Annotated in this window: 38 protein-coding genes, 1 other RNA gene and 10 pseudogenes (2 of these 49 cut by a window edge); 31 read left to right on the top strand and 18 right to left on the bottom strand. The window is 39.4% G+C overall.

Going from position 1 to position 57,671, the window contains the following annotated elements:
• The 3 genes and pseudogenes from BTN50_RS01970 to BTN50_RS01960 all read left to right on the top strand — a co-directional run.
• A pseudogene (locus BTN50_RS01970) lies at nt 1–81 on the top strand (IS5 family transposase) (it extends 819 nt beyond the left edge of the window).
• A gap of 182 nt (nt 82–263) precedes the next feature.
• Nucleotides 264–1,661 carry a prephenate-dependent tRNA uridine(34) hydroxylase TrhP gene (trhP, locus tag BTN50_RS01965; protein WP_096618840.1) on the top strand — a complete coding sequence of 466 codons (1,398 nt, stop codon included), beginning with the start codon at nt 264–266 and terminating at the stop codon, nt 1,659–1,661.
• A gap of 3 nt (nt 1,662–1,664) precedes the next feature.
• Nucleotides 1,665–1,919, top strand: coding sequence for a YfhL family 4Fe-4S dicluster ferredoxin (locus BTN50_RS01960; RefSeq protein ID WP_096618839.1), 255 nt, complete (start codon nt 1,665–1,667; stop codon nt 1,917–1,919).
• Between the two features lie 649 nt (nt 1,920–2,568).
• Here BTN50_RS01960 and metK read toward each other — a convergent pair.
• From metK to BTN50_RS11985, 3 genes and pseudogenes are all read right to left on the bottom strand, one after another.
• The gene (gene metK, locus BTN50_RS01950) at nt 2,569–3,753 is read right to left on the bottom strand and encodes a methionine adenosyltransferase (protein ID WP_096618838.1); all 1,185 of its coding nucleotides are present in this window, start codon (nt 3,751–3,753) and stop codon (nt 2,569–2,571) included.
• 463 nt (nt 3,754–4,216) lie between these two features.
• Nucleotides 4,217–5,533: a YjiH family protein gene (locus BTN50_RS01945; protein ID WP_096618837.1), complete on the bottom strand. Its 1,317-nt coding sequence runs from the start codon at nt 5,531–5,533 to the stop codon at nt 4,217–4,219.
• 773 nt (nt 5,534–6,306) lie between these two features.
• Nucleotides 6,307–6,510 (bottom strand): annotated as a pseudogene (locus tag BTN50_RS11985) (transposase); the annotation flags it as partial.
• Nucleotides 6,511–6,697: 187 nt separating this feature from the next.
• On the opposite strand from BTN50_RS11985, the gene BTN50_RS01935 reads away from it, so the two are divergent.
• The 5 genes and pseudogenes from BTN50_RS01935 to fadJ all read left to right on the top strand — a co-directional run bounded on the left by BTN50_RS01935 (nt 6,698) and on the right by fadJ (nt 11,680).
• Nucleotides 6,698–6,856 carry an IS1 family transposase gene (locus BTN50_RS01935; RefSeq protein WP_096618835.1) on the top strand — a complete coding sequence of 53 codons (159 nt, stop codon included), beginning with the start codon at nt 6,698–6,700 and terminating at the stop codon, nt 6,854–6,856.
• Between the two features lie 619 nt (nt 6,857–7,475).
• Nucleotides 7,476–7,598: a hypothetical protein gene (locus BTN50_RS11980; RefSeq protein ID WP_394336763.1), complete on the top strand. Its 123-nt coding sequence runs from the start codon at nt 7,476–7,478 to the stop codon at nt 7,596–7,598.
• Nucleotides 7,585–7,710, top strand: coding sequence for a hypothetical protein (locus BTN50_RS11975; RefSeq protein ID WP_394336762.1), 126 nt, complete (start codon nt 7,585–7,587; stop codon nt 7,708–7,710). The genes BTN50_RS11980 and BTN50_RS11975 overlap by 14 nt, the downstream gene beginning before the upstream one ends.
• A 513-nt stretch (nt 7,711–8,223) precedes the next feature.
• Nucleotides 8,224–9,534, top strand: coding sequence for an acetyl-CoA C-acyltransferase FadI (gene fadI, locus BTN50_RS01925; protein WP_096618834.1), 1,311 nt, complete (start codon nt 8,224–8,226; stop codon nt 9,532–9,534).
• A pseudogene (gene fadJ / locus BTN50_RS01920) lies at nt 9,534–11,680 on the top strand (fatty acid oxidation complex subunit alpha FadJ). The gene fadI and the pseudogene fadJ overlap by 1 nt, the downstream one beginning before the upstream one ends.
• Nucleotides 11,681–12,024: 344 nt before the next feature.
• Here the strand turns inward: fadJ and BTN50_RS01915 are convergent.
• Nucleotides 12,025–12,798 carry an alpha/beta fold hydrolase gene (locus tag BTN50_RS01915; RefSeq protein WP_096618833.1) on the bottom strand — a complete coding sequence of 258 codons (774 nt, stop codon included), beginning with the start codon at nt 12,796–12,798 and terminating at the stop codon, nt 12,025–12,027.
• A gap of 99 nt (nt 12,799–12,897) precedes the next feature.
• Between BTN50_RS01915 and seqA the strand changes: the two genes are divergently transcribed.
• The 4 genes and pseudogenes from seqA to pgm all read left to right on the top strand — a co-directional run bounded on the left by seqA (nt 12,898) and on the right by pgm (nt 17,674).
• Entirely contained in the window at nt 12,898–13,434 is a 537-nt protein-coding gene (gene seqA, locus BTN50_RS01910; RefSeq protein WP_096618832.1) for a replication initiation negative regulator SeqA, read from the top strand.
• Between the two features lie 663 nt (nt 13,435–14,097).
• Nucleotides 14,098–14,873, top strand: a pseudogene (locus BTN50_RS01905) (transposase).
• A 326-nt stretch (nt 14,874–15,199) separates the two neighbouring features.
• Nucleotides 15,200–15,626, top strand: a pseudogene (locus BTN50_RS12615) (transposase); the annotation flags it as partial.
• Between the two features lie 401 nt (nt 15,627–16,027).
• Complete coding sequence (gene pgm / locus BTN50_RS01900; RefSeq protein ID WP_096618831.1) at nt 16,028–17,674, top strand: phosphoglucomutase (alpha-D-glucose-1,6-bisphosphate-dependent); 1,647 nt, start codon at nt 16,028–16,030, stop codon at nt 17,672–17,674.
• A 369-nt stretch (nt 17,675–18,043) separates the two neighbouring features.
• Here pgm and BTN50_RS01895 read toward each other — a convergent pair.
• Together BTN50_RS01895 and BTN50_RS01890 are read right to left on the bottom strand one after the other, a co-directional pair.
• Nucleotides 18,044–18,958, bottom strand: a pseudogene (locus tag BTN50_RS01895) (IS5 family transposase).
• 142 nt (nt 18,959–19,100) lie between these two features.
• Nucleotides 19,101–20,936: a penicillin-binding protein activator gene (locus BTN50_RS01890; protein WP_223823255.1), complete on the bottom strand. Its 1,836-nt coding sequence runs from the start codon at nt 20,934–20,936 to the stop codon at nt 19,101–19,103.
• A 61-nt stretch (nt 20,937–20,997) separates the two neighbouring features.
• On the opposite strand from BTN50_RS01890, the gene rsmI reads away from it, so the two are divergent.
• The 16 genes from rsmI to lpxC all read left to right on the top strand — a co-directional run bounded on the left by rsmI (nt 20,998) and on the right by lpxC (nt 39,557).
• The gene (rsmI, locus tag BTN50_RS01885; RefSeq protein WP_096618829.1) at nt 20,998–21,858 is read left to right on the top strand and encodes a 16S rRNA (cytidine(1402)-2'-O)-methyltransferase; all 861 of its coding nucleotides are present in this window, start codon (nt 20,998–21,000) and stop codon (nt 21,856–21,858) included.
• Nucleotides 21,859–21,912: 54 nt separating this feature from the next.
• Nucleotides 21,913–22,298, top strand: an RNA gene (gene rnpB, locus BTN50_RS01880) — RNase P RNA component class A.
• 732 nt (nt 22,299–23,030) lie between these two features.
• A complete protein-coding gene (gene rsmH / locus BTN50_RS01875; protein ID WP_096618828.1) occupies nt 23,031–23,984 on the top strand; it encodes a 16S rRNA (cytosine(1402)-N(4))-methyltransferase RsmH in 954 nt (317 codons plus the stop codon).
• Complete coding sequence (gene ftsL / locus BTN50_RS01870) at nt 23,984–24,295, top strand: cell division protein FtsL (RefSeq protein WP_096618827.1); 312 nt, start codon at nt 23,984–23,986, stop codon at nt 24,293–24,295. The genes rsmH and ftsL overlap by 1 nt, the downstream gene beginning before the upstream one ends.
• A 47-nt stretch (nt 24,296–24,342) precedes the next feature.
• Nucleotides 24,343–26,046, top strand: coding sequence for a penicillin-binding transpeptidase domain-containing protein (locus tag BTN50_RS01865; protein WP_161492982.1), 1,704 nt, complete (start codon nt 24,343–24,345; stop codon nt 26,044–26,046).
• Nucleotides 26,046–27,533 (top strand): UDP-N-acetylmuramoyl-L-alanyl-D-glutamate--2,6-diaminopimelate ligase, encoded by a 1,488-nt coding sequence (gene murE, locus BTN50_RS01860; RefSeq protein WP_096618825.1) that lies wholly within the window; start codon nt 26,046–26,048, stop codon nt 27,531–27,533. The genes BTN50_RS01865 and murE overlap by 1 nt, the downstream gene beginning before the upstream one ends.
• The gene (locus BTN50_RS01855; RefSeq protein WP_096618824.1) at nt 27,530–28,906 is read left to right on the top strand and encodes a UDP-N-acetylmuramoyl-tripeptide--D-alanyl-D-alanine ligase; all 1,377 of its coding nucleotides are present in this window, start codon (nt 27,530–27,532) and stop codon (nt 28,904–28,906) included. The genes murE and BTN50_RS01855 overlap by 4 nt, the downstream gene beginning before the upstream one ends.
• Entirely contained in the window at nt 28,900–29,982 is a 1,083-nt protein-coding gene (gene mraY, locus BTN50_RS01850; protein ID WP_096618823.1) for a phospho-N-acetylmuramoyl-pentapeptide-transferase, read from the top strand. The genes BTN50_RS01855 and mraY overlap by 7 nt, the downstream gene beginning before the upstream one ends.
• A 3-nt stretch (nt 29,983–29,985) precedes the next feature.
• A complete protein-coding gene (gene murD, locus BTN50_RS01845; RefSeq protein ID WP_096618822.1) occupies nt 29,986–31,320 on the top strand; it encodes a UDP-N-acetylmuramoyl-L-alanine--D-glutamate ligase in 1,335 nt (444 codons plus the stop codon).
• 2 nt (nt 31,321–31,322) lie between these two features.
• On the top strand, nt 31,323–32,492 hold the full coding sequence (ftsW, locus tag BTN50_RS01840) for a cell division protein FtsW (RefSeq protein WP_096618821.1): 1,170 nt from the start codon (nt 31,323–31,325) through the stop codon (nt 32,490–32,492).
• Nucleotides 32,493–32,505: 13 nt separating this feature from the next.
• A complete protein-coding gene (murG, locus tag BTN50_RS01835) occupies nt 32,506–33,582 on the top strand; it encodes an undecaprenyldiphospho-muramoylpentapeptide beta-N-acetylglucosaminyltransferase (protein WP_096618820.1) in 1,077 nt (358 codons plus the stop codon).
• A gap of 12 nt (nt 33,583–33,594) precedes the next feature.
• The gene (murC, locus tag BTN50_RS01830) at nt 33,595–35,058 is read left to right on the top strand and encodes a UDP-N-acetylmuramate--L-alanine ligase (RefSeq protein WP_096619512.1); all 1,464 of its coding nucleotides are present in this window, start codon (nt 33,595–33,597) and stop codon (nt 35,056–35,058) included.
• A gap of 222 nt (nt 35,059–35,280) precedes the next feature.
• Nucleotides 35,281–36,045 carry a cell division protein FtsQ/DivIB gene (locus BTN50_RS01825; RefSeq protein ID WP_223825582.1) on the top strand — a complete coding sequence of 255 codons (765 nt, stop codon included), beginning with the start codon at nt 35,281–35,283 and terminating at the stop codon, nt 36,043–36,045.
• A gap of 17 nt (nt 36,046–36,062) precedes the next feature.
• A complete protein-coding gene (gene ftsA, locus BTN50_RS01820; protein ID WP_096618818.1) occupies nt 36,063–37,319 on the top strand; it encodes a cell division protein FtsA in 1,257 nt (418 codons plus the stop codon).
• Between the two features lie 33 nt (nt 37,320–37,352).
• Nucleotides 37,353–38,531, top strand: a complete 1,179-nt coding sequence (ftsZ, locus tag BTN50_RS01815) for a cell division protein FtsZ (protein ID WP_096618817.1) — start codon at nt 37,353–37,355, stop codon at nt 38,529–38,531.
• A 108-nt stretch (nt 38,532–38,639) separates the two neighbouring features.
• Nucleotides 38,640–39,557 carry a UDP-3-O-acyl-N-acetylglucosamine deacetylase gene (gene lpxC, locus BTN50_RS01810; protein WP_096618816.1) on the top strand — a complete coding sequence of 306 codons (918 nt, stop codon included), beginning with the start codon at nt 38,640–38,642 and terminating at the stop codon, nt 39,555–39,557.
• Between the two features lie 1,008 nt (nt 39,558–40,565).
• Here lpxC and BTN50_RS09905 read toward each other — a convergent pair.
• Nucleotides 40,566–40,706: a hypothetical protein gene (locus tag BTN50_RS09905; protein ID WP_161492896.1), complete on the bottom strand. Its 141-nt coding sequence runs from the start codon at nt 40,704–40,706 to the stop codon at nt 40,566–40,568.
• Nucleotides 40,707–40,781: 75 nt separating this feature from the next.
• On the opposite strand from BTN50_RS09905, the pseudogene BTN50_RS10360 reads away from it, so the two are divergent.
• Together BTN50_RS10360 and secA are read left to right on the top strand one after the other, a co-directional pair.
• Nucleotides 40,782–41,440 (top strand): annotated as a pseudogene (locus BTN50_RS10360) (hypothetical protein).
• A gap of 387 nt (nt 41,441–41,827) precedes the next feature.
• On the top strand, nt 41,828–44,542 hold the full coding sequence (gene secA / locus BTN50_RS01795) for a preprotein translocase subunit SecA (RefSeq protein WP_096618814.1): 2,715 nt from the start codon (nt 41,828–41,830) through the stop codon (nt 44,540–44,542).
• Nucleotides 44,543–45,694: 1,152 nt separating this feature from the next.
• Here secA and BTN50_RS11970 read toward each other — a convergent pair.
• From BTN50_RS11970 to BTN50_RS01780, 3 genes and pseudogenes are all read right to left on the bottom strand, one after another.
• Nucleotides 45,695–45,955 (bottom strand): hypothetical protein, encoded by a 261-nt coding sequence (locus BTN50_RS11970; RefSeq protein ID WP_394336773.1) that lies wholly within the window; start codon nt 45,953–45,955, stop codon nt 45,695–45,697.
• Nucleotides 45,956–46,135: 180 nt separating this feature from the next.
• A complete protein-coding gene (nadC, locus tag BTN50_RS01785; RefSeq protein ID WP_096618813.1) occupies nt 46,136–47,041 on the bottom strand; it encodes a carboxylating nicotinate-nucleotide diphosphorylase in 906 nt (301 codons plus the stop codon).
• Between the two features lie 129 nt (nt 47,042–47,170).
• Nucleotides 47,171–48,041: pseudogene (locus tag BTN50_RS01780) on the bottom strand (IS5 family transposase).
• A 157-nt stretch (nt 48,042–48,198) separates the two neighbouring features.
• On the opposite strand from BTN50_RS01780, the pseudogene BTN50_RS10800 reads away from it, so the two are divergent.
• Nucleotides 48,199–48,312, top strand: a pseudogene (locus BTN50_RS10800) (IS5/IS1182 family transposase); the annotation flags it as partial.
• A gap of 20 nt (nt 48,313–48,332) precedes the next feature.
• Here the strand turns inward: BTN50_RS10800 and dapB are convergent.
• From dapB to murJ, 8 genes and pseudogenes are all read right to left on the bottom strand, one after another.
• Complete coding sequence (gene dapB, locus BTN50_RS01775) at nt 48,333–49,142, bottom strand: 4-hydroxy-tetrahydrodipicolinate reductase (RefSeq protein ID WP_096618812.1); 810 nt, start codon at nt 49,140–49,142, stop codon at nt 48,333–48,335.
• An 835-nt stretch (nt 49,143–49,977) separates the two neighbouring features.
• Nucleotides 49,978–50,112 (bottom strand): annotated as a pseudogene (locus tag BTN50_RS10795) (transposase); the annotation flags it as partial.
• Between the two features lie 163 nt (nt 50,113–50,275).
• Entirely contained in the window at nt 50,276–51,229 is a 954-nt protein-coding gene (ispH, locus tag BTN50_RS01765; protein ID WP_096618811.1) for a 4-hydroxy-3-methylbut-2-enyl diphosphate reductase, read from the bottom strand.
• Between the two features lie 11 nt (nt 51,230–51,240).
• Nucleotides 51,241–51,672, bottom strand: coding sequence for an FKBP-type peptidyl-prolyl cis-trans isomerase (gene fkpB / locus BTN50_RS01760; RefSeq protein WP_096618810.1), 432 nt, complete (start codon nt 51,670–51,672; stop codon nt 51,241–51,243).
• Nucleotides 51,673–51,823: 151 nt separating this feature from the next.
• The gene (lspA, locus tag BTN50_RS01755) at nt 51,824–52,336 is read right to left on the bottom strand and encodes a signal peptidase II (protein ID WP_096618809.1); all 513 of its coding nucleotides are present in this window, start codon (nt 52,334–52,336) and stop codon (nt 51,824–51,826) included.
• A 39-nt stretch (nt 52,337–52,375) separates the two neighbouring features.
• Nucleotides 52,376–55,204 (bottom strand): isoleucine--tRNA ligase, encoded by a 2,829-nt coding sequence (gene ileS / locus BTN50_RS01750; RefSeq protein ID WP_096618808.1) that lies wholly within the window; start codon nt 55,202–55,204, stop codon nt 52,376–52,378.
• 7 nt (nt 55,205–55,211) lie between these two features.
• Nucleotides 55,212–56,171 carry a bifunctional riboflavin kinase/FAD synthetase gene (gene ribF, locus BTN50_RS01745; protein WP_096618807.1) on the bottom strand — a complete coding sequence of 320 codons (960 nt, stop codon included), beginning with the start codon at nt 56,169–56,171 and terminating at the stop codon, nt 55,212–55,214.
• Between the two features lie 60 nt (nt 56,172–56,231).
• A protein-coding gene (murJ, locus tag BTN50_RS01740; RefSeq protein WP_256386976.1) for a murein biosynthesis integral membrane protein MurJ crosses the window boundary here: on the bottom strand, nt 56,232–57,671 show its 3' portion. Its footprint extends 120 nt past the window's final position; 1,440 of the gene's 1,560 nt are visible here — the last part of the coding sequence; its start codon lies beyond the right edge, outside the window; its stop codon occupies nt 56,232–56,234.

The raw sequence follows: 57,671 nt of genomic DNA, 5'->3' as shown, positions 1-57,671 counted from the left end.
ATTGACGACACATACGCCACAATAAAAGCATTAAATAAGTTAACCGAGCTGAGTCTGCCTCAAATGAAAACAATCATATAATAGCTAATAATGTTGGGATTTGCTATCTGAATTTGAATTAAGAAACAAAGCCCATTGTTTTCTTTAATTTTGGTTCTCGTTTGGCTCTGGCTATGTGAATAAGATAACAGTAAAATTACAGCTCCTTTGCATCTCATGCTGATGCACCTGATTTATACTCAGATTAATAAGAAGTAATGAATATGCTTGTACCAGAACTGCTTTCGCCTGCAGGAAGTTTGAAAAACATGCGCTACGCATTCGCTTATGGTGCTGATGCAGTGTATGCCGGTCAACCTAGATATAGCCTTCGTGTCCGTAATAACGAATTCAACTCCAAAAACCTACAAATTGGTATCAACGAAGCTCATGCCTTGAACAAAAAATTTTATGTAGTTTGTAATATCCAACCACATAATTCTAAGTTAAAAACTTTCATTCGTGATCTAGAACCGGTCATTAAAATGGGTCCTGATGCGATGATTATGTCTGACTCTGGTTTGATTATGATGGTTAGAGAAACGTTTCCTGACATGCCTATTCACTTATCTGTCCAAGCGAATGCAGTTAACTGGGCGACGGTTAAATTTTGGTACATGCAAGGAATTGAACGTGTGATTCTTTCACGTGAACTCTCTTTAGAAGAAATAGAAGAAGTGCGTCAAGAAGTACCTCAAATGGAACTTGAAGTCTTCGTTCACGGTGCACTCTGCATGGCTTATTCTGGCCGATGCCTGCTTTCCGGTTATATGAATAAGCGTGACCCTAACCAAGGTACGTGCACTAATGCATGTCGTTGGGTATATAAAGTAGAAAAAGCGAAAGAAGACGAAACCGGCCAAATCAGAGACATTCAAGGTATTGCTGATGTTCAAGCTCAAGAAACTGAAAAACATCCAAAGAATACACTTGGTTTAGGGAAACCTATTGATGAAGTGATTCTACTAAGTGACACACACCGCCCTAAAGAAAAGATGCCAGCATTTGAAGATGAGCACGGCACTTACATTATGAACTCGAAAGACCTTCGTGCTATTCAGCATGTCGATCGTTTGATTAAGATGGGGGTTCATTCACTCAAAATTGAAGGTCGCACTAAGTCTTTTTACTACTGCGCGCGTACAGCGCAAGTCTACCGTAAAGCAATTGATGATGCTGTTTCAGGTAAACCATTTGACGAAACCCTAATGAGTACACTAGAAAATTTAGCACATAGAGGCTATACTGAGGGTTTTCTTCGCCGTCATAATCACAGTGAATATCAAAATTATAATTACAGTTATTCTGTATCTAGTAGTCAGCAGTTTGTTGGTGAGTTCACAGGACAACGGCGTGGTGGTTTGGCTGAAGTTGAAGTTAAGAATAAATTTATTGTTGGTGACGCACTAGAAGTGATGACGCCAAATGGCAATATTATATTCATATTAGATGCCATGAAAAACCATAAAAACGAAATAATTGATAACGCAAAGGGAAATGGTTACTTCGTATTTATCCCAGTTCCGGAAGGCATGGATCTTTCCTTTGGTTTGCTGATGCGAAACCTTGCTGAAGGTTCAAACACACGAAATTCAAATACTATTCACAGAGAGAGTGCGTAATTCATGGCACTATTGATCACTGATAAGTGTATTAATTGTGACATGTGCGATCTTGAATGTCCAAATGAAGCCATAGTATTCGGTGCTGAGATCTACGAAATTAACCCAGACAAATGCACGGAATGCGTAGGCCACTATGAACAGCCAACATGCCAGTCTGTGTGTCCAATCACAAGCTGTATTATAATTGATCCTGACAAAAGGGAAACAAGTGATGAACTACTAAAAAAATTTATTATAATTCAAGCATTAGTATAAGAATAGCAATGAAAAGTGCCTTTTATTTTTGTGCTTTAATCTTAAATTATAATCCATTTATTTAATACGTGATAGTGTAGAAAGCTGTCAAATAAGAAGTTGCTTGCAGCTATGACACATATAGTTAACTTGACTGCGTTGCACTTTGTTATGGCGACAAGTAGAAAATTGGATTACATCGCAAGCACAGTGGTGAGAAAAAGTTTTCCCTTGGACGGATTTGATAGCGAAATTATGTGTAGTGCTAGGTAAAACGTTCAATGCTTCGAGCATCATCCATTGTCATTTTCTACCACGTGGGTGTACTTTACCGAGCTGTGAATATACAATTAGGTGACTGATTTCATGTGGGACGACATCAGTTAAAAATTTTCAGTATTCTCTGTCAGTAAGATGGGATTGAGACCTAATTACCAGCGTTAAAATAGAGCCACATCTGTAATTATTCCACGAATATCAAAATATATAGTAGGGATGACAAGCTTCTTATCTAATGTATTGTTGGCAATTAAGATGCATTAGATGACACGTAGGATAATGCAATAATAAAGTTTATTCATGCTGAACTATATTCAGGATATTTTTTTTAAAAAACTAATTTTAGTATAAAGACGAGAATGACAAAAGGCAGGCATAAGCTTACCTTTTATTAGTAAAAGTAGTTGTTTTCTGTTTGTGATGATTTAATTTGAGCAAAATCACGAAGTGCAATTATTTTGTCTGTTTTTTCCCAAGGGAACTCTTCGCGACCGAAGTGACCATACGCAGCCGTTTTCTGGTAGATAGGTTGAAGAAGATTAAGCATTTCTTGTATGCCATATGGGCGGAGGTCAAAGTGCTGACGAATCGCTTCAATAATGATACTATGAGAAATTTTCTCAGTATTAAACGTTTCAATCATAATAGACGTTGGATCTGCAATACCAATTGCGTATGAAAATTGAATTTCACAGCGATCAGCCATACCAGCAGCAACGATGTTTTTCGCAACGTAACGTGCTGCATATGCTGCTGAACGGTCAACCTTTGATGGATCTTTACCAGAAAAAGCACCACCACCGTGACGTGCTGCTCCACCGTAAGTATCAACTATGATCTTACGACCTGTCAAACCACAGTCACCCATTGGACCACCGATAACGAAACGACCTGTTGGATTAATAAAGAATTTAGTTTTTTTATTTAACCATGCTGATGGAAGAACAGGTTTAATAATTTCTTCCATTACTGCTTCGCGTAGGTGTTCAGTGCGCACTGAATCACAATGTTGCGTTGAAAGAACAACAGTATCAATACCTATAATTTGATTGTTATCATATCGGAAGGTAACTTGAGATTTTGCATCTGGACGTAAGAAATTGAGTTTTCCACTTTTACGTACTTCAGCTTGCTTTTTAACAAGTAGGTGAGAGTAAGTAATTGGTGCAGGCATTAGACTGGGTGTTTCATTGGTGGCATAGCCAAACATAATTCCTTGGTCACCTGCACCTTGATCTTTAGGATCAGCTTTATCAACACCTTGGTTGATGTCAGGAGATTGCTTGCCAATGGTATTTAGTACTGCACAAGAATCGGCATCAAAACCCATGTCTGAGTGTATATAGCCAATTTCACGCACGGTTTGACGCGTGATTTCTTCGATATCAACCCATGCAAATGTAGTTATTTCGCCGCCAACCATCACCATCCCGGTTTTTACATAGGTTTCACATGCAACACGAGCTCTCGGGTCCTGCTCTAAGATAGCATCAAGTACAGCATCTGAAATTTGGTCTGCAATTTTATCTGGGTGACCTTCTGAAACCGATTCTGAAGTAAACAAGTGTTTGGCCATATCGCATTCCTTACATTATAATTACAGAGTTATATACGTTTAAAATGTGTAGATATTTTACCATATAGACGTCTATTCTACTCTGAGACGATAATAAATGAACCATGTAATTTATTGATATTAATAATATTTTTAAAAAATTTAAAGATGCTGATTATGTAATCAATAAGTTGATTGTAATTTAAAGATAATGCTTATGTTCAATGGATGTACCAATGACTCTGTCATGCATTTCCGTTGATTTTGTTTATCTGTTCTTTTTTTATGGAATTGTTTCACGTGAGTACGTAAAAGCACATTATCTTTTAATGCGTTGCGTATAAAGCTTACTAATATGAGTTTACTCTCAAAAAATATCGTATACATTCCACTCTAAGTTTTGTTTCCTCATTTGCATTCAAATAGTGAATCGTATGGAGATTTGCTATCTGTACTTTAATTAGGAAACAAAGCCGGTCAATGGTTAAAAAATTAGATGCGCAATAACCGCAATCACAGGAAGAGTTATTAGGGTACGAAGCATGAAAATCATAGCCAGCTCCCATATTTTCACTGGGATTTTGCTACCCAGTAGCAATGCACCAACTTCGGACATATAAATCAACTGACTAACAGACAGTGTTGCAACCACAAAACGAGTCATTGCACTGTCAATATTTGAAGCAAGCACCGCAGGAATGAACATATCAGCAATACCAACTAAAATAGTCTCAGATGCTGCTACCGCTTCTGGAATTTGCAGCAGTTCAAGTAAAGGGACAAAGGGCGTACCTAAAATAGTAAATATTGGCGTGTATTCGGCGATAATCAGTGCAACAGTACCGATAGTCATGACCACAGGGAGTACACCGAACACCATGCCTATTGTATTTTCTAAGCCTTCTTTTGCTATAGCACTCAATGAACTAATATTAGATGCACGCTCAATTGCTATTTTTACGCCATGGCTAAACAGTGTTTCACCTTTTGGCAATGCTTCATGCTCGGGTGTTTGTTCTTCGCCATTTATCAGTGTGTTTTTTTTCCAGCACAGTGGCGGTAACCGTGGTACAATGATCGCAGCAACAAAGCCAGCCAAACAGATTGTCAAGTAAAACGGCACAAACATGTGCTCTAGGTTTACTTGGGCAATCACCACCAAACTAAAGCTGATTGAAACAACAGAAAATGTTGTACCTACAATGGCCGCTTCACGTTCAGTATAATAGCCTTGTTCGTATTGTTTACTCGACATTAAGATTGCTACGCTACCGTCACCCACCCAAGAGCTAATACAGTCAATTGCAGCCCGTCCTGGAAGACCAAACAATGGGCGCATAATACGGATCATAAAAGTACCAATTAATTCCAACAAGCCAAAATTAGTTAACAATGGCAAGCATAATCCGGCGAAAATAAATACTGATAGCAAGGTCGGTAATAAATCATTGAAAATAAAGCCACCGGTTGTGGCACCAACAATATGCTCAGAACCAACGCTGAAATATGCCATAAAAGCAAATACGGCACCCAGTAAGCGAACGAGCAGCCACAGAGGAGTAGGTGAAAAAAGGTCAGATAAAAATTTGGATTCAGTAATGAAGCGAGGCTTCAATACCAGCATAAGGGCTGAGACAACTGCACTGACTAAAATGATGCTAGTCACAACAAGTTGTACGGAATCACCCAATACACTCAGCAATAATTTTGCAAGTACTGTGATTGGAATCATAAATTTATTATCTATTATGAGAGGTGTCATGAAAAGTAAAACACCAAACATTGACGGAATGAGAAACATCAATATATTCCGTATCGATGATGTTGTTATTATTTTTTGAATATTTTGCATAACGTGATTTTCCTAAGCAATACTATGATAAATATATATGTATTTTTCGTAATTAACTTAGCGGAGAGTAATTTAAGTCTAATCGCTTGTAAATAATAAATAGTCACTTATTTTGAATAATCCACTAAAAGCAATGCTCTAATAAATGAGAAAGTGTAACGTATTTATTTTTTACTTATTTTGATTGTAAATTCATTATAAAATAACTCATAATGGAGCTATAAACTGACATATTTACAGCATAAAAATATCATGTAAAATACATATGGAAGATGTATAAATATCCAAACCTACGTTATACCTGTGAACATTATTTCAGTATCCAAAGTGGAAAACTGTTGAGCGAAACCGCGATAGCACGTTTTTAAATGAGTTTATGTTTAGTAAAATAAAATAGTGTTTTATTTTGATTATTTTGTTCGGAGAATAAGGCACAAAAAAACAGGGGAGCATGCTCCTAACTCTGCTTTTTATCAGTTATCTGCACAAAACTGATTTTTTATTAATCAAAAAGCAATATCTGTAGATAGTAAATCCCAAGATAATCAACTATTAAACGCTCATTTTATTTTAGGCCTATTTAACCTAGCCAACTTATTTAATGCTTTTATTATTGCAGAGGTTTTGCTAATTTGAGTATCGTAATCTTTTAGGCTCAATGTTTCCCTCCCCTGCGTAGTTTTTTTGATGCAAAGTAAAGCCCGGGTATGACAACGGTAGTAAGTAAGTTTGACAAGAGAACTAATGAACCCTTGCAGACCTCTCAATTGCATTGAGAATACTCGTCTAATTATTAAAACCGTCGTAATGGACGTAATGGATAAGTTGCTAAATAAAAGAGGTTTTTCATACTTACCAGACTTGGTTTGATTCCATAGCTGAATGGCTTGTTCATTAATCCGCAATGCGAGTGAATCACGATTAATGAAAGCTTTATTATACTGCTTTTAGTTGGTTATTTTGTAGCGGAACTTGTTCATAGACCTAAATATTTAAGTTAACCTAGTTGTTTTAACTATAGATTAAACATTTAGTTAGCTTATTTGGGAAATAAAGCTTCATAGTTTACACATAGCTTTAATGTATACGATATCTCTTTATAAGAACAAGTAAATTGTTAGCACTCTGTATACGCAACGTATTGAGAAGGATAATTTGATCCTCTGCGTTCGCTTGCTACGACTCAATAGAAAAACAATATTACACTCAAAATTAATAGAGAACTATGACAAAATCATTGGTACATTCATTAACCTTGTGTATTACCTTTGAATGATAATTATCTCATGGGTACATGATTTATTTTCAGTTGCATCCATCTGCGCTCTCACTTAGTTACGAACTAAATTTTATTAAGAGCTTTTTGAAGCTTCATATGATACTCGATCAACTTGGAGATGCAAGCTGGAGTGCCTGAAACTTGTCATGTGTTCGTAACGGTGTTTTTTTTAAAATGAGAGAACTAGACTATTAGTCTACACTCTAAACGGCTAAGTTCATTTAAACATTCAAGTTTATGGCTAAATTTCGCTACAAAATAATCAACTGGAATGAAACTAAACTGGATAATCGTAGGAGATCTCGTTTATTTAGCATTTAGCCATTACGACGGTTCTGATGGTTACATGAGTATTCCTGACACCATTAAGCAGTCTGTAAATATTCATTAATTTTGTTTCCAAACGTTCTCAACTGCCATTGCCATGCCCTTACTGCTCATGCATTAGCAAGAGAGCCAAACGTTAACGTCGTGTTCAAGACCAAAACTGAAGGATTCGTCCAACACTTAGTCATTGATTTTATGGGGCTTAAAGCGTACGATAAAGGCGAATGGACAATAAAAAAGTATGGTACTGATGGAAAACGATGAGTCTGGTATACATTACATTTAGTGATAGATGTAAATACGTATGAAATTATTGTTTCTGAGTTAGATGCACCACGTGTGACTGACAGTGAAATGCCACTTAACGTATTCACACAGACTTACCGAAAAATCAATGAGACATCATGAAATTTTGCTTGCGACACCAGACAATGTTATGAAACCGTTTGTATTAAACGAACGGTTTCACTCATTCTATAAAGAAAAGGATCAATTTTTTAGTAACGAGATCATCGTATAATTTAGTGGCTAGTTACCAGAAGTTATACGGTTTAAATAAATCTTGGAAAACGAAGTATAGTTACCATAAACATTTCCTATCAAAGACGGCAATATTTCGCGTCAAAAAATTACGGTAAGGCACATTCAGTCTAAGGGAGTAAAATGCTTAGATTAGCGAAACCTCCGCCATGATGAAAGCATTAAATAAGCTGGGAGGGCTAAGTATTTCTAAAACGAAAGTTCTTGTCTAATAGTGAATCATTGTAGGATTTCCTAGCTAGACTAAAATTAAGAAGTAAAGCCTTCTGAAGGTGGATTTTACTGTCTTTTCAGGTTTTTCATTTTGTTTGCAATTGATTTTATACTAATTGAATTTTACGTAATTATTCTCAACATACATAGGCATACTTTTTTGGGTATTCTTTTTTGCTTGTGATCTCATACTGAGGATCTGTTTAAATGAATATGTATATTTTATAATAAAGTAATTCTACTTTTCTGGGCTGATCACTAGCGTATGTAAGGAGTAGCAATGAACTTTCGCCAAAGTCTAATCACTCGAAAGGGTGAACGTATTGCGGTTGTCGCTGGGTTGCGTACTCCTTTTGCGCTACAGTCCACTGCTTATGCTGATGTACCAGCGGTTGACCTTGGTAAAATATTGATCAGCGAAATGTTGAATCGTACCGCAATAGATCCTAAATTAATTGATCAGCTTGTTTTTGGACAGGTGATACAAATGCCAGAAGCGCCGAACATTGCGCGTGAAATCGTTCTTGGTATAAATATGCATATTCATACTGACGCGTACAGTGTGTCTCGAGCGTGTGCGACCAGTTTTCAGTCTATTGTGAATGTGACCGAAAGTATCATGGCTGGTAGTGTGGATATTGGAATTGCTGGTGGTGCAGATTCATCCTCGGTACTGCCCATTGGTGTATCGAAACGTTTAGCTACCACATTGCTGGCATTGAATAAAGCAAAAAAACTCAGTAAGCGTCTTAAACTCCTTAGTAAACTGTCTCTGTCAGATCTTGCGCTCATGAGACCTGCGATGACCGAATACTCCACAGGATTAAGTATGGGACAAAGAGCGGAACAAATGGCAAAAAATTACCAGATTAGTCGTATTGAACAAGATGTGTTTGCACACCGTTCTCATACGTTGGCTGCAAAAGCATGGGCAGATGGAGTAGTTCGTGATGAAGTGATGACTACATTTCTAGAACCTTACAAAACGTGGGTTAATAAAGATAACAATGTGCGTGAAGATTCTATGCTGAAAGAGTATGCCAAGCTATGCCCTGAATTTGATCGTGAACATGGGTCAGTAACCGCGGCGAATAGTACTCCTCTAACAGATGGTGCTGCTGCGGTTATGTTGATGCGAGAAGGTCGAGTAAAAGAATTAGGCTTGGTGCCGCTCGGTTATATTCGGTCTTATGCGTTCTCAGCCATTCAAGTTGAACATGACATGCTAATGGGACCGTCTTATGCCACGCCGGTTGCACTAAATCGCGCGGGACTACAGTTGTCTGATTTAACTTTGATCGATATGCATGAAGCATTTGCTGCGCAAATATTGGCAAATATAAAAATGTTTAACTCGAGGACGTTTGCGGAACAAAAGCTTGGTCGCAGCCAAGCGATTGGTGAGATCGATATGGATAAATTTAACGTGCTAGGAGGATCGCTCGCTTATGGACACCCTTTCGCCGCAACAGGCGCACGTATGATCACGCAGTCGTTGAATGAATTGTATCGTCGTGGTGGGGGCTTAGCACTGAACACCGCGTGTGCAGCAGGTGGTCTAGGTGCAGCAATTATTTTGGAGGTAGAATAATGAGCGAAGAAACTACATTCACTTCCGTGCCTAAAATTCAGTTAGCACCAACAGCTTTGGTATGGAACATTGCATACAATGACATAGCTTGGCTTGTCATTGATGTGCCTGCTAATAATATGAACATTCTGCAAGCATCATTTATCAATCAGTTCAGTGAGATTCTTACAGAACTTGAAACTAAAAAAAATATTAAGGGTTTAGTGTTACATTCAGCAAAACCGGATAACTTTGTAGTCAGTGCAGATGTGCGGATGCTTGATGCCTGTAAAAGAGTGGAAGATGCTCAGACCATTGCTCAACAAGGTCAGAAGCTTTTTTCTCGTTTAGAGGCGTTACCATTTCATGTGGTTGCAGCAATTCACGGCTCATGTTTAGGCGGCGGATTGGAATTGGCATTAGCTTGCCATAGCCGTGTAGCAACAAATGATGCTAAAACTCGCATTGGGCTGCCGGAAGTGCAACTGGGTTTGTTGCCAGGCTTTGGTGGCACACAGCGATTACCTCGTTTGATTGGAGTAGCAAGGTCACTTGATATGATCCTCACAGGCAAAGAACTTCGAGGTGAAAAAGCGAAAAATATCGGTGTAGTGGATGATTGTGTCTCCCATTCTGTATTGCTGCAAATTGCGGAAGAGTGGGCGTTAAAAAGCAAACCGAAAAGAAAGAGTAGTTGGCAAAACTGGATCATGGATAGAAATATACTTGGCCGCGCTGTTATTTTTGAGAAAGCCGCAAAGAAAATTCGGAAAAAAACGCGTGGTAATTATCCTGCAATGGAAGCCATTTTGGATACCGTGAGATATGGTCTCGAAAAAGGCGTAGAAAAAGGTTTGTCCCACGAAGCGCAGTACTTTGGGCAACTTGTTATGAGTCCTGAGTCGGCAGCATTACGAAATTTATTTTTTGCTACTACAGCTCTGAAAAAAGAAACCGGTGCTGATGCTGAACCTGAAGAAATAACGGGAGTTACCGTGCTTGGTGGTGGTTTAATGGGTGCAGGTATTGCCAATGTGTCTGCGACTACCGCAAATGTACCAGTGCGCGTGAAAGATGTTAGTTATGATGCGCTGCTCAATGTGATGAGCTACAGCTTCAAGCTGCTAGAAAAAAAGCGTAAGCACCGAATTATTTCTAAAGTTCAGCTTCAAAAACAAATGGCGCATCTTAGTTGTTCTACAGATTATAGCGGTATGACCCATAATAATGTGGTGATTGAGGCTGTGTTTGAAGATCTTGAGCTCAAACACAAAATGGTAGTGGAAGTAGAAAAGTCACTAAGAAATACTACTATATTTGCGACCAATACATCCTCATTGTCTATCTATCAAATTGCTGATGGAGCTACTAGGCCTGAGAATATTATTGGTCTCCATTACTTTAGCCCTGTCAATAAAATGTTATTAGTTGAAGTAATCCCTCATACTGGTACGTCAGCTAAAACCATAGCTACGGTTGTAAAACTGGTGAAGATGCAAGGTAAAATACCTATTATGGTGGCAGATAAGGTGGGTTTTTACGTTAACCGTATTCTTGCACCATATATCAATGAAGCGGCAATGATGCTATTGTCAGGCGAATCGATTGAACATATAGACACAGCATTGCTTAATTTTGGTTTTCCCGTTGGGCCTGTGACATTATTGGATGAAGTGGGCATTGATATTTTCGTAACAATTAGTTCGATTTTATTCAATGGATTGGGCGAGCGTTTTCGTGCTCCTGATATTTTTGATGTCATGCTGAACAATGGTCGTAAGGGGCGCAAAAACGGGAAGGGCTTTTACCAATATAGTAGTAAAAAAAAAATGTTTGTAAGCACGTTTATGGTTTGCTTGGTGTTGAACCTAAAAATCAATTCACAACTCACGAGATTGCACAACGTTGTGTTCTTATGATGCTTAATGAAGCTGCTCGCTGTCTTGATGAGGGGGTGGTTAAGTCAGCCCGAGATGGTGATGTCGGCGCTGTATTTGGTATTGGTTTTCCTCCATTTTTAGGTGGTCCTTTTCGATACATGGTTCATATTGGTATTCGGCGTTTAGTGGTATTGTTTGAGCAACATGAAGCTAAATTTGGTGCACGTTTTGTACCTTGTGAATTGCTGCAAGCTATGGCATCGAAAGATAAGAATTTTTTCAATTAATTTATTTAATTATTGAAAATGAAGAACAGTAAAATTACATAAAATATGAAAAATTTATCTATATCTGGACTTGTTGCGTTAATGAAGCAATTGCCATTTCGTTTTGCCCAAATTAATAATAACGAGATATTATGATTGAAGTTATTTCCTATCTTTCTATTGGGAAAGTATGATTTTTACATGGTTACATACGCCCATAACGAGTTTTATCATTCTAAATTGTGGATTCTTATTTTGAACTATGGGTCAGAAAAATTTTTATAGACTATAGTATGATTCTGAATCATTAAAAAGTCATACCCTTGCAGTGATTATTAGTATATATCGCAGTAAATAATTTACTGTTAATGCTTTAAGTTTATTAAAAAGCGAGTAATTATACGTGCAACTATGTCTGGTTTTTCTGTATGTAACCAATGGCTTGTATTTGCAACAACGTGAACTTTTGCCTGAGGAAATTGACTTTTAATGCTTTTATAATATTCTGCAGAAATATAGTCGGAATTTGCGCCTTTCAAAAATAAAGTGTTATTAGTAAAAATACTGCCTAAAGGCCAATCTATTATGTCATCATAATGTGCTTCAAATACGTCCACATTGAATCGCCAATTGAAGCTACCATCATATTGTTTAGCGAGTGATTTTAACAAAAATTGCCGAATATTAGGATCGTGAATGTACTGAAATAAGGTAATCTCTGCTTCTTTTCGGCTCCTTATTCGACTTTTTTTGGTTGCACTCAGCCCTGCCAGTATGGTGTCATGATGACGAATATTGTATTTAACAGGAGCAATATCCATGACAACCAACTTATCTACAAGATCTTTATAGGTTATTGCTAATGCCATCGCAACTTTACCTCCCATAGAGTGACCGACGATAGAAATATATTTAAGACCTTGTTGATCTATGAAATCTTTTACAGCGATGGCTTGCGCAACATAGTTTACTGTGTTGCTGTGAGGTGACTGACCATGATTCGGTAGGTCAATTCGATACACTTGGTAGTATTTTGCCAAAGCTCGGGCTAAAATGTTTAAATTACTTAAACTACCAAAAAGTCCATGAATCAATAACAAAGGTTGTCCTGCTCCTTGAACCGTAAAATTTAAAAACACGATTATTTTATCTCAATATGAATAGTTTGATGTAGAGTATACTTATTAATTCTGTATAATTGGTTTGTTGAACTGTAATTAGGATACATTGATCAAACAATGAAGACGATTGAGGTTGATGAAGAATTATATCGGTATATTGCTAGCCAAACTCAACACATTGGTGAAAGTGCATCTGATATTTTGCGACGATTACTGATGGTACCTTTGGTTGAGCAATCGGTCGTCACTATGCTGAATACTGTGCCTAATTTAAAGTATATAAAGGATACTGGCAAGAGCAACACCATTAAGCAAATTAAGGAAATTCATTCATTGTTGATTTCTGATGAATTTATCTCCGAAGACAATGCGATAGGTCGCTTTATGTTAGTATTGTCGACTTTGTATCGTATTGATGGGCAGTCATTTTCCGTAGCTACGGCATTGAAAGGGCGTACTCGTGTATACTTTGCTGACAATGAACAAATTTTATTAAAGAGCGGCAAAACTACTAAACCTAAACATATTCCAAGCACACCTTTTTGGGTTATTACTAATACTAATACAAGCCGCAAGCGCCAAATGATTGAGAAGTTAATGACCAGAATGGGCTTTACGAATGAAATTTCTGAAAAAGTGATAGATGCAATCTGAATAGAATATCATTAGTTTAGAACTAATGAGTAGATTGAAATTAATGATGCATTCATTAAATGTAACCTCACGAACATGCTTATTTCACTCCCTTCCTCCCGGAAGTGACTATGGTGGGTACTCTTAACGTGAAATGCTGTTTTGTCAGCACATAAATGTATGTGTAACAGTATGGAATCGAGCAAGGTGGACACTAATTATACCATTATAAGCTATATGGTCTAAGCTTGACTTGAATATACTTACATCGTTTGTCAGGCAAGTATAAAATGTTAGACTTGCTATGAAGAATACCGGGATTCGTAATTTGGTTCGAGTGCTACGCATCAGTATTAATACGGTTATTCATGCCTTAAAAAACTTAATCTTAGTTCCCTTATGACGTGCAGGAAGTCGTGCTTATCTGTGAAGTGGATGAGCAATAGTTCTTTATGGGCAACAAAGAAAGATACTTTTCGTTGACTTTTGAAGCGCTGAGGAGTCTAGATTAAAAGAGGTTATTGCTTACGTGTTTGGTTGTCATGGAAGGGATCCGGCTTTGTCTCCTAAATCAGGGAACTAAATTATCAATTTGCGCTCTAAATAGCTAGACTCACTTAAATATTCGGGTTTATGAGCAAGTTTCGCTACAAAACAAAGAACTGGAAGCAGTATAATTAATTTTTGATCAATCCTGGCTCACTAATATTCTGGGTTGATGAAGAAGCCATTCAGCTGTGGAATTAAACTAAGCGGAGGTAATCATGGAAAACCTCGTTTATTTAGCGATTTAGCCATTACGATGGTTCTTATGGCTAAACGCGTATTTTTAATGCTATCGAGAGTTTTGTAAAAATTAATTAATGCTATTTTTAAATTTGTTCAACGGAAGTTATCATGCCCGCATTATTCCTGCATTAACTGCTTGGGCTCGCTTGTTAATGCAGGAATAATGCAGACTACAGAACCCCATCAAACACTTAGCGTGAGCTATTGATTCTACGGGGCTAAAAGTCTACGGTGACGGGAAATAGAAAGTAAAAAAGCATGGCACTGATGGAAAATGGAGAGTCTGGCATAAATTATATGTAGCGATAGATATAAATATGCATGAAATCATTGTTGCTAAGTTCAGTGCATCAAATTTGACTGACGGTGGAGTATTATCTAAGGAGCTTACGACACCAGACAATGTTACGAAACCATTCGTATTAAACGAGTAGTTTTAATCATTCCACTCAGGGGAAAATATTTTTAAAAACGGATCATCATGTAATTTAGTGGTTAGTTACCATAAATGTTCATTATAAGAGACGACAATGTTTCGAGTCACAAAATGATTGGGAGGGAGATTGAAGCTAAGGAAGCATAACACTGAGATTAACGAAATATATGCCACAATGAAAATATTAAATAAGCTGACAGGAATAGGTATGTTTAAAATAAAAGCGATTGTTTAATAGTAAATCATCTTGGGATTTGTTGCCTGAACTCGAATTAGGCAGCAAGATCAAGAAATATATTTAATATGTTTTTAAATGTATTGCCTATATTTAGTGTTGTATTTTGATGTTTGATGTGCATGTGTATGACATTCCTCCCGAAAATAAAACATCTTTGTAAATTCTATTTTCAACGTATCGAAAGGGCTAATTTGACCCTATGTATTTACTAAAGTTTTGTTCCTTAAATTAATGAACTCAATTATTAATCTATGTTCTAAATAGCTAGATGAATTTAAAGATCTAGATCTATGGATAAGCTTAGTTACTAAAGAACCAATGGGAAACAGAATAATCGCCAGAGGTCTTGTTTATGTAGTCACTTAACCATTACGACGGCTCTTATGGTCAAACGCGTATTTTAATGCCCTTGAGAGGTTAGTAAGGACTCATTAATTATGTTTTTAACTTGCTCAACTGTAGTTGTCCTGTCCCCATTATTTATGCATTAGCAAGCGATCCCAAATGGTTAACACCGTGTTCAAAAAAAGACTAAAGGAACTATCTATTACTTAGCTATTTATTCTATGGGGTTTAAAGTCCATGGTAGAGGATAATGGAGAGTAAAAAAGTATGGTACTGATGGCGAAGTGCTTCCTAACTTACTTAAATAACCTGCTGAAAATTAGTAAAATATCAGGTGATGGTGCTTATAATTTTGTTTATATTAAACGAACTATTTTACGCATTCCCCCAAAAAAAGGCGCAGCTTGTTGAAAAGGAAGTTGCCCCAGTAATTTAGTGGTCAGTTACTAGAAGTTATACAGCTTAACTCAGCATTAAAAAAACAAAGTATGGTTACCATAAATAATTCATATGAGAGACGGCAATATTTCGAATCAAAAAATTACTAAGAGGGACATTAAGCCTAAGGGAGCATAATGCTCAAATTGATGAAACCTGCGCCATAATAAAAGTGTTAGATAAGCTGGCAGAATTAAACATGCTTAAAATAAAAATAATCGTCTACTCGTCAATTATGTTGGGATTTGCTATCTGACTCGAATTAAAAATAAAGTTTATTAAAGCTACTGTGTTTTTTTTAGCGGCTTTGTCTTTGACTGGGCATCTAATTTTATATACATTTTCATTTCTTGAAAAGGTGCTATTTTATGACTAGTTATAATCGTGCGGGGCAACGTGCTCAGCAGCAAGATCTTCACAACATCCCCCTTCTTGTCTCTAACTATTTTCAATTAATGCCTGACCCTTCTAACCCAAGTCACCATGTTACATTTGGTACTTCTGGGCATCGTGGCTGTGCTGACAAATCAACATTTAATCAACACCACATTTGGGCTATTGCTCAAGCGGTGGCTGTAGTGCGTGCTGAAAATGGTGTTAATGGACCGCTTTTTGTTGGCAAGGATACACATGCATTGTCTGAACCTACATTTTGTTCTTTGGTCGAAGTGTTGGTCGCAAACGGAATTAATGTCATTGCTCAGCAAAAGGGAGGTTATACACCAACGCCTGGTATTTCTCATGCGATTTTAGTTCACAATAAATTTAATGATTTACTTGCTGATGGCATCGTGATTACACCGTCTCATAACCCACCACAAGATGGAGGTATTAAATACAATCCTCCTCACGGAGGTCCTGCTGAGGGCAAGATTACGAATGCGATTGAAGCATGTGCAAATGCTATAATTATAGATGGTTTACATGGTGTCCGGCGTATTGGTTATGTTGACGCTATAGCCAGTGAGCATTTTTTTGAACAAGATTTAGTTACTCCTTATATTGAAGATCTTAATGATGTGATTGATATGGAAGTCATTAAGCAATCTAATCTTCACATTGGTGTTGATCCTCTCGGTGGTTCAGGCATTGATTATTGGAAAGCAATAACAACGCATTTTGATCTAAATATTACATTAGTTAATGATGATATTGATCCTTCATTTCGTTTTATGTCCTTGGATAAAGATGGCGAGATCCGAATGGACTGTTCATCACCTTATGCAATGGCAGGTTTGCTGGCTTATAAAGATAACTATGACCTTGCATTTGGTAATGATCCAGACTGTGATCGCCATGGTATAGTTACACCTGCTGGCTTAATGAATTCGAACCATTACTTGGCTGTGTGTATTGATTATCTTTATCGCCATCGTCCTCAGTGGTCTACAAGTATAGCCGTGGGCAAAACGTTAGTTTCAAGTGCAATCATTGACAAAGTGGTTGCAGATCTTGGTCGTGATCTTTGTGAAGTGCCTGTTGGATTTAAATGGTTTGTTGATGGTTTGTTTAGCAGTAAAATTGGTTTTTGTGGTGAAGAAAGTGCAGGGGCCTCTTTTCTACGTAAGGATGGTTCGCCTTGGTCTACGGATAAAGACGGTATTTTGTTGTGCTTGTTAGCGGCAGAAATTACCGCGGTAACTGGTAAAAATCCACAACAATATTACGATGCGTTAGCTACGAAGTTTGGTGCTTTTAGTTACAATCGTATTCAAGCGGTTGCTTGTAGTCAGCAAAGAGCTGTGTTGAGTAAGTTATCTGCTGAAAAGGTGACAATAGATACATTGGCTGGCGACCCGATAATGACGAAATTGAAGTATGCTCCTGGTAATGGCCAAGCCATTGGTGGTCTAAAAATAATTACTGAGTTTGGTTGGTTTGCCGTGCGCCCATCTGGCACAGAAGATATTTATAAAATTTACTGTGAAAGCTTTAAAGGCGACGCACACTTGCGTTTGATTGAAGAAGGAGCAAAAAAACTCGTGAGAGATCTGTTTATAAATGCAGGATTATAAGCTGTAGTAAATATACTCGTAATAAAGCTGAATTGCACATAAGTAAGTTGATCATGCATGCAATAAATTAAGTGTGACTTAAACGTTATAATGATGTTTATATAAATATATTAACTACTATATCATGTATTCCCGTTGAGTGTGAATTTTGAATTATTTCTATACACTTACTTAGCTTGAAATACAGGCTTAATTGATTCAGAAAATCAAAAACTTTGCAATCTCTGGATGAGTAACCGTAAAAATTATTCAATAGCTTCTTTGACACAACGTTTATTGTTGAAGTAAACGTTATTTCTCGACTGTTTATTCGTCGAGGCTTTGTGTTCTAATTTGAGTTCAGATAGTAGATCCCAACATAATTAATGATTAAACAATCGTTTTTGTTTTAGGCATACTTAACCTGGTTAGCTTATTTAACGTTTTTATCATGGTGTGAGCTTTGCTAATCTGGGCATTATGATCTCTTAAGTTTAATGTCCTTCCGAGTAATTTTTTGATTCGAAACATTGCCGTCTTTTCTAGGGAACGTTTATAGTAATCATATCTCGTTTTTTAATGATGATTGGAACCGTATAACTTCTGATAATTGACCACTAAATTATGCGGATAACCTTATTTTTTAAAAAGTTGCTCCTTTTCTTGGTGATATGAGTGGGACCGCCCGCTGAATATGAATAGTTTCGTAACATTGTTTGGTGTCGTCAGCATCATTAGTTGATATTGTATTGATTTTTCGGCGGATCTGCTTGAGTAAGTTAGGTGGCACTTCACCGTCAGTCACATTTTATGCACTTAACTCAGCAGGTATGATTTCGTGCGAATTTATATTTACCGCTAAATGTAACTTGCGCCAGGCTCGCAGTTTCCTATCAGTACTATGCTTTTTTACTCTCCTTTACCGTAGACTTTGAGTTCTGTAGAATCAATGACTAAGTACTTGATGGTTCCTTTACTCTTCATCTTGAACGTGACGTTATTCGTTTTGGCGTCTTTGCTAATGCATGAATAGTGATGGCATGACAATGGCAGTTGAGAAAGTGTAAAAACAGCATTAATGAATCGGTGAAGACCTCTCAATGGTATTGCAAATACGTATTTAACCACGAGGACCGTCGTAATGGCTAAGTCGTTAAAGAAACGAGGTTTCCTATGGTTACCCTGCTTAGTTTGATTCCATAGCTGAATAGCTGCTTTCTCAATCTAAAATGTTAGTGAATCACAATTGATTAAAGCTTGATTATACTGTCTCCAGCTAGTTATTTTATAGCGGAGTTTACTCATAAATTTAAATATTTTAGTGCGTCTAGCTGTTTAGAGTGCAGATTACTTATTTAGTCCCCTTATTTGGTGAGCAAAGTAGTTCTTCATATTAATTACTTATTATTTTTTATTTATGGCGCACTGCATATTGAGTGATCTATTATTATCGAATAGAAATAATACCTTGATCCTCATACATTGCCCAAGAAACTACACGATTGACTACGCACTGCTCACCCAGTGACAACTCTCCAGACTGACCTTGGTAACGGTATTCAGGGAGCGCTTTCATTTGAGGTAAAACTTTGATAAGTGAATATGCATCCATACCTAAGGCGTACAGACGTATCATGCTATTATTAAGTTCCGGCCAAAGTTGGTGGAAGCGTACTGTCGTTGGATTATTATGTTCGACAAGCAGAGGAACATCACTGAACTCTATACCACGAAGTTCTCCTACCTCTCGTATTCCATTGATAAAGTGATTGCTGTGTGAACTTGCATAGAACTTCGGAGGGTTAACATTAGGGTTAATCGCGACTTCAATGAAGGGCTTTAACAAGCTTAACTCACCCGAATTGGCCACTAAATAAACTGCATCAATGTCACGACGACTACGTTGTTCTGATGCCATGTTTAAACCAAGGATCTGGTTTATTTGTTGAATTCTACCTTGGCTTTCGGTAAGGCCAAAAACTTGCTGCACTGTTTCTTGCATTGTGTCACGATTTTCAAAATACTTTATTTCAGGTATTTTACCTGTAACGCTTTGCCATTCAATAGAAAAAGCACTACTGACACGATGCCCAAACTTATTATTTGGAGCAATCACTAACGGGTAATGATGATTATTTTGCGCGATATGCAGAGCGGCTTGTTTGGCTTCCTGTTCCGGAGATAGTGTAAAAAAGCAGATATTTTTGCTTCTTATTTTACTTCTGGGAAAATTGAGTGCAAGCATTGGGAATGTATTATGACTAGCATTCAGAAAAGCATCTACATTGTCTTTTTGCAGTGGGCCAATGACAAATTGAATACCATCATTTTGCATGTGAGCAACGATCTCTGGCATCGCCATTCCATTGGTATCATAAAACATCACTGCAGGTTGTGACTCACCAGAATTATCATCCAGTAGCTTCTGAATAAATCCATTACGAATGGCTTCTCCTTGTGCAACAAATTTATCACTAAGAGGCAATAGGACAGCGATACGGTTCGGACGAACAATATCTATAGTTTGTAATGTTTTGTAGTTATCTGGCAAATAAAAATTTGCTGGGTGCTCTGGATTAGTAGCTAACCATATATTCAAGGCTGTATGCTGCAGTACTGGTTCCTCCGCGTGCTGACGTAATAGCGCGACTAATTCAGCCCAACCAGAGAGCACTGTATTGCTGTTTGCAGAAAGAGAATGTAACTTACTGGGTGACAGTTCTACGAGTAAGTTCCAAACGCGAACCCAGTTTTGTTGTTTATCAAACGTATCAGATAGATAAGATGATGCTTCTGTGTAAGAGAGTACTGCTCCTGAAGGGTTGTTGATCTGTTCGTAAAGTTTACCTTTCAAAAGATAATAACGTTGATATTGAAGTGTTGGTAGTTTCCAGGTAGATGAAAAGTTTAAACTATCGATAGCAGCTTGAAATTGGCCTTTTTGTTGCAATAGCACCGCACGGTTAAGTTGCCACTCCGATAATTGGATTGTCATAAGTGGAAGCTTCGCCAAGTGACTTACTAAAGCACTAGCTTGTGGGAATTGTTTTTCTGTAATCAACGCTTTTAAAGCAAGCAAATACCAGTCAGCTTTTTCCTTATTAACGCTTATTTCTGCTTTCAATAAGTAGAATTTTGATGACTCGAGCGTTGGGGCTGTGATGTCATACAAAGGAGCCTTCAAAGAGGGGGAGGTGGCTACACATGCCGAAAGTGCTAATGCTAACGCGATTGGAAAGATAACTCGTGATATACTTTTATATTTATGGGTTATTTTACGCATAATTATCTTCTGTCCGTAACTTATTCCCCTCTATATTAATCGCCGAAGGGTTGTGAAACAAATGACTGATGAAACATCAACAATGGTTGACGTCTCAACTTTATATATCGTGCCAACTCCGATCGGAAATTTAGGAGATATCACCCGACGTGCATTGTCAATTCTACAGCAGGTAGACATTATTGCTGCTGAGGATACCCGTTATACTGGCAGACTATTGTCACATTTTGGTATCATGACCAGAACTCTTGCTTTGCATGATCATAATGAGCGGCAAAAGGCAAACATTTTGGTTAAAAAGTTAATGACAGGACAAAATATTGCTTTAGTTTCTGATGCTGGTACACCGCTGATTTCTGATCCAGGTTACCACTTAGTTACGCGGTGTCGTCAGGTAGGTATTAAGGTTGTGCCCTTGCCAGGTCCCTGTGCTCTGATTACTGCTTTGAGTGCTTCAGGTTTACCGTCTGATCGTTTTAGTTTTGAAGGTTTTTTACCGCCAAGAAGCAAAGGACGGAAAGATAAGTTCACAGAAGTGGCTCAAGATCCCCGTACACTTATTTTCTACGAATCACCACACCGTATTATCAATACCCTTGATGACATGTTGGAGGTGCTGGGTAGTGAACGTATGGTCGTGATTGCCCGTGAGTTGACTAAAACGTATGAAACTATTCATGGTGTTCCGCTCGGTGAATTGGTTGAATGGGTGAGTGAAGACCGAAATCGCATTCGTGGCGAGATAGTCCTTTTGATTGCCGGATATCGTGCTGGAGAAGACTATTTACCGTTGGAAGCCACAAATGCAGTTGCGCTTCTTGCTAAGGAATTGCCGTTGAAAAAAGCAGTAATAATAACGGCTAAATTATTCAATGTTAAAAAAAATACTCTTTATAAATGGGGATTGGAGAATCTTCAATAATAAGATCTGTTTGAAAGTAGATTAGTGACGATTATTGTTATAGAATTTAAATTCTGAGTTGGCTGGGTAACCGCTGCTTTGTTAATGTCCTTTGAGACGCTGGCATAGGGGAGGAAAGTCCGGGCTCCATAGGGCAGGGTGTCAGGTAATGCCTGAGGGGCGCAAGCCTACGACAAGTGCAACAGAGAGTAAACCGCCGATGGCTTACTATTTATAGTATTCACAGGTAAGGGTGAAAGGGTGTGGTAAAAGCACACCGCGCGTCTGGTAACAGTTCGTGGCAAGGTAAACTCCACTCGGAGCAAGACCAAATAGGCCCTCATTGGCGCGGCCCGTGTTGAGGACGGGTAGGTTGCTGGAGCCTGTGAGCGATTGCAGGCCTAGACGAATGGTTACCACCGGTTACGGCACAGAACCCGGCTTATAGGCCAACTCATATCATATTTAGAAGGCGAGCATTAGCTTGCCTTCTTTTCTTTTAATGGCGACTAATATTTATGGTGCTTCATGCTAACATGATGTCAAGTCAAAAATAGAATAGTTATTTTTGGCATATAATCCGTTAAATTAACAATGTATTCATTAAAACGTGTGCGGTCTTGAATGATTCCCCTGCTTGACTTTCTTTTTGCCTAATACGTACACTCTAGTGAAATATTGTAAAATAAAGCGAGGTATTCTAGCGTGCAAGACAACTAAATTGCATGTTAAGGGGTGTGTCTGCCATTTCATTTGATATGAAAAGTTGGGTAGGCATTGCGAAGGCGTTATCGAAACGACTGTAATACGCTGTGTGGTGACGTGTTTGCTTGCGTTATAGTGCATTAACTTCCCTGTTTATTCTATATTTGTTGCCAAAGTGGGAGCTAATTAAAAAATTTACGCATTTGTCTAGCTTACATCCAGTAAAATATTTTCTCCGCGTTTGTTGTTGGATCATGCCTTTGAATGGAAGATGGATAATTAAGGGCGAAGATTGATTATCACAATGTCACGTGATTATGCGGGGTTAAAGAACAAAGCCGTGCTGATGAGGTCACTTGATAAAGTTGAACTCTGGTACAGTGATAAATGACAGCAACAAATAGATAGATATATTAAACTTCAAGCTAATGCTACAGAGGCATTGAACAATAGACTTACCTCCCTCTCGCTTTAGGTGCTCAAAAATTATGTCAAAGCAGTTTTCACATATGTCGGTTTTTTTACATGAATCAATTAATGGTTTAGCGATAAAATCTAATGGTATTTATGTAGATTGCACATTTGGCCGTGGGGGGCATAGCCGTCAAATTTTGTCTCGCCTTGGCGAAAATGGTCGCCTTTACGGTATTGATCGGGATCCACAAGCAATTGCTGAAGGAGCAAAAATTAATGATTCACGTTTTAGTATTATTCACGGCCAGTTTTCTGGTATTCAAAAATATATTGAAGGATTCGGTTTAAGTGGTCAGATTGATGGTGTATTGATGGATTTAGGAGTGTCTTCTCCTCAGTTAGATGATCCAGAACGTGGTTTTAGCTTCATGCGAGATGGTTCACTGGACATGCGTATGGACCCAACATCTGGTATACCTGCAGTTCAATGGCTTCAAGAAGCTGATGTAGATGACATTGCATGGGTGTTGAAAGTCTTTGGTGAAGAACGTTTTGCGAAACGTATTGCTTGTGCGATTGTTGAACGTCGTGAAAATAAAGAAAAAGAACCACTGACACGCACTGTACAGTTAGCTAATTTTATCACAAATGTTATACCTTTCCGAGAGAGAAATAAGCATCCTGCAACACGCAGCTTCCAAGCGATACGTATTTACATTAATAATGAGTTGAATGAGATTGAGACCGCATTGCAAGGTGTGCTGAATGTTCTTGCACCTAAAGGACGTTTATCAGTAATTAGCTTCCATTCGTTAGAAGATCGCATGGTCAAGCGTTTTATCCGCAAGCAAAGCAAAGGGCCGAAGGTACCTCATGGTGTGCCATTAACGGAAACACAAATTTTAGAATTGGGTCGAGCAGCAATGAAGCCAGTAGACAAAGTATTGAAACCGTCTAATCTTGAAGTGACATATAATGCACGCTCACGTAGCTCAGTGCTGCGTGTGGCAGAAAAACTAAGCTTTTAATGCGGGCTCATGTTGGGTTAACCAAGCAAATTATTCATGATCTAACTTCGGTAGGTAAAGTACAGTTGATTCTATTTGTATTGGTTTTACTCTCGGCTTTGGGTGTGGTGTACACCACTCAGCAAACACGTAGTATTATCGCAGGCAATGATCAATTATTAATGGAGCGAGAGCGCTTAGAGGTTGAATGGCGAAATCAGCTGCTAGAAGAACATGCTTTAACAGAGCATAGTCGTGTTGAAAGTATAGCGCGGCAAGATCAGGGTATGGTGCGTCCTGACAGTAAGCGTGAAGTCATAGTGAGCCAATAGTATTGAAAGAAAAAAAGAAAGTAGGTGATCAACTAGCTGGTCAGCAGATGCTAACTTTTATTAAGTGGCGTTTTGTAACAGTTTGTTGCAGTATTTTCTTTGCATTGACTGCTTTAATTACCCGCGCCGCCTACATTCAAGTCATTGAACCAGACCGCCTTCGTTATGAAGGTGATTTACGTTCTGTCCGAGTGACAGCAATGCCTGCAGCTCGAGGTATGCTTACTGACCGTAATGATGAATCCCTCGCAGTGAGTGTGCCAGTTCAAGCGGTGTATGCAGATCCTGTCACGATATTTAAAAATGATAAGTTACAAGATAGATTTCGTTGGCACGCATTAGCGGATGCGTTAAATATCAATAGACAAGAGATGCTTGCCCGTCTTGAAAATAATAAAAACAAGCGGTTTATTTATCTACAGCGCCAGGTGAGTCCTGCGATATCGACTTATATTGAAGGCCTTAAATTGGCGGGCATCAATACCAAAGATGAATCTCGCCGTTATTACCCTGCGGGTGAGGTTAGTGCACATCTGATTGGGGTGACTGGTATTGATGGGCGGGGATTGGAAGGCATTGAACGTGGGTATGATGATTGGTTGAGCGGTGAACCAGGCCGTCGTACTGTTCGAAAAGATAGATACGGTCACGTTGTTGAAAATATTTCGCTCAAAGAGCGCAAAGAAGGTAAACCTCTTCAGCTGAGCATCGACCAGCGATTACAGGCTATTTCTTATCGCGCTATTAAACAGGCAGTCGCAGATTATAGAGCAACGTCAGGGTCTGTGGTGATGGTTGATGTGCGTACTGGAGAAGTGCTTGTTATGGTAAATGCACCGTCTTATAACCCCAATAATCGTTTGTACTTAAAAAATTTTACGATGCGAAATCGTGCAATTACTGATGTGTTTGAACCGGGCTCAACTATCAAACCGTTAGTTGTGCTTGCAGCACTTGAAAATGGCATTGCAGATGAAACTACCATTATCGATACGGGCAATGGTGTGATGTCGATTGGTGGTGTCAAAGTACGTGACGTTTCTAAAGCTGGTAAAGCAAATTTACGTAAAATTCTTAAAAAATCCAGTAATATAGGTGTGAGTAAACTGTCTTTATCGATGCCTGTTGAAGAGTTATTAGGGTTGTACAGTAGTTTTGGTGTAGGCGACGCAACTGGTATGAATCTTGTTGGCGAGTCACTAGGCTTCTACCCTTCGCGTAGGCGATGGTCTGATTTTGAACGCGCAACATTGTCATTTGGTTACGGCTTGTCTATTACACCAGCTCAATTGGTGCGAGTCTATGCTGTGCTTGGTGGATTAGGTGTAAAGCGTCCTCTTTCTATTTTAAAAACAGAAGCAGTTGTACCCGGTAAGCAAGTGGCATCGCGTGAAAATACCCGTAAAGTAATTGATATGTTGGAATCGGTGACTCAGGTAGGTGGCAGTGCAAGACGTGCAGCAGTAAATGGCTATCGTGTAGGAGCAAAAACTGGCACCGCTAAAGTAGCTATAGCTGGTGGGTACGGTGATGAATATATAAGTTATACTGCTGGGATCGCGCCGATCAGCGATCCGCGGATCGCGATAGTTGTCGTGATAAACGAACCTCAAGGTGATAAATATTATGGTGGCCAAGTCGCGGCACCTGTCTTTTCTGAAGTGATGAAGAGTACATTGCAAATCCTAAATATTGCGCCTGATGCAAGAGACTCTATGTTACAAATTACTAGAACGGACAAGAAGAACTGATGCCCAACACTAGTTTTACCGAATTATTAGCGCCGTGGTTTGATGGTGTGCCAGAACAAGAGATCTCAGGACTTTCTCTGGATAATCGCCAGATTAAGTATGGTGATGTATTTATTGCGATCCAGGGATATAACTTAGATGCAAGACGGTTTATTGCTGCTGCTGTTCATGTTGGCGCTGTTGCTGTGATTGCTGATGACGGTGACACTTGTGGTCAGTTTGGTGTTACCTTTTACAATGATGTTCCTGTGGTGGCCTTTCCTCATCTTAAATCGCATCTTTCCGAGATTGCTTCACGCTTCTTCCAAAATCCAAGTAAGTATATGACGACTATTGGTGTGACGGGCACAAACGGCAAGACTACCGTTAGCCAATTAATTGCTCAGTGGATTGATCTTATGGGCGGTCGTGCTGTCGTGATGGGAACAACAGGTAATGGGTTTCTTAATGCTCTGGAGCCAGCATTAAATACCACAAGTAGCGCAGTAGATATTCAGCAACAACTTTTTGTGTACAAGGAAGCAAAAGCTACGCATGTTGCCATGGAAGTATCTTCGCATGGGTTAATACAAGATCGCGTTAAAGCCGTGGCATTTGATGCGGCTATTTTTACGAATTTAAGTCGCGATCACCTCGATTACCACGGCACCATGGAAGCTTATGCTGAAGTAAAATTGCATTTATTTACGCACTATAGCTTATCAGTATCCATAATTAATGCCGATGATGAAGTCGGTGCGCAATGGTTAGTGAATATGCCAGAGGCTATTGCTGTTTCTTTTTCAAAGTCGGCGGTGCTAGTTCATCAAGGTCGTAAGCTATGGCTTACTTTTGTGAGCTATTCGACTTGCAGTGTTACGATTGCATTTTCATCTTATTGGGGTGATGGTGAATTCACGGCTCCTCTGGTGGGTGAATTTAATGTGATGAACTTATTGTTGAGTCTGACTACGTTGTTGGGGTTGGGCTATGAGAAGTCAGCGTTGCTCAATGTTGCACCTAAACTTCAAGCAGTGATTGGACGAATGGAAATTTTTCATCATATTGGTAAACCCATGCTTGTCGTTGACTACGCTCACACCCCCACAGCACTGGAAAAAGCACTAACTGCACTCAGACGTCACTGTAAAGGTGAACTTTGGTGCATTGTGGGTTGTGGTGGAAACAGAGACACAGGTAAGCGTCCATTAATGGCTAAAATTGCAGAAAAGTTTGCAGATAAAGTTATCCTTACTGACGATAATCCGCGATCAGAACTACCAGAATACATTGTGCAAGATATGCTTGCTGGCATGGCGGTGCCCACGCAAGCTATTGTACTGCATGATCGTGCTCAAGCATGTGAATTTGCTTTTATTAACGCGTCAAATAACGACGTAATTTTGGTGGCAGGAAAAGGGCATGAAGATTCTCAAATACTAGTATCAGGCATGATTGATTATTCAGATCGTGACACCGTGAGAATATTGCTGGAGGGTAAAAAATGATTCCAGTTTCGCTTAAAACATTGCAAATGATTGTCGGTGCAAACTTGGTTGACGTAAAGCTCTCTAATCCAAATATGATTATTGATGCAGTGTCTATCGATACTCGAACTCTTGAAAAGGGTGCACTATTTATTGCCTTGGTAGGTGATCGTTTTGATGCGCATGATTTTATTGACACAGCTAAACAAAACGGTGCCTCCGCATTACTTGTTTCTCACCCAGTAAATTGTGATTTACCACAATTAGTAGTTGAAGAAACGCTCAGAGCATTAGGGCAATTAGGCGCTTGGATCAAAACACAGTGTGATGTGACCACTATTGCACTAACGGGTAGCTGTGGCAAAACCACGGTTAAGGAGATGCTGGTAGCGATTTTATCTCGGCTAGGACGTACTTTGTGTACCTTGGATAATTTAAACAATGATATTGGCGTACCATTGACTTTATTGCGCTTGGAGCCATCTGATGATTATGCGGTTATTGAACTGGGGGCTAATCATGTTGGTGAAATTGCTTACACAACGAAGCTTGTTAAGCCTGACATTGCTTTAGTAACCAATGTAGCCGCCGCACATTTGGAAGGGTTTGGGTCTTTAGATGGTGTTGTGAAAGCTAAAGGTGAGATATTTGAAGGTCTAGCTGACGGTGCGCTCGCTATCGTCAATCTTGATAGCAATGGTGGCTTACATTGGGATGCCGTGTTAAAAAATAAACAATTACTTACAATGACAGTCTCCAATAAAAGTGCAAATTTTTGTGCTGTAAACGTCCGCGAGGCTGGAGGTGGGTGCTTTCAATTTGACATGGAAACGCCCATTGGAACGTTTCCTATCGTGCTGAGCCTACCGGGACAGCATAACGTTGCTAACAGCATATTAGCTACAATGGCAGCATTGAATATTGATGGTATCACTATGACAGAAATAACTCAAGGGCTTGCTTCAGTGGCACCGTTGAAAGGGCGTGGAGTAATAAGTTTTCCACGTCCTGGACTTCGTCTTATTGATGACAGTTACAATGCCAGTTTGCCGGCAATGAAAGCGGCAGTAGATATGCTTAATAAATTTGATGGCGACAAAGTGATTGTGCTTGCAGATATGGGCGAAATGGGTGATTACTCCGATGCAGTACACCTTGATTTAGCTGAATACCTTAGTCAATCTGATATTCAAACAGTAATGACACACGGACTTGCCAGCGTAATAATTAGCGAGCGGTGTGGCGGTCTACATTTTGATAATAAAGACGCGCTGATTGCAAACTTAGTGGCACTCATGAAGACCAAGCATGAGGTTTCTGTGCTGATCAAAGGTGCTAATGGAATGAAGATGTCACAGGTTATTGCAGCGATTGAGGAGGCTGCAACATGCTAATTTGGTTATCTAATCTTCTCGAGCACTATGCGGCATTTTTCCGTCTGTTTGATTACCTAACCTTTCGATCGATCGTCAGCGTTTTCACTGCTTTTATAATCTCTTTGTGGATGGGGCCACGCATGATTAACCATTTACAACTGATGCAAATTGGTCAGGTTATTCGTAATGAAGGTCCTGAGTCGCACTTTAATAAACAAGGCACTCCAACTATGGGCGGTATCATGATCCTAATTGTGATTGTTGTCACTGTGTTGCTTTGGGCAGACTTGAGTAACCCATATGTTTGGGCTATCTTGGGTGTGATCTTGGGGTATGGTGTTATTGGTTTTATAGATGATTACCGTAAAATGGTGCGTAAAAACACTGATGGTTTGGCTGCTCGCTGGAAATTTTTTTGGCAGTCCGCAATTGCCTTGGTGATTGCTTTTGCCTTGTATGTGCATGGGCAAGATACTGCGGCCACTCAATTGGTAGTCCCTTTTTTTAAAGATGTGATGCCAAAACTTGGATTATCCTACATTCTTTTTACTTGTTTTGTGATTGTTGGCACCAGCAATGCTGTCAACCTGACCGATGGCCTGGATGGTTTGGCTATCATGCTAATCGTAATGGTGGCGAGTGGTTTTACGTTGATTGCGTGGGCGACTGGTAACGTTAACTTCGCAGAGTATTTGCATATTCCCTATATTAAGTATGCCAGTGAACTAGTGATTGTCTGTGCTGCAATTGTTGGAGCGGGTCTAGGTTTTTTGTGGTTCAATACCTACCCCGCGCAAATGTTTATGGGGGATGTAGGTTCACTGGCATTGGGTGGTGCATTGGGCACCATTGCAGTATTAGTTCGACAAGAGTGTTTGCTGGTTATTATGGGGGGGCTGTTCGTCGTGGAAACTTTGACTGTAATTTTGCAGGTAGGTTCGTTTAAATTACGCGGACAACGCATTTTTCGAATGGCGCCGATTCATCATCACTACGAGTTAAAAGGTTGGCCAGAACCTCGTGTAATTGTACGCTTTTGGATCATTACACTAATGTTAGTTCTTGTGGGACTAGCAACATTGAAGGTACGCTAATCCATGACAGGTACCACGAAAAACTGTGTTGTGGTGATAGGAGTCGGTATGACTGGGCTTTCTGTTGTCAATTATTTGCTGCGTAAAGGTGGAGATATTGATATTAAAGTTATTGATACTCAAATGGTAAGACAGGGCAGCGTACAATTGCCGTCAGAGGTTGAGCTGCATGCTGGTGGTTGGAATATGAATTGGCTACTCAATGCTAATCAAATCATAGTGAGCCCAGGTGTTGCATTAGCTACACCAGAGCTCAAAGAAGCCGCTGCGAAAGGCATTGAAATTATCGGCGATATTGAACTATTTGCGCGCGATGTTTCTGTGCCAGTTATCGGTGTTACAGGCTCTAACGGTAAAAGTACAGTGACTAGCCTGGTCGGTGAAATGGCAAAAACAGCGGGTATCAATGTAGGTGTCGGTGGTAATATTGGTTTTGCCGCATTAGATATGTTGATGAATGACCATGCCCTTTATATTTTAGAGTTATCGAGTTTCCAGTTGGAAACAACCTTATCACTCGACTTAGCGGCTGCTGTTTTCCTCAACTTTTCAGAAGATCACATGAATAGATATATTGGGATGGGTGATTACCATGATGCTAAGCTCCGTATTTATCTGCAAGCGGCGCTAGCAGTATGGAATCAAGATGATACAAAGACAATGCCTGTAGAGCATGCGAATGCTATCCGTTTTGGACTCACTGACGGTGAGTATACTCTCACTTTGCGTGATGGCTTTGAGTGGCTTACGGCAAACGATGAACAAATCATGCCTGTCTCTGATATATTGCTTGTTGGACGCCATAATGTGGCTAATTGTCTTGCTGCAATGGCCGCTGCTGATGCTGTAGGCATTGAGCGCATTGCGCAGTGTGCTGCAATACGTCAATATCGCGGTTTACCGCATCGTTGTCAGAAAGTATTGGAACAAGATGGCGTGCTGTGGGTCAATGATTCCAAAGCGACAAATTTAGCAAGCACCTTAGCGGCGTTGAATGGCATTCGACGGGATGGTAAATTGCATTTAATGGTTGGTGGCGATGGGAAAGGCGCGAATTTTGTTTCTTTAAAACCAGTACTCGAAAAATTGAATGTTACTCTCTATTGTTTCGGCTGCAACGGACAATCGTTTTCGGCACTCGTTGAACGACCTGTTGTGGTAGAAACTTTGCAACAGGCAATGGATATTGCTGCAAAAGACGCGGTGTCTGGAGACATGGTACTGCTTTCTCCTGCGTGTGCAAGTTTTGATCAGTTTCTCAACTGCATGGTGAGAGGTGATACTTTTGCTGCTTATGCGAGTGTGGCCGTTTCAAAAAAACATGAAGATAGAAGTTAAGGATGATAAACATAAAGAGGGAAAACATGAATATTTGGCGTTGGCTCTTTCACCCAGCACCTACCGTTTTATACGATAGACATATCGTATGGCTTTCTTTGGGTTTAATGCTCATCGGGCTCATCATGGTGACATCAGCATCGATTCCAGTTTCAAGTCGGCTAGTGGATCAGCCTTTTCACTTTGCTATTCGTCAGGGAGTGTACTTGGTTGGTGCGCTAATCTTTGCGGGCATAGCAATGCAAATTCCTCTGGTTTGTTGGCAACAACTTAGCATCCCAATGCTTCTTATCTCGCTTTTTCTCTTGGTGGCTGTGTTAGTTATTGGTCACTCAGTAAATGGCGCAATGCGTTGGCTACGATTGGGTATCATTAACCTTCAGCCTGCCGAAGTGGCAAAGTTATCTCTCTTTTTGTTTATTGCTGGATATTTGGTTCGCCGACATGGTGAGGTGCGTGAAAGTTTTTATGGCTTCTTGAAGCCACTTGTTGTTCTTATTATTATCGCGGTACTTTTACTCGCACAACCAGACTTTGGCTCCGTGATAGTGATGTTTATCACTACCATTGGCATGTTGTTTATTGCAGGAGCAAAACTATGGCAGTTCGGCGTGCTTTTATTTTCAGGGCTGGGGTTAGTTGGGCTTCTTATTATTACAGAACCTTATCGTGTAAGGCGTGTTACGTCTTTTCTTGACCCATGGCAAGATCCTTTTGGCAGTGGTTACCAGCTTACTCAATCTTTGATGGCATTTGGTCGAGGTGATTGGTGGGGACAAGGGCTGGGTAATTCCATTCAAAAATTAGAATACTTACCAGAAGCACATACAGACTTTGTGGTGGCAGTATTGGCAGAAGAACTTGGATTGGTAGGTGTAACTGTTGTTTTGTTAATGGTTTTTGCTTTGGTGTTTCGTGCTTTGTTTATTGGGAAACGATGCTTTGAAATGAATCAATTATTTGGTGGTTTTCTTGCGTTCGGCATAGGGATTTGGTTTGCATTTCAAGCTTTGGTTAATGTTGGCGCAGCTGCAGGTATTATGCCAACTAAAGGGTTGACGTTACCGTTTATTAGTTATGGTGGCTCCAGTTTATTTATTATGTCTACAGCGGTAGCATTGCTATTAAGGATTGATTATGAATATAGGTTAGAAACTTCTCAGGTACATTAATGAATAATATTTCATGAAAAAAGAAAATGAACAGAAGCATAAACGACTCTTGGTGATGGCTGGTGGTACTGGCGGGCATGTTTTTTCTGGTCTTGCTGTTGCGAATGAACTGCAACAAGAAGGATGGGAAATTCGTTGGTTGGGGACGGCAGATCGAATAGAAGCGGATTTGGTACCCAAATATGGCATTGAAATTGATTTTATTGAAGTAAAAAGGCTGCGAGGTGCTGGATTTAAGCGTAAACTTTTTGCCCCTTTAATGGTTATTAACGCCGTTTGCCAAGCAAAAAAGCACATTCGGAATTGGAAACCAAATGCAGTCTTAGGAATGGGAGGGTACGTGAGTGGACCAGGCGGGCTAGCCGCATGGCTGACTGGTATTCCTGTTGTGCTTCATGAGCAAAATGCGGTGGCTGGTTTAACCAATAAATGGTTAGCGAAGATTGCACAATGTGTGTTGCAAGCATTTTCTGGAGCGTTTCCAAATCAAGAAGTGGTAGGAAACCCTGTCCGAAAGGCTGTATGCGGCCTGCCAGCACCGTCTGAAGTACACCGAGATGCTATTGATCCTTTAAAGGTGTTAGTGATGGGAGGCAGCCAAGGTGCGTGCATTCTGAATCGCACAGTGCCTGATGCGTTGGCACAATTGAATCGTGATGTGGTTGTTCGTCACCAAGCTGGCAAAGATAATCAAGCTGACACGGTTGAACGTTACCTTAAAGCGAACGTTAAACATGTTGAGGTGATAGAGTTTATTGATGATGTTGCAGAGGCATATGGGTGGGTTGATATCTTAATTTGTCGCTCTGGCGCGCTAACGGTATCTGAAGTTGCAGCTGCCGGTGTTGCAGCAATATTTGTGCCGTTTAAACACAAAGATCGTCAACAGACATTAAATGCTAACTATTTGGTGAAGAATGGCGCAGCAATAATGATTGAAGAATCAGAGCTTTCAGCAAAGAAACTAGCACAAACGCTAGAGATATTAGATTTTAGCTCTTTGATAGGAATGGCAAAAGCAGCGAGAAGCGCTGCCATTACAGATGCAGCCATACGGGTTGCTACCGTTATTAAAGACGTAGCGAGATAAGAGAACTCAGTGATAGGGAAATTTGATAGTCATCAGTTAGAAAAAATTCGAACCATGGTGCCAGAAATGCGTCGTGTTAACCGTATTCACTTTGTTGGTATTGGCGGCGCAGGTATGTGCGGTATTGCTGAAGTATTGATCAATGAAGGCTATGATATTTCGGGTTCTGATTTATCCGAAAGTATAGTTACGCAGCGTCTTGACAGTAAGGGCGTCCATATTTTTATTGGCCATGCTAAAAGCAATGTTGAAGGTGCAAGTGTGGTTGTGGTATCTACTGCCATTCAACAAAATAACTCTGAATTAGTAGCAGCAAAAGCACTCCGTATCCCAGTGGTTCGCCGAGCAGAGATGCTTGCAGAACTAATGCGTTACCGTCATGGCATTGCGGTTGCAGGCACACACGGTAAAACTACTACAACTGCTCTCGTAACATTGATCTATCAAGAAGCAGGCTTAGATCCAACGTTCGTCAATGGCGGTTTGGTGAAAAGTGCAGGTACTAATGCGCGCTTAGGTTGTAGTCGTTACTTTATTGCTGAAGCAGATGAAAGTGATGCATCATTTCTGCACTTGCAGCCGATGGTTTCTATTGTCACAAACATTGAAACTGAGCATATGGACACATATGGTGGTAATTTTGAGGTTCTAAAACAAGCATTTATCGATTTTGTACATAAGCTTCCATTCTACGGACAAGCAGTAATGTGTATTGATGATCCAGTTATTCGCGAGTTGATCCCACTGATTGGTCGTCAAGTGATTACTTATGGTTTCTCTGATGATGCAGATGTTCAGTTGAAACGTTATCGGCAAAAGGCCCAGAAAAGTATCTTTACCATTTTACGTGTGGGCAAACTAAACTTGGATATTGAACTGAATATCCCTGGTCGCCATAATGCATTGAATGCTGCGGCAGCGGTGGCTGTTGCGACAGAAGATGGAATTAAAGATAATGCCATTTTACGTGCACTAGCGGTTTTTGAAGGCACAGGGCGTCGCTTTGACCAACTGGGTCTTTTTCCTGTTGATGATGGGCATGCGTTGTTGGTGGATGATTATGGTCATCATCCAAGTGAAATAGATGTAACTATTCAAGCGGCCCGTGCTGGATGGGAAAATTATCGGCTCGTCATGATTTTTCAACCACATCGTTATAGTCGTACCCGTGATTTATATGATGATTTTGTAAATGTGCTTGCACAAGTTGACGTTCTTTTGATGCTGGATGTGTACTCTGCTGGAGAAACTCCCATTACTGGTGCAGATGGGCGCAGTCTATGTCGCACAATTCGTGGGCGTGGAAAAATTGATCCAATCTTCATTTCTGATGTGAAATTTCTGCCCGCAGCTCTTGCTGCGGTCATTCAGCCAAATGATATGATCTTGACGCAAGGGGCAGGTGATATCGGAAAGGTGGCAAAAAAACTAGCTGAATTAAAATTAGATAAAACAGCATTAAGTAAAGAAAGTTAATAAAAAAATTAAAATTTTTGTAAAATAACTGCTTAAATAAAGAGTAATGTCTAATTTTTTATTGGATCTTAGGGGTTTTGCATGCATTTGATCTCAGCTTAGTTACTTCTAAGCCAACAAAAGTTGGAGACCTGTCAAACTGACCATTATAATCGGTTGGCTTCATATTAAAGTGGATCGACAGGTGCCTTAAAATTATGCGAAGCAATAAGACTTAATATGATGAATGTGACTGCAGAGAATGTACCGGTTCAACCTTCAATCTTTAAAGAATATTGGGGTGGGCTGGTGTTTTTAATCTTTGTAATTCTAGGCATTACTTGGTCTTTACTTCGTGTCCTGACATGGATGGGGGATGCAAAGCAATTACCGTTATCTCAAATTGTTGTACAAGGTCAGTTAATATATTTGTCTTCGATTGAAGTGCGTGATGCAGTGCTGCAATTGGGCCAGCTGCATAGTTTTATTTTGCAAGATGTCGATGCTATTCATAGTGCAATATTTGCGTTGCCCTGGGTGGCCAATGTAGAAGTCAGAAAGCAATGGCCAAATACACTGCAAGTAAATGTGACGGAATATCATCCTGAAGCCATTTGGAATGGATCGCAGCTTCTGGATATCTATGGGGTCGCATTTAGTGCAAACCCAAATGATGTTCTTGATCAGGTGTTAGTTTCATTATATGGTCCTGTAGGCAGCGAGTATGCAGTACTTTCAGCTTGGCGAGAAATGCAACGTATTCTGGCGCCAACTAAATTAGAGATTGTTAAGTTAGTATTAAATGACCGCCGTTCGTGGAGAATGGTTACCCAGGACGGGACGCGCATTGAGTTAGGGCGAGATTCAAGGAAAGAGCGGTTAGAACGCTTCGTGAACATGTTCGATGAAATCAATAAAGTGTGCCGAACCATACAATATGTGGATTTGCGCTATGACACTGGTGCGGCGATTGGCTGGAAAGAGCCTAACGTGAGCAGTGAAGAGTAAACCTGAGAGTAGGTGGAATGAAGCGTACAACTGACAGACTACTAATTGTTGGATTGGATATAGGAACATCAAAAGTTTCGGTGTTAGTCAGTGAAATATTACCGGACGGAGCAATTAATGCGCTTGGAGTCGGTACCACGTCATCTCAGGGTATGGATAAAGGCGGCGTCAATGATCTTGAATTAGTCGTAAAATCGGTTGAGCGAGCAGTTAATGATGCCGAATTTATGTCAGATTGTAAAATTCATTCAGTATTTCTTTCTTTGTCTGGTAAGCATATTCATTGTCAGACAGAGCGTGGAATGGGTATGATTACTGATGAAGAAGTAACCCAAAACGATGTGGAGATGGTGATTCATACGGCACAATCGGTAAAAATTAGCGATGAGCAGCGCGTATTGCATGTAATTCCACAAGAATATAAAATTGATTATCAAGCTGGTATTAGAAACCCAGTTGGTTTGTTAGGTGTACGAATGGAGGCCAGTGTTCATTTAATTACTTGCCATAACGATACGGCAAAAAATATAGAAAAAGCCGTAGAACGTTGCGGTTTAAAAGTTGATCAATTGATCTTCTCTGGTCTCGCTTCAAGTCACTCTGTTATTACTGCAGATGAACAAGAACTTGGGGTTTGTGTTGTGGATATAGGTGGGGGAACCATGGATATTGCGGTATGGACAGGTGGAGCATTGAGACACGCCTCCGTTATTCCATACGCAGGTAACGTGGTGACTAGTGACATTGCTTATGCTTTTGGTACGCCATTAAGTGATGCGGAAAAGCTCAAAGTAAAATACGGCTGCGCATTAAGCGAATTAGTGAATAAAGATGCTAAAGTCAATGTTCCAAGTGTAGGTGGACGTCTTGCTCGTAGCTTACAACGACAAACGTTGGCTGAAGTAATTGAACCTCGTTGCAGTGAGTTGTTGAGTTTGATACAACAAGAGTTGAAACGAGTTCAGGAACGTTTATGTGCACAAGGCGTAAAGCATCAATTAGCGGCTGGTATTGTCTTGACTGGTGGTTCGGCACAAATGCTAGGCTTGGTTGAGTGTGCTGAACGAGTCTTTCAAAATCAAGTTCGCGTGGGGTTTCCTGCTGGAGTGGCTGGTCTGACCAACTATATTGACGTGCCTTATCATGCAACAGTGGTTGGTTTACTGCACTACGGCAAAGATAACCTATTGAACGAAGTGAATGAATCAGAGTCTAAACATACTGTATCAGCAATGTTCAGTAGGTTTAGTAGCTGGTTAAAAAAAGAATTTTAAACCTGATATAAAAAGGAATGACGGAGAGAACACATGTTTGAACCGATGATGGAAATATCTAACAACGCGGTAATTAAAGTCGTTGGTGTTGGCGGTGGCGGCGGCAATGCGGTAGAACACATGGTGCGTGAGTCAATTGAAGGTGTGGAGTTCATTACCGTCAATACTGATGCTCAAGCATTACGTAAAACGGCGGTTAGCACTGTGATTCAAATTGGTGGTGACATTACTAAAGGGCTAGGTGCTGGTGCAAACCCGCAGGTAGGTCGTGAATCAGCGATGGAAAATCGAGAAGCAATTAAAGATGAGCTCGCAGGTGCCGATATGGTATTTATCGCAGCAGGTATGGGTGGTGGTACTGGAACCGGTGCTGCGCCAGTCATTGCTGAAATTACAAAAGAATTGGGTATTTTGACCGTAGCGGTTGTTACAAAGCCATTTAGTTTTGAAGGTAAAAAACGTATGGCATTTGCTGAGCAAGGAATCGAAGAGCTGTCTAAACACGTAGATTCTTTGATCACTATACCTAATGAAAAGCTACTAAAAGTATTGGGGCGTGGCATTACGTTGTTAGATGCATTTGCAAAAGCGAACGATGTCCTACGCAATGCTGTACAAGGTATTGCAGAACTTATCACACGGCCTGGTCTTATTAATGTCGATTTCGCTGATGTACGTACTGTGATGTCTGAGATGGGTCATGCAATGATGGGTAGTGGTGTTGCTACTGGTGCAGATCGTGCTGAAGAAGCTGCTGAAATGGCAATTTCTAGTCCACTGTTGGAAGATATTGATTTAGCAGGTGCTCGAGGTGTTTTGGTAAATATTACTGCTGGTTTCGATATGCGACTGGATGAGTTTGAAACAGTGGGCAACACTGTAAAAGCGTTTGCCTCAGATAATGCTACTGTGGTGATAGGTTCGTCAATGGATCCTGATATGGTTGATGAATTGAGAGTAACAGTTGTCGCTACCGGTATAGGTCACGAGTTGAAACCAGATGTTATTCTGGTTTCAGGCCCTCAAAAGACTGTTTCAGTGGAAAGTAAGACAAAGCCTTTACAAGAAAAGCCTAAGGCAGCAACGTTTATACCTGCCGGACGCTCTACGGAAATGTTAGTTCAACCTCAGACGTCAAATATTGCACCAAAGCCTAAACAAGAACACGACTATTTAGATATTCCTGCTTTCCTTCGTAAACAGGTAGATTAATCTTGTAGTGTTTAGGTTGTGTACAGTTGCGTAGTATCATTGCGTGCTGTTCTAACAGTGTAATGAGTGACTTAAGGCACAGAAACTATATTCAGTTGGAAATGGAAAATGATCAGACAACGAACATTAAAAACTATTGTTCAAACGACTGGGGTGGGGCTGCACTCTGGCCGTAAGGTCACATTGATTCTGCGCCCTGCTGCAGTAAGCACAGGTATTATTTATCGCCGTACTGATCTGATTCCACCGGTGGATTTTCCGGCAGATCCGGCATCAGTTCGCGACACTATGTTGTGTACTGCATTGGTCAATGACGACGACGTGCGCATTTCTACCGTTGAGCATCTTAATGCTGCATTGGCGGGTTTGGGTATTGATAACGTCATTGTTGAAGTAGATGCACCAGAAATCCCAATTATGGATGGCAGCGCCAGCCCATTTATTTATCTGCTGCAATCTGCGGGTATTGAAACCTTGAATGAGCCAAAGCGATTTGTGCGTATGAAGAAACCTGTTCGCATAGAAGACGGTGACAAATGGGCAGCATTATTGCCTTATGAAGGTTTCCGATTCGATTTTGCTATCGATTTTGATCACCCCGCTATTGAAATAGAACAACAAAGTTTAGTGTTAGATTTTTCTTCACAAACATTTATAAAAGATATAAGCCGTGCACGTACCTTTGGTTTTATGCGTGACATTGAATACCTCCAATCACGTAACTTGTGTTTGGGTGGAAGTTTTGATTGCGCAATCGTTTTTGATGATTATCGCATTCTTAACGAAGATGGGCTGCGTTTTAACAATGAACTCATTAAGCACAAAATATTAGATGCTATTGGTGACCTTTATATGTGTGGACACAATATAATCGGTGAAATGCACGCTTATAAATCAGGCCATGCGTTAAATAACCAACTGCTTCGTGCAGTACTTGCTGATCAAGAAGCTTGGGAGTGGGCAACCTTTGCAGATGTACACGCAATGCCCGTTAGGTTTACCGAATCAGGTATGATTTTAGTGTAAAATGCCTAAATTTTGTCATACAGACCGGAGTATCAGTTATGTATGTAATAAGTTATTGGGGACGTCATGTTAATACACATGCCAAATGAATGTATCACTGACTTTGTTATGTATTTTTGTTAATTTTATGTATTCAGTTATTTTTTTATTGAGTCGTGTTGCGTGAGAACAACGAATTTAATTATGCCACCGAGAGTAGAATTTTTTATCAATGAGTTTATTTTTGAGAAGGATGTTGTAAACATTAAAATTTTTATACATTATAACTCAATGTGATTTTGAGTATGAATAAACGATTGCAAAGTACATGGGGCGTTTCTCTTTCACAACAACCAAATGTGTGAAAAAATGTTTAGTTATAGTTTTCTATGCATACCATAGCTAGCACGGTTTTTTTGCTACTTATGCAAAACTATTGTTTATCTATTTCGCATATAAGCACTGCTTCATGCTTCATGCGTGTTAAGAGAGAGTGTGATGATACAGAGTAGTTTGAGTTTTTCCAAAGATGAATAACTACATTCATACTGATGTATAGTACTAGAGCTGAATCGCGAATACCAGCATTATTCATAGCAAATATAACAATGAAAGTTTTAATATTAAATGGATAAGCTTAATCAATATATATTCAAGTTAGCAAGTTCGACCACATTACTTGTAATGATAGCATGGTTGTCCACTACGCACTATCCTGTATGTTTTAACTGCACTTAAACTTTATTTCCTATATCAGGGAACTAAATTATTAATTTACGCTCTAAACAGTGAGGTTCACTTAAATATTCAGATCTATGAATAAGCTTCGCTACAAAATAACCAACTGGGAACAAGTATAATTAAGCTTTAATCAGTAGTGGCTGACTAACATTCTGGATTCATGAAGAAGCTATTTAGTTACGGAATTAAACTAAGAAGGACAACCATGGGAACCCTTATTTATTTAGCGCTTAGCCAGGCTTTTTTCTTAATGCGAGTTCAGATGGCAAAGCCCAGTATAATTCACTATTAAGCAATCACTTTTGTGTTAGGCATACCTAGTTCTGTCAGCTTGTTTAATGTTTTTATTATGGCATAAATTTCGCTGATCTGAGTTGTTTGATCTCTTAGGCTCAATGTTCTTTTCAGTAATTTTTTGATTTGTACCATTGTTGTTTCTGCTAAGGAACCTTTATAATAACCAATTTTATTTCCTAAATTAGAATCACTTAGATATTCCGGTCTATGAATAAACTTCACTATAAAACAACTAACTGGGAGCAGTATAATCAAGCTTTAATCAAGCGTGGCTAACTAATATTCTGGATTGATGAAGAAGCTATTCAGTAATGGAATCACATTAAACAGGGTAATAATAAGAGACCTCTTTTATTTAGTGACTTAGCCATTTATTTGGCGGGACTCAAAGTCTACGGTGAAGGTGAATAAAAAGTAAAAAAGCATGGCACTGATGGGAACGGCGGGTCTGGCATAAGTTACATTTAGCGGTAGAGATAAATACGTATGCAATCATTGCTGCTGAGTGAAGTGCATCAAATGTAACTGACGGTGAAATGCTATTTAACTTGTTCAAACAGGCCCGCCGAAGAATAAATGAAATATCAGCCGATGGTGCTTGTGACACCAGACAATGTTACTAAATCGTTCGTATTAAACGAGTGGTTTCATTCATACCACAAAGAAAAGGAATAATTTTTTGGAAACGAAGCATGATTACCAGAAGCGTTTTTTATCAAAAATAGCAATGTTTCGAGTTAAAAACTACTCGGAGGGACATTGAGCTAAAGGATTACAATGGCTAGATTGGTGAAACCTACGCAATGATTAAAGTGTTAAATAAGCTGGCCGGGCTAGATATTCTTAAAACAAAAGCGATCATTTAATAGTTAACCATGTTAGGACTTGTTATCTGAACTGAAATTAGGAAACAAAGCGACATAAACAGTATGACATCAAATGTGTCAGTAAATAAATTTTAATTTTTTATTTAATAGGATAGGACTCGTTTTACAGATAGGATGCCTTGCTGCTATGACTTATGATTCATGTCCTTCGAATAATGAAGACATTTAGTAGCAATATTTAATGATTCATTTAGTCTTGAAATTATGTACAGTAGGCACAAGATAACAGTTAGGAATACGCATTTTTTAACAAAAAGTTCCGATAAAGAATTTTGGCAGAAGGAGTTGCTGGTCTTTTTTTACTGCGCAATATGTCAGCTTTGGCTCTGGCGCTAAAGCGTAAAAATATAAGAGAAACGGCACGCCATGTTATCGAAATTAATTACTAAAGTAATCGGGAGCCGCAATGATCGTACACTGCGTCGCATTCGTAAGGTCATCAATGAGATTAATAGATTAGAGCCGCAATTCGAAGTGTTTAGTGACGAAGAGTTAAAATTAAAGACCGCCGAATTCCGTAAATGTATTGCTCAAGGTGAAGATCTTGATATTATTTTACCTGAAGCATTTGCGACAGTTCGTGAAGCTTCTAAGCGTATTTGTGAAATGCGTCATTTTGATGTGCAAATGATTGGCGGGATGGTACTAAATAATGGCCAAATTGCTGAAATGCGTACTGGTGAAGGTAAAACACTAACGGCTACCTTGCCTGCTTACCTTCATGCATTGACGGGTAAAGGTGTTCATGTTGTCACCGTGAATGATTATCTTGCTAAGCGCGATGCAGAAACTAATCGTCCTTTGTTTGAATTTCTCGATATGACCGTTGGTATTAATGTGCCAAACATGTCGTCGCTAGAAAAAAAAGAAGCATACCAAGCTGATATCCTTTATGGCACAAATAACGAATTTGGTTTTGATTATCTGCGCGATAACATGGCATTTCGTGTTGAAGACCGTGTTCAACGCGCGCTTTATTTTGCCGTTGTGGATGAAGTTGATTCAATTTTAATCGACGAGGCGCGTACTCCCCTCATTATTTCTGGACCTGCAGAAGACAGCTCTGAAATGTATGAACGTATTAATGCACTTATCCCTCAGCTTGTTCGCCAAGACAAAGAAGACACTGAAGAATATCGTGGTGATGGTCATTTCACTGTTGATGAGAAGTCTAAGCAAGTGCACTTGACTGAAACAGGTCAGGAATTTGTGGAAGATCTATTAAAAAATAATGGTTTAATGGGAAAAAACGATACATTGTACTCTCCAGCAAACATTTCTCTTTTACACCATATTAATGCGGCATTACGTGCCCACATACTTTTTGAAAAAAACGTCGATTATATCGTGAAAAATAAGGCAGTTGTTATTGTTGATGAACATACTGGTCGTACGATGCCTGGTCGTCGTTGGTCTGAAGGTTTACACCAAGCTGTTGAAGCGAAAGAAGGTGTAAAAATTCAGAATGAAAATCAAACTTTGGCATCGATTACCTTTCAAAACTATTTCCGTTTATATGATAAATTGTCTGGTATGACTGGTACTGCGGATACCGAGGCATTCGAATTTCAGTCTATTTATGGTTTGGATACGGTTGTTATCCCTACGAATAAGCCAATGATTCGTGATGATATGGCTGATCAGGTCTACATGACGGAGCGTGAGAAATTTAATGCGATCATCGAAGATATAAAAATACGCAGTAAGAAAGGGCAACCGTCTCTTGTGGGTACTGTATCGATTGAAAGATCTGAGTTGTTATCAAATGCTTTGAAAAAGGATGGTGTAAAACACGCGGTATTGAATGCGAAATTTCATGCACATGAAGCGGATATTATTGCTGATGCAGGGTCTCTTGGTGCAGTTACGATCGCAACTAATATGGCTGGTCGTGGTACTGATATTGTGCTAGGAGGTAGTTGGCAGGCAGAAGTAGCAAAGCTAAAAAATTTAACTGAAGAACAAATTTCGAATATTAAAGCGAAATGGCATGAATATCATGATGCAGTAAAAGCAGCTGGTGGTTTACATATTATCGGTACTGAGCGTCATGAATCTCGTCGTATAGATAACCAGCTACGTGGCCGTTCTGGTCGTCAGGGAGACCCGGGTTCAAGCCGTTTTTACTTGTCAATGGAAGACTCACTGATGCGTATTTTTGCATCAGCACGTGTGTCGAATATGATGAAAAAATTAGGCATGGAAGAAGGAGAAGCTATTGAGCATCCTTGGGTGAACAAAGCTATCGAGAATGCACAGCGTAAAGTTGAAGGGCGTAATTTTGATATTCGTAAGCAATTGTTAGAATTTGATGATGTTGCCAATGACCAACGTAAAGTTGTTTATGAGTTGCGTGACGAGTTAATGAATACTAATGACATTAGTGCGATGATTGCGCAAAATCGTGAAGACGTTATCAACGATGTTATTGATCAATACATTCCGCCTCAATCACTGAATGACATGTGGGATATAGCTGGTTTGGAAGCGCGTTTAAAAATAGATTTTGATATTGAACTTTCACTGAAAGGTTGGTTAGAGAACGAAAACAAACTTTATGAAGAACAACTTCGAGAGCGCATTTTGAGTAATATTATTGATGTGTATGAATTGAAAGAAATGACCGTAGGTGCTGAGACACTACGTAACTTTGAAAAAGCAGTCATGTTGCAAACCTTAGATACATTATGGAAAGAGCACTTGGCTGCAATGGATTATCTGCGCCAAGGTATTCACCTTCGTGGTTATGCACAGAAAAATCCCAAACAAGAATACAAGCGTGAATCATTTGAGTTATTCGAAGATTTACTTGAGTCCCTTAAGTCAGATGTTGTAACAACATTAAGTCGTGTCCGTGTGCAGCAGCCTGAAGAAGTTAATCGTATGGAAGAGCATCGCCGCATCTGCACTGAAAAAACTGTTCGTTATCAACAAGTGAGCCACGGAAAGGCGAAAAATCAGTTTGATGAAAACCATGAATCGACAACAAAAGTACGTAATGAGCGTAAGGTTGGCCGTAATGAACCATGCCCATGTGGGTCTGGTAAAAAATTTAAACAATGCCACGGTAACATTTGCTAACTTCAGAGCTGCATAAACGTTTACTTATGCAGCTCTGAAGTTTACATAAAAATTAGTTATGTATCTATCAATAAAACTTAGCGTGATGTATCCATTTTATGCGAATGATTATTGTTACTATCGCTGTAAGCAATGCTGTCGAACCTCCAGATTGCATATAGCTATCAAATTTATCCGTCTGGTATCAAAAAGTATACTATTAAACTTGTTATGAAGAATATCGGTTTTCGTGATTCAACTTGAATGTGAAACATTAGTATTCATGTGGTTATTAGTATTGTAAAAAATTTGCATGGCGTTGTGTGCAGACGGTGGTCTTTGTTTACGAAGTGGAGAAGTAATGGTTGCTCGTAGGTAGCAAAAAAACCGTGCTGGATCTGGTGTATGCATGGGAACTTATATTGAATAGAATCATTGCTTGCGTACTTAATTGTCGTGGAAGAAAACATTCAATGTATTTTTTAAGTGTTTATCCATATTCAAAGTTACATTGTGGTGTACTAATGATTTGAAGAGCTTGATTTGCTAACTTGAATTTTAATGATAAATTATCTTGATGAATTATCATTAAACAATCGCTTTTGTTTGAGATATACTTAAAGTTGTCAAGTTATGCAACTTTTTTATTATGGTGTAGGTCTTGCTAATCTAAAAATTATAAGTCTTAGGCTAAATATCTGTTTAAATAATTTTTTGATTTGAACCATTTTTGTTTTTGATAGGATACGTTTATGGTAGCCATACTTTATTGTTCAATTTTCATTTGAACCGTATGACTTTTGGTACTGATCGCTAAATTATGCAGATGATTTCGTTTTCTAAAAGTTATTCATTTTATTGGTGGTATGCGCGAAACTATCCGTTTAATATGAATGGTTTGGTAATATTTTTTGGTATCGTAAACACTACCGCTTGATATTGCATTGATTCTTCCGTGAGCCTGTTTTAGCAAGTTAGGTAGCACTTCACTGTCAGTCAGATTGGATGTATTTAACTTAGCAGTAATAATTTCATACGCATTTATATCTGCCGCTAAATGTAACTGCTGTCAGACTAGCTGTTTTCCATTAGAGCCATGATTTTTTATTTTTCATTCGTCTGCACCGTAGGCTGCTAGCCCCGTAGAATCAATGATGAAGTACGAGATAGTTCCTATAGTCTTAGTCTTGAACGTGATGTTTTCCATTTTAGCTTGCTTGCTAATGTATGAATAATGAAGGCATGTCTACGGTAGTTAGGTAAGTTTAAAACAGAACTAATGAATTTTTGTAAACATCTCAAAAGCAGGAAAAAACACTTATTTAACCAAAAAATCGTTGTAATGGCTAAATCATTAAATAAACGTAGTTTTCCATGACTACTCTGTTTAGTTTCATTCCATAGCTGAATGGTTTTTGCATAAATCAAGAATATTAGTAAACCATAATTAATTAAAGCTTGTTCATAGACCTAAATATTTAAGTGAACCGAGCTATTTAGAGTGAGATTAACAATTTAGTTCTTTTATTTAGGCAATCAAGCCACTTTGCTTTGACTTTTGTCACTGTTCGTAAGCAAGGCTTTTTTATGTATAGTGTAGATTAATTAAATAGCTTATTTTAAGCGCATAGACAAGTCCATTGCTCGAATATGTTTGGTTAACGCACCGACAGAAATGAAGTTGACCCCTGCCTCAGCAAATTCTCGCAGTGTTTCGAGCGTGATATTACCCGATACCTCTAATGCAACACGATCTTGGTTAAGTGCGACTGCTTCACGTATCATTTTGGTGGTGAAGTTGTCTAACAGTACGATATCTGCACCAGCATCAATGGCTTGTTGCAGTTCATGCAAATTTTCAGTTTCAACTTCAACTATCTTATCTGGATTAAGCGCTTTGGCTGAGTCTATCGCTTGTTTAATGCTACCACAGGCAATGATATGGTTTTCTTTAATGAGGTAAGCGTCATACACTCCGATACGGTGGTTGAAGCCACCGCCGCAAGCAACGGCATATTTCAGTGCATGGCGTAAGCCTGGAATGGTTTTACGCGTGTCTAAGAGGCGAGTTATTGTGCCGGTTAATTTTTCGACATAACGTGCTGTTTCAGTCGCGCAGCCTGATAAAGTTTGCATGAAATTAATGGTGATACGTTCACCTGTGAGTAAGGTGCGGGCAGACCCTTTCAGTTCACACAACACTTGGTTTGGTTCAACGTTGTCGCCATCTTCGACGTTCCACGAAAGTACGATTTGACCACCTAATTGACGAAATACTTCATCTGCAAAAAGGCGCCCACAAAATACGCCTGCTTCACGAGTAATAATAGAGGCGATCGCGTTGGTGTTTGCTGTAACCAAGAGTGCTGTAATGTCTTGGCTCGCATCTAAGATACCACCAAGGTCTTCTTTCAACGTATTTTCAACGCAGCGAACAACATCATGTTGTAACTGTTCTTTCAAGGTAGTTAAGCGTGTATGTTTATCGTGAACACGAGGCGTGTCTTGTTGTTCCAACATGGTGATTCCATCACGGGTTAGGTTAAGATGTATTCAGAGCTATTCTGATACGTTGGTAGCAATTTTACATGGCAAATAGCTTTGTTTTTTAATTCACGCTCAAATAGCAAATCCCAACAAGATCAACTATTAAACAATCGCTTTTATTTTAGGAATCCTTAGCCCTGTCAATTTATTTGACGCTTTTATTATGACGTAGATTTCGCTAATTTGAGAATTGTGCTCTCTTAAGTTCAATGTTCCTTCGAGTAGTTTTTTTTGATTCAAAGTATTATCGTCTCTGGTAGAAAACGTTTATGATAATTATACCTCGTTTTTCGATGCTGATTTGAACCGTATAGCTTTTGGTAACTGGCCGCTAAATTACGCGGATAGCCACGTTTTCAAAAAGTAGCTCCTTTTCTTGGTGGTATGAGTGGAACCGTTCGTTAAATTAGAATGATTTTGTGACATTGTCTGGGATTGTAAGTGCCATCGGCTAATATTGCATTTATTGCTCGGTGAGTCTATTTGAGCAAATTAGGTAGTACTTCATCGTTAGTTACATTGGATGCACTTAACTTAGCAGCAATGATTTCATGCATATTTACATTAACCACTAAATGTAACTTACACCAGACTCGGCTTTCCCAGTAGTGTCATGCTTTTTGACTTTTCATGGGTCTGCATCGTAAACTTTTAGTCCCATAGAATCAATGGCTAAGTTCTGGGTGGTTCCTTGATTATTCATCTTGAACGTGTCGTTAATCGTTATGACTCGTTTGCTAACGGATGAATAATGAGGCATGGCAACGGCAATTGAGTAAGTGCGCAAACAGAATTACTGAATTACTGCAGACCCCTCAATGGTATTTAACATACGTATTTAACTATGATGACCGTCGTGATGGCTCAGTTGTGAAGTAAACGAAGTCTCTTATGATTACTCTGCTTCGTTTGATTTCATAGCTGAATAACTTCTACATCAATCAATCAAGTATGTGAGTGAGCCATGATTGATTAAAGCTTGATTATACTGCTTTTAGTGGGCTATTTTGTGGTGTAGTTATGCCTATTAATCTAAATGTTTAAGTGAATCTAGCTTTTGAAAATATAAATTAATAATTAAGTTACCTAATTTGGAAAAAACAGCTATTTTGAGTTAAAAAATTATTTGGGGAACATTGAGCCTAAGGGATAACCATGCTCAGATTGGTGAAACCTACGGCATGATAAAAGCGTTACATGAGCTGACCGGGCTAGGTATACTTAAAACGAAAGCGAGCGTTTAATAGTTAATCGGCATGAAAAACTAAAGAGTATCGAGCTCTAGCACATCCTGCATGGTGAAAAAACCAGCATTTTTGGCAGCAAGCCACTTAGCTGCACGTACCGCTCCGTGCGCAAATATTATTCTGTTAGTGGCCTTATGTGTAATCTCAACACGCTCACCAATATCTGCAAATATCGCAGTATGTTCACCGATAATGTCACCAGCACGAATAGTCGCAAAACCAATTTTATTTTGGCGACGTCCACCAGTAATACCTTTATGTGTATACATTGCAATATCACTCAGTTTGTTATCCATAGCACCTGCAATTACTTCACCCATCCTAATCGCTGTGCCGGAAGGCGCATCTACTTTGTAGCGATGATGAGCTTCTAAGATTTCAATATCGCAGTAATGCCCCATCACTTTTGTGATTTTTTCTAATAGTTTCAACATTACATTAACACCAATGCTGTAATTTGCTGCCATCACAATGCCAATTTCAGTTGCGGTTTTATTTATTTGAGCACATTGCTTTTCAATGAAGCCTGTTGTACCAATTACTAATTGCTTACTGTGCTCTTGACAGAGTGCCATATTTCTCAATGTCACAACAGGTGTCGTAAAATCGATAACTACATCAAAATTATCAGTTACTTTTGCTAAATCGTCAACAATAGTAATGTTACGTTTGCCAATATTAGCCAATTCGCCAGCATCAGTACCAATGAAACTGGATTCTGGTCGCTCACTTGCAGCTGATAGTGTGACGTCCTCGATTCTATCCGTGACTTTAATTAGCTGACGACCCATGCGACCAGCAGCACCAGCAATTGCAATGCGAACCATGTGAATCCCTCTATTTTTCTATCTACGCTACATTTACGAGATAGCACAATAAAATAATATGTTTGTCACTCTACCTTTTTAAAATAGTGAAGTATATTTGAATGAAAAAATAATATGTATTGCCCCATAAATGGAGATATTACACATGACGTTGTTTTCTAGTTCTAGTTCAGATCACAAATTTTAACATAATTAACTATTAGACGCTGGCTTGCGCTTTGGGCATATCTAACTTAGTCAACTTATTTTCAATGCTTCATCATGGCGTAGGCTTCGCCAAGCGAAGGCATAGTAATCCCTTAGGGTTAATGTATCTCCAAATAATTTTTTAACTTAAAACATTACCTTCTTTAATAGGAAAGGTTTATGATAACTATGTTTCGTTTTCCAATGCTGAGTTAAACCGTATAATTGTTGGCAGTTGACCACTACATTATACGGATGACTTCGTTTCTAAAAAATTGTTTATTTTTTGGTTGATGATTGGACATATTCGTTTAATACGAACGGTTGCTTAACATTATCTGATGTCGTAAGCATTACCTTCTGGCATTACATTGATTCTTAGGTGGGTCTGTTTAAGTAAGTTAGGCAGTACGTGGCTGTCAGGTGCATTTGATGAATTTACTGCAGCAGTAATAATTTTTTGCGTATGTACATCTTCTGTTAAATGTAGCTTGTATTAGACTCGGCGTTTATCATAAGTACTATGCTTTTTGACTTTGCATTCGCTTTTATTGTAAATTTTGAGCCCTATAGAATTAATGGCTAAGTACTGAATGGTTTCTTTAACTTTAGTCTTGAACGCGATATGAGAGCCGTTTGGACTCGTTTGTTAATGCATAAATAATGAAGATACCAGGACGACATTTGAGTAAATTTGAAAAAGAGAGTTAATTAATCCTTGTAGACTTCTCAGTGGTATTGAAAATACGTATTTAATCATGAGAGCTGTCATAATGATTAATTGACTAAATAAATTAAACTTTTACATTTATCCAGTTTAGTTTGATTCTATTGCTTCTAGTTGGCTGTTGTGTAGCGAAACTTGTCCAGACCTGAATATTTAAGTGAACCTGATTGTTTGAAGCGTAGACTAATAATTGAGTTTCCTGATTTAGAAAATAAGGCTATTAAACATCAATAAGTTGTATTTGTAATTGTAATGCTTTTGGCACTTCAAAAGATATATTTTCTTTTCGCCCTGTCAGCTCTTCAACTGTAGCGTCACAATAATACTTAATTTGAGCAATAATCAAATTCACCAGCTTTTTCGGTGCAGAAGCACCAGCAGTGATGCCTACCTTCATATTATTATCAAACCATTCCAGTTTCACGTCTTCAATACAATCAGTGAGATACGCGGGCGTCCCAAGTTTTTCGCTTAATTCACGCAATCGATTCGAATTTGAGCTATTTCTTGACCCAACGACTACTATAATATCACACTTCATCGCTAATTCACGAACAGCATCTTGACGGTTTTGCGTTGCATAACATATATCATCTTTACGCGGCCCTTTGATTTTAGGAAAAATTTGACGAAGAGTATCAATAACATCTGCGGTTTCATCCACAGACAATGTAGTTTGGCTAACATAATGCAAGTTAGATGGATCTCTGACAGTCAACTTGTATACGTCTTTTGGTATTTCGACCAGATACATTCCTCCGATCTCACTTGCATACTGGCCCATAGTGCCATCCACTTCAGGGTGACCAGCATGCCCAATCAATACTACTTCTATGTTTTTTCGACTTGCACGAAAAACTTCCATGTGAACTTTGCTCACTAATGGACATGTAGCATCAAACACAGTAATACTACGTGACTTCGCTTCATTGCGAACGGCTTGTGATACTCCATGTGCAGAAAAAATAACGATGCTATGATCAGCAACTTCACTTAGTTCTTCGATAAAAACAGCGCCTTTAGATTTTAAATCTTCCACTACAAAACGGTTATGTACGACTTCATGACGCACATAAATAGGTGGTTGATACATTTTTAATGCGCGTTCAACAATGCTTATCGCTCGATCAACACCCGCACAAAACCCTCGAGGGTTTGCTAGCAAAATTTTCATTTTATTGCCTTTTAACCTACACTGACGATTTCTACATTAAAGATAATCCGTTGCCCTGCAAGCGGGTGATTAAAATCTACCGTCAATGATTCTCCAGCAGCGGTAGTAATTACGCCCGGAATTTTTTGTCCATTAGGCCCTGTAAACGCTACAATGGTACCTTCTTCAACAGGCATATCACCTGTGAACTGATTGCGATTCATATGTTTGATATTGTTGGGATTAGACATACCAAATGCATCATTAGGCTCTAATGTGAAGCTAACTTTCTCCGTTTCATGCAAGCCCAACAAGCATTTTTCAAAATTATTTGTCAGACTACCATCGCCCATCACCAATTTGGCAGGTTTACCTGCGTTAAGTGTACTCTCTGCAACAGAGCCATCTTCTAATTTAATGGTAAAGTGCATAGTAACTTTACTGTTAGCGTTCACTTGTAACATTTCCACATCCTTGACGACTGGACCAGAACTTACGCACTATTAAATCTCTAAGGCTGCTTTGGATATTGAGGTTTATACAATACAGTACTGCCAGTCTAAACGGTTAACATCATAACCGTATCGTATTGTTAATATTACTCATATTTACAGTTTACTCAGTTGTAGAAGCTTTCTTTTTTGAGGGAAATACACTTTCCACCACAATTAAGACAACCCCCACACAAATTGCGGAATCTGCCAAGTTAAATGCTGGCCAGTGACTCGTGCCAATAAATAAATCAAAAAAATCGACAATATAACCATGAATCAATCGATTAAATAAGTTTCCTATTGCACCACCAAGAACTAAGGCATAAGCAATGTTCAAAAGTTTATTGCTTGCTGGAATTTGCCGCATCCAATACACCAGTACGCCAGATATACTCAATGCAATAGCGATAAAGAACCAACGTTGCCACCCACCGGCATCACTCAAAAAGCTGAATGCAGCTCCATAGTTGTGAACATACAGCAGGTTAAAGAAAGCCAGTACTTCAATGCGATTTTCCCAACCATATTCCACGATATTCATGATTAGCAGCTTACTACTAATATCCAAGACGAACACCAGCAATGCTAGCCAAAGCCAGCGTAGGCCTGATTGCTTAGCAGTAAAATTTTTCATCCAGCTTTCCTACCGTATCTTAATGCCAGAAATTGTTACTTACGCGAACTGGCGCAACTCGCCTTTGCCATTAATATTACTTAAACAACGGCCACACAGTGCTTCATATCCTGCAATGGTGCCAACATCTAGTACATAGTGCCAACAACGTGCGCATTTCTCAGCATTCGATTTAGTCACAACCACAAATAAACCTTCAATGTCAGTAGCTACAGCGGCTTCTGGTGCCACATCTGTTACAATAATGTCTGCTTTTGAGGTTAGAAGCACAAAACGTAGTTCATTGCCTATGTCATCAAGTTTGGTCTTAAATTTAGTATTTGCATAAAGTTTTATTTCTGCTTCTAGTGAACCACCAATTTTTTTTTCGTTACGTGCTTGCTCTAGTACTTTGTTGACTGCACTACGAACGCGCAATAACTCAGCCCAAAAAGCATTATTAAGTTTTTCATCATTATGCAGACCAAACAGTTTACTGTACCACACTTCTGTGAACACGTATTTGCTGCGCGCACCAGGCATTGCATTCCATATCTCGTCGGCAGTGAAAGACATGATTGGTGCCATCCAGCGTACTAGTGCTTCCATGATGTGGAACAACGCTGTTTGGCAACTACGGTGAGCAAGACCACCTGCTTTTGCAGTGTACTGACGGTCTTTTATGATATCCAAATAAAATGCACCCATTTCAACAGAACAGAACTGCATTAAACGCTGAATAACTTGGTGGAAGTTGTACGCTTCAAATGCTTTGAGTATTTCTTCTTGCGTTTCCAGTGCCTTACCCACGGCCCAACGGTCAACAACAATCACGTCTTCTGGCGCAACGATGTCAGTTTCTGGATTGAAACCATTTAGGTTAGCAAGTAAGAAACGGGCTGTGTTACGAATACGGCGATATGCATCGGTGCTACGCTTCAATATTTCGTCAGACATTGTCATTTCACCGGTATAATCGGTTGAAGCAACCCATAAACGCAAGATATCACTACCTAACTTGTTTATCACTTCTTGTGGTGAAACCACGTTACCGAGCGATTTTGACATCTTACGGCCTTGACCATCAACGGTGAAGCCATGAGTTAGTACTTGCTTGTACGGTGCTTTACTTTTCATCGCTACCGATGTCATCAGTGATGACTGAAACCACCCCCGGTGTTGATCTGAGCCTTCCAAATACAGATCAGCTTCATGACCGTTAAACTCAGCACGTTGATCAACAACAGCATAGTGTGTTGCACCTGAGTCAAACCATACGTCTAATGTATCGAGAACTTTTTCATAATGTATTGCATCGTTACTAAGCAGTTCAGCTATGTCGAGATCCCACCAAGCTTGAATACCAGATTGCTCTACTTTTTGAGCAACCTGCTCAGTTAACTCAACCGTATTAGGGTGAAGTTCAGATGTTTCTTTATGAACGAATAGTGCAATAGGTACACCCCAAGTCCGTTGACGTGAAATGCACCAATCAGGCCGATTTTCAACCATTGACTCAATGCAATTTTGGCCCCATTCAGGGATCCACTGGACGTGTTTGATTTCTTCCAATGTTTTTGCACGCAAACCCGCTTGTTCCATGGAAATAAACCACTGTGACGTTGCACGGAAAATAGTCGGTGTTTTGTGACGCCAGCAATGTGGGTAACTGTGTTCATACTCATGGTGGTGCAACAAAGAACAGTGTTTTTTTAGCACTTCAATCACATTATTGTTTACTTTTAATACATGCTGACCAGCAAACAGCTCAGTCTCTGGAAGGTACACTCCATTGCTACCTACATGGTTTGCTACTTCTAGATCGTATTTTTGGCTTATTATGAAGTCTTCTGGACCGTGAGCCGGTGCAGTGTGAACAATCCCTGTGCCAGATTCGATCGTAACGTGATCACCACAAATAACAGGCACATGAAAATTGTAGAAGGGATGATTGAAGCGTAATAGCTTCAATGCTGCCCCCTGACAAATTCCTAGATTATGAAAATGCTCGATACCAGTGCGCGCCATCACTTTATCTGCAAGTGCATATGCCATGATCAAACGGCTAGGAATATTACCTTCCACTTGGATCAGCACATATGCCAGTGTTTCAGAGACAGCAAGTGCACGGTTTGCAGGGAGAGTCCAAGGCGTTGTAGTCCAAATAACGATATATACGTCACCGCTACCTTCATAACCTTCAGCTAAGTTGAATTTAGACAACACTGATGCTTCATCAGTAGCACGGAACATCACGTAAATAGAGGGAGACACTTTGTTCTTGTATTCCACCTCCGCTTCAGCCAAAGCAGAACCACAGTCAGTACACCAGTGAACAGGTTTAAAGCCTTTATGTAGATGCCCGTTGTCTGCAATTTTACCTAGTATACGAATAATATTAGCTTCAGTGTTGAAATCCATGGTCAGGTATGGTTTATCCCATTCGCCTAATACACCAAGGCGTTTAAAGTCAGCCTTTTGGCCTTCAACTTGTTTCGCTGCATACTCGCGACCTTCTTGGCGAAACTCGGCAGCAGATACTTTTTTGCCAGATTTGCCCACTTTTTTTTCAACCATTAACTCGATTGGAAGACCATGACAGTCCCAACCAGGTACATATGGTGCGTTAAAATCAGACAAGGTTTTTGACTTAATAATAATATCTTTAAGAATTTTGTTGACTGAATGACCAATATGGATGTTGCCATTCGCATACGGAGGGCCATCATGCAGGATAAAATATTTTTTATCTTTTTTCGCTTTACGGATTTCGCCGTAGAGGTCTTCATCATACCAACGCTTAAGTGTTTGTGGCTCACGTTGTGCAAGATTACCTCGCATCGGAAACGCAGTTTCAGGTAGGTTTAAAGTATCTTTAAAGTCACTCATTGATTGTTTATTCCGGATGGATGCTTTCGACATTATCTTGATCAGACAACCATGCTCGTGCTGTCTGGTCATCAAGTTCAATTTGGACTTTTAGCTTGTTGAGCGCACTAAATTTTTTTTCATCTCGTAACTTATGAAGTAGCTGCACTTCAACATACCTACCATAGAGGTCTTCAGTAAAATCAAAAATATATACTTCTAATTGTTGGCGTACACCATCTACTGTTGGTCGCGTACCAACATTTGCTATGCCACCTAACCATTGATTTTCTTTTACACCACTAACTTTTACGACATATACACCAGACACTGGTGAGACAATACGTTTGAGTGGGACATTCGCGGTAGGAAACCCAATCGTCCGTCCAAGTTTTTTGCCATGTGATATGCGACCACTGATGCTATACGGACGACCCAACATCTGCTCAGCGCTTTTTTGCTCGCCATTTTTCAATTCATATCGAATAGCAGTACTACTAACACGTTGCTCTGAAACACAAAAACTATGCGTACTAACTACATCAAATTGTGCTGCTGTTGCTTCTTGTTGTAAATAACAAAAATCACCTTGACGCTTAGCACCAAAACGGAAATTATCACCAATCACAAGAAACTTAACACCCAATTGTTCAGCCAACAAGTTATGAATAAAGTCATGTGGTGTCATTTCAGCGAATTTTGTATTAAAATTTACTACTAGCAGACGTTCAACTCCTAATCTCGCAAGCTGAATGTATTTATCACGAAGACGCATTAATCTAGCTGGTGCTTGGTCTACCGAGAAAAATTCTCTTGGTTGCGGCTCAAATAACAGTACTGTCGGAGGAGCTCCTAACTCGTTGGCTTTCTTTACCACTCGAGTTAAGACTTGCTGATGTCCCAAATGGACACCATCAAAGTTACCGATTGTCAACACACACCCTTGGTGCCTGTCACGGATGTTATGAATACCCCGGATTAATTCCATAATAGCAAAACTACTTTTTTCTGAAAATCTTCTGGATTATATACTAGTTATGTTTCGTATTCAGCTTTCTGCGCGCAGTTGGTGAGGACGAACGCCGGAAATAAATAAAGATACAATATAAGTTATTGCGCCAGCAGTGATTAAGTCCACAAGAATGTAACTACGCGTCGACAGGGCCATCGCGATCCAATCAGCATTAGTCGGCATTAATTCATAGATTATACTTCCCATGAACGCTGCACTTAACATAAGACGAAGAGTAAAGAGTAATGTTTCCCTGTTCACACGATAAACACCTAGTTTATGAAGACCATGGTAGAGTAAACTAACATTAATTAATGCTGATATTGCCGTTGCCATTGCAAGACCTACGTAATCATAAAAATGTGCAAAAATAAAATTCAAGACTATATTACTAATCATAGTAACAATGCCATAACGCACTGGAGTTTTCGTGTCTTTTCGAGCGTAATAGGCAGGAGCCAGTACTTTAATTAGCATAATATTCAATAAACTTGACGCATAGGCTATTAATGGTAATGAAGCAGCATGGACATCAGCGACACCAAATTCACCTCGCATGAAAAGTACCATTAATATCGGTTTTGCCAAGACAATCATCCCGACCATAGCAGGTAGCCCAAGGAGTAAGACCATTCGAATCCCCCAATCCATAGTGTTTGAGAACTGTGTGGATGATTGCTTAATGTACTTTTTTGATAAAGAAGGTAAAATTACTGTTGCAATCGCAATACCAAAGATGCCTAGTGGAAATTCTAATAAACGATCAGCATAATAAAGCCAACTAATAGAGCCTGTTACTAGGAAGCTTGCAATGAAGGTATCAAAAAGCAGGTTTATTTGATTGACAGATACTCCAAATAGCGTTGGGATCATCAGAGTGCGTATCTTGACTACACCTAGATGTGACCATCCCCACTTAGGGCGAACCAGCATACCTTCGCGATAGAGAAACGGAAGTTGAAATATAAACTGGATTAGCCCCCCTAAAAACACACCAATACTCAAGCCGATTTCAGGCTGCTGAAGAGTAGGTGCGATCCAGATTGCCGCTGCGATCATTGCAATATTCAAAAAAACAGGCGTAAACGCAGAAACAGCAAAACGTCCCATGATGTTTAGTATTGAACCAGACAGTGCAACAAACGAAATGAACCATAGATAGGGAAACGTTATTTTCAATATTAAAGATGCAAGTTCGAATTTATACGCTGAAGGACCATCGTTGACCCAATCTAAAAACCACCCTGCACCAAATAAGGCTGTGATTACCGGTGAAGCAATCACTCCTAGTAGTGTGACAATCGTAACCAAAATACCTAATGTACCGGAGACATAAGCAATAAATTCGCGAACTTGAGTTTTGTCTTCGTTGGCTTGATATTCCGCCAACACCGGCACAAAAGCTTGAGAAAAGGCTCCTTCAGCAAACAACCGACGTAAAAAATTAGGAATTTTATTGGCAAAAAAGAAAATATC

This window comes from Candidatus Enterovibrio altilux (assembly GCF_002381345.1).
GTDB lineage: Bacteria > Pseudomonadota > Gammaproteobacteria > Enterobacterales > Vibrionaceae > Enterovibrio > Enterovibrio altilux.
This window is presented reverse-complemented; position numbering and strand designations above follow the sequence as displayed.

Bases quoted from the DNA above. Each gene is read 5' to 3' on its own strand.
- trhP (WP_096618840.1), top strand. From the start codon at position 264: ATGCTTGTACCAGAACTGCTTTCGCCTGCAGGAAGTTTGAAAAACATG.
- BTN50_RS01960 (WP_096618839.1), top strand. From the start codon at position 1,665: ATGGCACTATTGATCACTGATAAGTGTATTAATTGTGACATGTGCGAT.
- metK (WP_096618838.1), bottom strand. From the start codon at position 3,753: ATGGCCAAACACTTGTTTACTTCAGAATCGGTTTCAGAAGGTCACCCA.
- BTN50_RS01945 (WP_096618837.1), bottom strand. From the start codon at position 5,533: ATGTTTCTCATTCCGTCAATGTTTGGTGTTTTACTTTTCATGACACCT.
- BTN50_RS11975 (WP_394336762.1), top strand. From the start codon at position 7,585: ATGAGACATCATGAAATTTTGCTTGCGACACCAGACAATGTTATGAAA.
- fadI (WP_096618834.1), top strand. From the start codon at position 8,224: ATGAACTTTCGCCAAAGTCTAATCACTCGAAAGGGTGAACGTATTGCG.
- seqA (WP_096618832.1), top strand. From the start codon at position 12,898: ATGAAGACGATTGAGGTTGATGAAGAATTATATCGGTATATTGCTAGC.
- pgm (WP_096618831.1), top strand. From the start codon at position 16,028: ATGACTAGTTATAATCGTGCGGGGCAACGTGCTCAGCAGCAAGATCTT.
- BTN50_RS01890 (WP_223823255.1), bottom strand. From the start codon at position 20,936: ATGCGTAAAATAACCCATAAATATAAAAGTATATCACGAGTTATCTTT.
- rsmI (WP_096618829.1), top strand. From the start codon at position 20,998: ATGACTGATGAAACATCAACAATGGTTGACGTCTCAACTTTATATATC.
- rsmH (WP_096618828.1), top strand. From the start codon at position 23,031: ATGTCAAAGCAGTTTTCACATATGTCGGTTTTTTTACATGAATCAATT.
- ftsL (WP_096618827.1), top strand. From the start codon at position 23,984: ATGCGGGCTCATGTTGGGTTAACCAAGCAAATTATTCATGATCTAACT.
- BTN50_RS01865 (WP_161492982.1), top strand. From the start codon at position 24,343: ATGCTAACTTTTATTAAGTGGCGTTTTGTAACAGTTTGTTGCAGTATT.
- murE (WP_096618825.1), top strand. From the start codon at position 26,046: ATGCCCAACACTAGTTTTACCGAATTATTAGCGCCGTGGTTTGATGGT.
- BTN50_RS01855 (WP_096618824.1), top strand. From the start codon at position 27,530: ATGATTCCAGTTTCGCTTAAAACATTGCAAATGATTGTCGGTGCAAAC.
- mraY (WP_096618823.1), top strand. From the start codon at position 28,900: ATGCTAATTTGGTTATCTAATCTTCTCGAGCACTATGCGGCATTTTTC.
- murD (WP_096618822.1), top strand. From the start codon at position 29,986: ATGACAGGTACCACGAAAAACTGTGTTGTGGTGATAGGAGTCGGTATG.
- ftsW (WP_096618821.1), top strand. From the start codon at position 31,323: ATGATAAACATAAAGAGGGAAAACATGAATATTTGGCGTTGGCTCTTT.
- murG (WP_096618820.1), top strand. From the start codon at position 32,506: ATGAAAAAAGAAAATGAACAGAAGCATAAACGACTCTTGGTGATGGCT.
- BTN50_RS01825 (WP_223825582.1), top strand. From the start codon at position 35,281: ATGAATGTGACTGCAGAGAATGTACCGGTTCAACCTTCAATCTTTAAA.
- ftsA (WP_096618818.1), top strand. From the start codon at position 36,063: ATGAAGCGTACAACTGACAGACTACTAATTGTTGGATTGGATATAGGA.
- ftsZ (WP_096618817.1), top strand. From the start codon at position 37,353: ATGTTTGAACCGATGATGGAAATATCTAACAACGCGGTAATTAAAGTC.
- lpxC (WP_096618816.1), top strand. From the start codon at position 38,640: ATGATCAGACAACGAACATTAAAAACTATTGTTCAAACGACTGGGGTG.
- BTN50_RS09905 (WP_161492896.1), bottom strand. From the start codon at position 40,706: ATGGTACAAATCAAAAAATTACTGAAAAGAACATTGAGCCTAAGAGAT.
- secA (WP_096618814.1), top strand. From the start codon at position 41,828: ATGTTATCGAAATTAATTACTAAAGTAATCGGGAGCCGCAATGATCGT.
- nadC (WP_096618813.1), bottom strand. From the start codon at position 47,041: ATGTTGGAACAACAAGACACGCCTCGTGTTCACGATAAACATACACGC.
- dapB (WP_096618812.1), bottom strand. From the start codon at position 49,142: ATGGTTCGCATTGCAATTGCTGGTGCTGCTGGTCGCATGGGTCGTCAG.
- ispH (WP_096618811.1), bottom strand. From the start codon at position 51,229: ATGAAAATTTTGCTAGCAAACCCTCGAGGGTTTTGTGCGGGTGTTGAT.
- fkpB (WP_096618810.1), bottom strand. From the start codon at position 51,672: ATGTTACAAGTGAACGCTAACAGTAAAGTTACTATGCACTTTACCATT.
- lspA (WP_096618809.1), bottom strand. From the start codon at position 52,336: ATGAAAAATTTTACTGCTAAGCAATCAGGCCTACGCTGGCTTTGGCTA.
- ileS (WP_096618808.1), bottom strand. From the start codon at position 55,204: ATGAGTGACTTTAAAGATACTTTAAACCTACCTGAAACTGCGTTTCCG.
- ribF (WP_096618807.1), bottom strand. From the start codon at position 56,171: ATGGAATTAATCCGGGGTATTCATAACATCCGTGACAGGCACCAAGGG.